Annotated in this window: 46 protein-coding genes; 30 read left to right on the top strand and 16 right to left on the bottom strand. The window is 46.1% G+C overall.

Annotated features, from left to right (window positions below; all coding sequences use genetic code 11):
- The first annotated feature begins 426 nt into the window (after positions 1-426).
- From A3GG_RS0101400 to A3GG_RS0101390, 3 genes are all read left to right on the top strand, one after another.
- Positions 427-1,053: a DUF4254 domain-containing protein gene (locus A3GG_RS0101400; protein WP_018357550.1), complete on the top strand. Its 627-nt coding sequence runs from the start codon at positions 427-429 to the stop codon at positions 1,051-1,053.
- Positions 1,054-1,110: 57 nt separating this feature from the next.
- Positions 1,111-2,085: a glycosyltransferase family 9 protein gene (locus A3GG_RS12720; protein WP_156808633.1), complete on the top strand. Its 975-nt coding sequence runs from the start codon at positions 1,111-1,113 to the stop codon at positions 2,083-2,085.
- 89 nt (positions 2,086-2,174) lie between these two features.
- Positions 2,175-2,876: an MIP family channel protein gene (locus A3GG_RS0101390; RefSeq protein WP_018357548.1), complete on the top strand. Its 702-nt coding sequence runs from the start codon at positions 2,175-2,177 to the stop codon at positions 2,874-2,876.
- 82 nt (positions 2,877-2,958) lie between these two features.
- Here the strand turns inward: A3GG_RS0101390 and A3GG_RS0101385 are convergent, their stop codons facing one another.
- Positions 2,959-3,975: a L,D-transpeptidase gene (locus tag A3GG_RS0101385; RefSeq protein ID WP_018357547.1), complete on the bottom strand. Its 1,017-nt coding sequence runs from the start codon at positions 3,973-3,975 to the stop codon at positions 2,959-2,961.
- Between the two features lie 527 nt (positions 3,976-4,502).
- On the opposite strand from A3GG_RS0101385, the gene A3GG_RS0101380 reads away from it, so the two are divergent.
- The 6 genes from A3GG_RS0101380 (at position 4,503) to A3GG_RS0101355 (ending at position 12,090) form a co-directional block, all read left to right on the top strand.
- Entirely contained in the window at positions 4,503-6,395 is a 1,893-nt protein-coding gene (locus A3GG_RS0101380) for a peptidase U32 family protein (RefSeq protein ID WP_156808632.1), read from the top strand.
- 303 nt (positions 6,396-6,698) lie between these two features.
- On the top strand, positions 6,699-7,166 hold the full coding sequence (tsaE, locus tag A3GG_RS0101375; protein WP_018357545.1) for a tRNA (adenosine(37)-N6)-threonylcarbamoyltransferase complex ATPase subunit type 1 TsaE: 468 nt from the start codon (positions 6,699-6,701) through the stop codon (positions 7,164-7,166).
- Positions 7,166-7,402 (top strand): hypothetical protein, encoded by a 237-nt coding sequence (locus A3GG_RS0101370; RefSeq protein WP_018357544.1) that lies wholly within the window; start codon positions 7,166-7,168, stop codon positions 7,400-7,402. The genes tsaE and A3GG_RS0101370 overlap by 1 nt, the downstream gene beginning before the upstream one ends.
- Positions 7,399-9,522, top strand: coding sequence for a tetratricopeptide repeat protein (locus A3GG_RS0101365; RefSeq protein WP_018357543.1), 2,124 nt, complete (start codon positions 7,399-7,401; stop codon positions 9,520-9,522). Before A3GG_RS0101370 ends, A3GG_RS0101365 begins: the two co-directional genes overlap by 4 nt.
- The gene (locus A3GG_RS0101360; protein ID WP_018357542.1) at positions 9,519-10,526 is read left to right on the top strand and encodes a hypothetical protein; all 1,008 of its coding nucleotides are present in this window, start codon (positions 9,519-9,521) and stop codon (positions 10,524-10,526) included. The genes A3GG_RS0101365 and A3GG_RS0101360 overlap by 4 nt, the downstream gene beginning before the upstream one ends.
- Positions 10,504-12,090 (top strand): YifB family Mg chelatase-like AAA ATPase, encoded by a 1,587-nt coding sequence (locus A3GG_RS0101355; protein WP_018357541.1) that lies wholly within the window; start codon positions 10,504-10,506, stop codon positions 12,088-12,090. The genes A3GG_RS0101360 and A3GG_RS0101355 overlap by 23 nt, the downstream gene beginning before the upstream one ends.
- 84 nt (positions 12,091-12,174) lie before the next feature.
- Here the strand turns inward: A3GG_RS0101355 and queF are convergent, their stop codons facing one another.
- The 3 genes from queF to A3GG_RS0101340 form a co-directional block, all read right to left on the bottom strand.
- Positions 12,175-12,654 (bottom strand): preQ(1) synthase, encoded by a 480-nt coding sequence (gene queF, locus A3GG_RS0101350; protein ID WP_018357540.1) that lies wholly within the window; start codon positions 12,652-12,654, stop codon positions 12,175-12,177.
- Between the two features lie 80 nt (positions 12,655-12,734).
- Positions 12,735-13,364 (bottom strand): OmpH/Skp family outer membrane protein, encoded by a 630-nt coding sequence (locus A3GG_RS0101345; RefSeq protein WP_018357539.1) that lies wholly within the window; start codon positions 13,362-13,364, stop codon positions 12,735-12,737.
- Positions 13,365-13,394: 30 nt separating this feature from the next.
- Positions 13,395-13,619, bottom strand: a complete 225-nt coding sequence (locus tag A3GG_RS0101340; protein WP_018357538.1) for a hypothetical protein — start codon at positions 13,617-13,619, stop codon at positions 13,395-13,397.
- A 170-nt stretch (positions 13,620-13,789) separates the two neighbouring features.
- On the opposite strand from A3GG_RS0101340, the gene A3GG_RS0101335 reads away from it, so the two are divergent.
- The 4 genes from A3GG_RS0101335 to truA are packed head-to-tail and all read left to right on the top strand — an operon-like array spanning position 13,790 to position 17,576.
- Entirely contained in the window at positions 13,790-15,256 is a 1,467-nt protein-coding gene (locus A3GG_RS0101335) for an aminoacyl-histidine dipeptidase (RefSeq protein ID WP_018357537.1), read from the top strand.
- Positions 15,257-16,333, top strand: coding sequence for an endonuclease/exonuclease/phosphatase family protein (locus A3GG_RS0101330; protein ID WP_018357536.1), 1,077 nt, complete (start codon positions 15,257-15,259; stop codon positions 16,331-16,333).
- Positions 16,334-16,810 (top strand): 23S rRNA (pseudouridine(1915)-N(3))-methyltransferase RlmH, encoded by a 477-nt coding sequence (rlmH, locus tag A3GG_RS0101325; RefSeq protein WP_018357535.1) that lies wholly within the window; start codon positions 16,334-16,336, stop codon positions 16,808-16,810.
- Positions 16,803-17,576: a tRNA pseudouridine(38-40) synthase TruA gene (truA, locus tag A3GG_RS0101320; RefSeq protein WP_018357534.1), complete on the top strand. Its 774-nt coding sequence runs from the start codon at positions 16,803-16,805 to the stop codon at positions 17,574-17,576. Before rlmH ends, truA begins: the two co-directional genes overlap by 8 nt.
- On the opposite strand, the gene A3GG_RS0101315 is transcribed toward truA, so the two are convergent.
- Together A3GG_RS0101315 and A3GG_RS0101310 are read right to left on the bottom strand one after the other, a co-directional pair.
- On the bottom strand, positions 17,573-18,598 hold the full coding sequence (locus tag A3GG_RS0101315; RefSeq protein WP_018357533.1) for a porin family protein: 1,026 nt from the start codon (positions 18,596-18,598) through the stop codon (positions 17,573-17,575). The genes truA and A3GG_RS0101315 overlap by 4 nt on opposite strands.
- A gap of 19 nt (positions 18,599-18,617) precedes the next feature.
- The gene (locus tag A3GG_RS0101310) at positions 18,618-19,598 is read right to left on the bottom strand and encodes a YitT family protein (protein ID WP_018357532.1); all 981 of its coding nucleotides are present in this window, start codon (positions 19,596-19,598) and stop codon (positions 18,618-18,620) included.
- 609 nt (positions 19,599-20,207) lie between these two features.
- Between A3GG_RS0101310 and A3GG_RS0101305 the strand changes: the two genes are divergently transcribed.
- The 4 genes from A3GG_RS0101305 (at position 20,208) to abc-f (ending at position 25,115) form a co-directional block, all read left to right on the top strand.
- Positions 20,208-21,704 carry a sensor histidine kinase gene (locus tag A3GG_RS0101305; protein WP_018357531.1) on the top strand — a complete coding sequence of 499 codons (1,497 nt, stop codon included), beginning with the start codon at positions 20,208-20,210 and terminating at the stop codon, positions 21,702-21,704.
- 17 nt (positions 21,705-21,721) lie between these two features.
- The gene (gene rprY, locus A3GG_RS0101300; RefSeq protein ID WP_026215521.1) at positions 21,722-22,462 is read left to right on the top strand and encodes a response regulator transcription factor RprY; all 741 of its coding nucleotides are present in this window, start codon (positions 21,722-21,724) and stop codon (positions 22,460-22,462) included.
- 3 nt (positions 22,463-22,465) lie between these two features.
- Complete coding sequence (locus tag A3GG_RS0101295) at positions 22,466-23,149, top strand: TapB family protein (protein ID WP_018357529.1); 684 nt, start codon at positions 22,466-22,468, stop codon at positions 23,147-23,149.
- A 76-nt stretch (positions 23,150-23,225) separates the two neighbouring features.
- Positions 23,226-25,115, top strand: a complete 1,890-nt coding sequence (gene abc-f, locus A3GG_RS0101290; protein WP_018357528.1) for a ribosomal protection-like ABC-F family protein — start codon at positions 23,226-23,228, stop codon at positions 25,113-25,115.
- 89 nt (positions 25,116-25,204) lie between these two features.
- Here the strand turns inward: abc-f and A3GG_RS0101285 are convergent, their stop codons facing one another.
- Positions 25,205-26,350, bottom strand: a complete 1,146-nt coding sequence (locus tag A3GG_RS0101285) for a hypothetical protein (RefSeq protein ID WP_156808631.1) — start codon at positions 26,348-26,350, stop codon at positions 25,205-25,207.
- 282 nt (positions 26,351-26,632) lie between these two features.
- On the opposite strand from A3GG_RS0101285, the gene A3GG_RS0101280 reads away from it, so the two are divergent.
- The 13 genes from A3GG_RS0101280 (at position 26,633) to A3GG_RS0101225 (ending at position 38,660) form a co-directional block, all read left to right on the top strand.
- A complete protein-coding gene (locus A3GG_RS0101280; protein WP_018357526.1) occupies positions 26,633-27,079 on the top strand; it encodes a single-stranded DNA-binding protein in 447 nt (148 codons plus the stop codon).
- A gap of 90 nt (positions 27,080-27,169) precedes the next feature.
- A complete protein-coding gene (locus A3GG_RS0101275) occupies positions 27,170-28,450 on the top strand; it encodes a hemolysin family protein (RefSeq protein ID WP_018357525.1) in 1,281 nt (426 codons plus the stop codon).
- On the top strand, positions 28,447-28,977 hold the full coding sequence (locus tag A3GG_RS0101270) for a 4'-phosphopantetheinyl transferase family protein (RefSeq protein WP_018357524.1): 531 nt from the start codon (positions 28,447-28,449) through the stop codon (positions 28,975-28,977). The genes A3GG_RS0101275 and A3GG_RS0101270 overlap by 4 nt, the downstream gene beginning before the upstream one ends.
- A 661-nt stretch (positions 28,978-29,638) precedes the next feature.
- Positions 29,639-29,869: a 4Fe-4S binding protein gene (locus tag A3GG_RS12995; RefSeq protein WP_083900360.1), complete on the top strand. Its 231-nt coding sequence runs from the start codon at positions 29,639-29,641 to the stop codon at positions 29,867-29,869.
- A gap of 24 nt (positions 29,870-29,893) precedes the next feature.
- Positions 29,894-30,973 (top strand): 3-methyl-2-oxobutanoate dehydrogenase subunit VorB, encoded by a 1,080-nt coding sequence (locus tag A3GG_RS0101265; protein ID WP_018357523.1) that lies wholly within the window; start codon positions 29,894-29,896, stop codon positions 30,971-30,973.
- Between the two features lie 22 nt (positions 30,974-30,995).
- A complete protein-coding gene (locus tag A3GG_RS0101260; protein ID WP_018357522.1) occupies positions 30,996-31,208 on the top strand; it encodes a hypothetical protein in 213 nt (70 codons plus the stop codon).
- 20 nt (positions 31,209-31,228) lie between these two features.
- Positions 31,229-32,026, top strand: a complete 798-nt coding sequence (locus tag A3GG_RS0101255) for a thiamine pyrophosphate-dependent enzyme (RefSeq protein WP_018357521.1) — start codon at positions 31,229-31,231, stop codon at positions 32,024-32,026.
- A 27-nt stretch (positions 32,027-32,053) separates the two neighbouring features.
- The gene (locus A3GG_RS0101250) at positions 32,054-32,611 is read left to right on the top strand and encodes a 2-oxoacid:ferredoxin oxidoreductase subunit gamma family protein (RefSeq protein ID WP_018357520.1); all 558 of its coding nucleotides are present in this window, start codon (positions 32,054-32,056) and stop codon (positions 32,609-32,611) included.
- Between the two features lie 190 nt (positions 32,612-32,801).
- On the top strand, positions 32,802-35,360 hold the full coding sequence (locus A3GG_RS11550; RefSeq protein ID WP_018357519.1) for an FtsK/SpoIIIE family DNA translocase: 2,559 nt from the start codon (positions 32,802-32,804) through the stop codon (positions 35,358-35,360).
- A 6-nt stretch (positions 35,361-35,366) separates the two neighbouring features.
- Entirely contained in the window at positions 35,367-35,984 is a 618-nt protein-coding gene (locus A3GG_RS0101240; RefSeq protein ID WP_018357518.1) for a LolA-like protein, read from the top strand.
- Positions 35,985-36,013: 29 nt separating this feature from the next.
- The gene (gene trxB / locus A3GG_RS0101235; RefSeq protein ID WP_018357517.1) at positions 36,014-36,961 is read left to right on the top strand and encodes a thioredoxin-disulfide reductase; all 948 of its coding nucleotides are present in this window, start codon (positions 36,014-36,016) and stop codon (positions 36,959-36,961) included.
- A 285-nt stretch (positions 36,962-37,246) separates the two neighbouring features.
- Positions 37,247-37,561 carry a helix-turn-helix domain-containing protein gene (locus A3GG_RS0101230; protein ID WP_018357516.1) on the top strand — a complete coding sequence of 105 codons (315 nt, stop codon included), beginning with the start codon at positions 37,247-37,249 and terminating at the stop codon, positions 37,559-37,561.
- Entirely contained in the window at positions 37,548-38,660 is a 1,113-nt protein-coding gene (locus A3GG_RS0101225; RefSeq protein WP_018357515.1) for a type II toxin-antitoxin system HipA family toxin, read from the top strand. Before A3GG_RS0101230 ends, A3GG_RS0101225 begins: the two co-directional genes overlap by 14 nt.
- Before the next feature lie 230 nt (positions 38,661-38,890).
- Here the strand turns inward: A3GG_RS0101225 and A3GG_RS0101220 are convergent, their stop codons facing one another.
- Genes A3GG_RS0101220 through A3GG_RS0101180 form a run of 9 tightly spaced genes read right to left on the bottom strand, consistent with a single transcriptional unit; the run spans position 38,891 to position 51,780 of the window.
- Positions 38,891-39,853, bottom strand: coding sequence for a hypothetical protein (locus A3GG_RS0101220; protein WP_156808630.1), 963 nt, complete (start codon positions 39,851-39,853; stop codon positions 38,891-38,893).
- A 10-nt stretch (positions 39,854-39,863) separates the two neighbouring features.
- Positions 39,864-40,694, bottom strand: a complete 831-nt coding sequence (locus A3GG_RS0101215) for a fibronectin type III domain-containing protein (RefSeq protein ID WP_018357513.1) — start codon at positions 40,692-40,694, stop codon at positions 39,864-39,866.
- A gap of 6 nt (positions 40,695-40,700) precedes the next feature.
- Positions 40,701-41,885: a DUF4856 domain-containing protein gene (locus A3GG_RS0101210; RefSeq protein WP_018357512.1), complete on the bottom strand. Its 1,185-nt coding sequence runs from the start codon at positions 41,883-41,885 to the stop codon at positions 40,701-40,703.
- 24 nt (positions 41,886-41,909) lie between these two features.
- Positions 41,910-42,557, bottom strand: a complete 648-nt coding sequence (locus A3GG_RS0101205; protein WP_033408099.1) for a hypothetical protein — start codon at positions 42,555-42,557, stop codon at positions 41,910-41,912.
- A gap of 23 nt (positions 42,558-42,580) precedes the next feature.
- Positions 42,581-43,597, bottom strand: a complete 1,017-nt coding sequence (locus A3GG_RS0101200) for a DUF4302 domain-containing protein (RefSeq protein WP_018357510.1) — start codon at positions 43,595-43,597, stop codon at positions 42,581-42,583.
- A complete protein-coding gene (locus tag A3GG_RS0101195; protein ID WP_033408105.1) occupies positions 43,594-44,589 on the bottom strand; it encodes a putative zinc-binding metallopeptidase in 996 nt (331 codons plus the stop codon). The genes A3GG_RS0101200 and A3GG_RS0101195 overlap by 4 nt, the downstream gene beginning before the upstream one ends.
- 23 nt (positions 44,590-44,612) lie before the next feature.
- Positions 44,613-46,124 carry a RagB/SusD family nutrient uptake outer membrane protein gene (locus A3GG_RS0101190; protein ID WP_018357508.1) on the bottom strand — a complete coding sequence of 504 codons (1,512 nt, stop codon included), beginning with the start codon at positions 46,122-46,124 and terminating at the stop codon, positions 44,613-44,615.
- Between the two features lie 12 nt (positions 46,125-46,136).
- Positions 46,137-49,511 carry a SusC/RagA family TonB-linked outer membrane protein gene (locus A3GG_RS0101185; RefSeq protein ID WP_018357507.1) on the bottom strand — a complete coding sequence of 1,125 codons (3,375 nt, stop codon included), beginning with the start codon at positions 49,509-49,511 and terminating at the stop codon, positions 46,137-46,139.
- A gap of 28 nt (positions 49,512-49,539) precedes the next feature.
- Positions 49,540-51,780, bottom strand: coding sequence for a TonB-dependent receptor family protein (locus A3GG_RS0101180; RefSeq protein ID WP_018357506.1), 2,241 nt, complete (start codon positions 51,778-51,780; stop codon positions 49,540-49,542).
- Positions 51,781-52,410 lie beyond the last annotated feature (630 nt).

Below are 52,410 nucleotides of genomic sequence, written 5' to 3'. Positions count from 1 at the left end.
GATAAAGTTCTATAACTATGAGCGCCCCCACCAGAGTATCACCAAGCTACTCCCTGCCATGGAATATGGAATAGTAGTAGCTGCATAACAATAACTAATAACTATGTAAAGAGAAAGAAAATGAGTACTTTTGTTACAGTGAAAGAAAAAAACACTAGCCCGTTGTCGAAAAATGGGGAGTACTATAAAGTATGACGTATTATATATTATATTGAGTAGTGACAAGGTAAGTATAATGAGTTAAATTTATGCTGATGTACAGCTGACTTATTAAAGGATGATGGTAACATTTTATTGAAGTTACTTCTCTATGTGACCTAATATAATATTGTTATATTGCAACAATAGTATCTTTTGGATAGAGAATGCTCTATTTATGCTTATCTTTACACTGTTATTTGTTACTAACACTTTGGAAAAGTAGACATGGAAACCATAAAGGACTTTAGTAGGCAAGCAATAGCAATCTTTGACCAAGCTATTGAGGACTATCATGTACGTGACAATGTCAATGCAGAGATAAACAATCCTTATGCCTTCAAGTCGATAGAATATTACCTATACCTAAAGTGCTGGATAGATACTGTGCAATGGCACATGGAGGATATAATGAGAGATCCTGATATAGATCCAGCTGAAGCACTCGCTACTAAGCGAAAAATAGACCGTAACAATCAGGAGCGAACTGACCTAGTAGAGCTTATTGATAGCTATCTACTAGATAGGTTTTATGGTGTGAAGGTACTTCCCGATGCTACAATAAATACCGAAAGTCCTGCTTGGGCTATCGACCGACTGAGTATCCTTCAGCTCAAAATCTACCACATGAGGGGAGAGGCTGAACGTCCGGGCACTGATGAACATCAGCGCATGAGTGCCAATGCTAAGCTATCTGTATTGATTCAGCAAAATACCGATCTGATAACTGCTATCGATACCCTACTTCAGGATATTGAGGCAGGACGTAAGCAGATGAAGGTGTATAAGCAGATGAAGATGTACAATGACCCTAATCTAAATCCTGTACTATACAATAGGAGGAAGCAATCGTAACGCGTGGGCGCTAATACCTATATCATTCTTCGTCTGTCTGCTCTAGGGGATGTAGCTATGACTCTTCCCCCTCTATATGCGGCAGCAGATGACCATCCAAGTGATCAGTTTGTACTCGTCACTCAGTACTTCATGTCTCGATTAGTAATCGACCTGCCTCTTAATCTCACTACACTGCCTTTTCAGCAAGACCAGGATGCCAAACCTCTCGGTCTAATAAAGTTTGCTAGGAAACTGCATCGTCTTTACCCCGATGCTGTAGTAGTAGACCTAAATAATAACTTTATCACAAGGAGCATAGGCTTATCCCTGAAGACAAAAGGACATAAATTGGTCACCATTGATATCCCCAAGGCAGATAGGAATAAGTTATTATCCACTCGAAAAGAGGGTGTAGTACCTCCCAATTTATATTTACCACGTATCACAGATCTTTACTTCCTTACACTCAAGAGGGCTGGTATCAGCATGCTGAGTAAGGGAAGGCTAGTAGTAGGTCGCACAAGTTGCCCACGAAAAGTAACTATTGGTATCGCTCCGTATGCACAGTATGAGGGCAAGATGATACTAAAAGAGCAATTGCTTGAGCTAATTGACCTACTGGTAGAGCGTTTTCCCAATTGTGATCTTATCCTATACGGAGCTGCCGGATCTGAGGCAAGGAAGAATAGAGAGTTGGTACAACTAAGAGCCAATACTGTGCGCCTTACCTCCGCTCAGGGGTTAGCCGAGGAGGTAAAGGAAATAGCTCAGCTCGATTGTATGGTCAGTATGGATAGTGCCAATCAGCACATTGCAGCTATGGTAGGCACCCCTGTAGTATCTATTTGGGGCGCTACACACCCTGCTGCTGGATATATTCCATTCCGTACTCCATTAGTCAATTGTATTGGTGTAGATATAGAGTGCCGTCCTTGCTCTATACTAGGCAATAAACCTTGCCATAGAGGCGACTATGCTTGCCTCCATCAGTTATCTATGCAGAATATAGTAGCGGCAATAGCTAAAGAAGTAGAACTAAGACGTAAATAGTATCGTTTCAACCATTATCGTAGGTTATCTCATTTATTATTGATACCTTTCACCACAGATAGTAATGTGTGAAAGGTTATTTTTTTTCAATGACTAGAGATTTACAAAGTATGAAAAAGTATTTAGCTGAAATGATTGGCACAATGGTGCTGGTACTTCTTGGTTGTGGATCAGCTGTATTTGCCGGTGCTCCTCAGGGCTTTGCATCGGTAGGCACACTAGGTGTGGCATTTGCATTTGGTCTCTCTGTAGTAGCCATGGCTTACGGTATAGGTAGTATTTCAGGCTGCCATATCAATCCTGCTATCACCCTAGGTGTATTCATGAGTGGGCGTATGAATGGTAAGGATGCTGCCATGTATATGCTTTTCCAAGTAATAGGTGCTGTGATAGGGTCAGGTATCCTATGGTTCTTGGCTAAGGACTCAGGCTCTACTACCACCCTAACAGGTGCTAATGGGTTTGCCGAGGGAAAGACAGCCGTAGCATTTGTTGCCGAGACAGTATTCACCTTTATCTTTGTACTAGTAGTACTAGGCGTAACCGCCAAGAACGGTCTCAATAACTTTGCTGGCTTGGCTATAGGTCTTGCTCTTGTGCTTATTCACATTGTATGTATTCCTATTACAGGTACATCTGTGAACCCAGCACGTAGTTTTGGTCCTGCTCTATTCGAGGGCGGCTTAGCACTTCAGCAGCTTTGGGTATTTATCGTAGCCCCATTCCTTGGTGCAGCTATTGCAGCCATCGTATGGAAGGGCATTACAGTAGAGAACGAGGTAGCAGCATAAGCCACCCTTTCTTCACACTAAATAAAAGCGAGCTAGGTGACAACAGTTACCTAGCTCGTTTTCTATTTGATGACCAACTATCTTACTCTATCACTACCACGAGAGACTCATCGGTAGGTGCCCAATCGAAGACAAACTTAGCATGGCTCGAAGCATTGCGCACACACATGTGAGAACGTGGTGTAGTTCCCAATGAAGCACTGTACTCTATAATCTTACCATTAGGACTATTTACTGGTACGCCATGGATATAAGCGCCATTGGTAAATCTACTTGCCCAAGGAGCGTAGCCTGCTATCTGTGAACTACCATCATGGGTATAAAACATCTTAGCCTTCTTTTGCTGTAGCAAGAAGATACCGAGAGGCGTCTCCATAGCATAAGGGGGCTTCTTCCTACCAGTAGTAGCAGGATTGGTGCTTCTTATTATCCACTTACCCCTCTCTACCCTCTCAGTAGTAACAATATTCTGATCGCCCCTATCTACAAATACTACTTTGTGGAAAGTCTTGCCTGTTCCTAGTGGACGCACATATCTTTTTGGGATAAAGAACTCCCCTATATCATTACGGATAGGCGTAATCTTATAATAGCTTCCTACCGAATCTAATAAGTGAGTCAGCCATCCATCTCTTGCATACAACACCGGTTGAGTCGTATCATTAAGCATATAGAGAGGAGCCGACTGGTAGCGCTCCACGCCCAGCGTATCCGATACCCTCTTGTACTCATTACGCACATAGTTGGCAACGGTAGGTGCTTCTCCGTTGGCGTTACGGTAGTTTTCTACCACCGCCCACTGACCTATCTCATCTTCAAGATTCTCTATAAAAGCCAGCTTCTCCTTTATTAGCCCCACCTTGATGCTCCTGGTAGTATCTTTATAAGCATAAATAGTATCCAGGTGATACTCTTCGAAAAGAAGATCCTCCGATAATACAATCTCTCTAGCACTAATAGTATCTGGTGTCTCCACTACTTCCACCTCTGTGGAGTCTACCTTCAATTCCTCATCAGTTGCGCTTCCATTACTCTCCTGGGGGTGGCAACCTAAAAGGAAACCCACTAATATCACCCCTACTAATATCCAATTCTTCATATTCAATAGTTCTATCCTCCCAGCACAAATATACCCAAATTCACATGCTTCACACCCTTTATCATATTATTTTATAGATAGTATACCGATAGAGTAGAGAGACTATATAGATGTACTTAAGGATATGATAGATAAAATACTATGATAAAGCTTGTGGATATTGTGAGTAGAGTATCTACCGCCATTGTGTTACGTAGGTCTTATCTATGCAATTCATACGCTATCCACTGCTACTAACAAGCTCTCCACACACTACCAACTGATAAAGTCTAGGATTGTGAGTTACCTCTAATAGTGCTGTTAGTAACAGAAGAGGGGCTAAGTGATATTAGAAGCTCTGTTGGTAACCTGTGCGTAACTTCTTTGTAACTTCTACCCCGTTTTATTTGGTAGTGTCAATTCTTTTACTACTTACTTTTTAATTGATATTAGCAAATATTAGCTCCAAAACTTTTCAACAAGTTATCCACACCATACCAACACCCAATTGTCAGTAAATAGTATCTTTGTCCTATTATATAATGAGTATGGAAATAAGGAAGATAGAATTATTGGCGCCAGCTGCCTCTTTAGAGGTAGGTAGAGTAGCCTTATCGGCAGGAGCAGATGCAGTATATATTGGTGCACCTATGTTTGGAGCCCGAAGTGCAGCCGCAGTATCTATAGATGATATTGCCACTCTATGTACCGAAGCACATCAGTATGGGGCAAAAGTGTATGTGGCACTCAATACTATTCTGACCGATGAGGAGCTACGCCAGGCAGTGTTGCTTGCTCATCAGCTCTACCAAGTAGGTACCGATGCTCTTATTATTCAGGATATGGGATTACTGACGAAGAATCTTCCGCCTATACCACTACATGCTAGTACACAATGCCATAATAATACGCCTGCTAAGCTGCGCTTATTAGAGCACTTAGGTTTTGAACAAGTGGTGCTTCCTAGGGAATTCAGTACAGAAGATATCAAGAGGGTCAAAGGAGATACTTCTATCCGAATAGAGAGTTTTATTCATGGTGCCCTTTGTGTCTCTTATAGCGGACGGTGCTTTATTAGTGAGGCATGCCAAGGGCGTAGTGCCAATAAAGGTAGTTGCGCTCAGTACTGTCGTATGAGCTATGATCTGGAGGATGCAGAAGGCAATAAGCTCCGAGAAGGACAACACCTCCTCTCGCTCCGAGACCTCAACCGAACCGATATCATAGAGGAGATGCTAGATTGTGGAGTATCCTCTCTAAAGATAGAAGGACGACTCAAGGGGATAGAATATGTGCGCAATGTAACTGCTCATTATCGTAAGATAGTGGAAGAGATAATAGCCCGTAGACCTGATGAATACCAAAGAGCTTCGTGTGGCGTGGTACAAAGGAATTTCACTCCTCAGCCCTCAGCCACTTTCTCTCGCCTATCTACCAACTACAATACTCCTATGCACCGTCCTATACCAGTGGATGAAATCACTCCCTTTACCAATAAAAGTGTGGGAGAGCAGGTAGGGCATCTATTACGTAATATGGGTAAGGAGATAGAGGCAGAGCTGACCGAAGAACTCTCCAATGGCGATGGTCTGCTCTTTGTGCCTACCGACAAAAGTGCTACAGAAGGTGCACTAGTCAATCAGGTGGTGCCTATAAAGAGTAGCCCCAATCACTACCGTATCAAGCTATCTAAGCTACTGGAGATGGGTAATGCTGCTACTATCTATCGTAACCTCAACCATAAGTTTACCCAGATACTCCAGCGACCAGACGCTTCCATCCGTAAAATAGAGATAGATATCGCTTGTATAGCTACACCAACATCGGTAACTATGAAAAGCGGTTCTATTGAGGTGACTAGAGCTATAGCATTAGAGCCAGCACAAAAAGATAACTCTGAGCGTATCTTGGCAGCTATCTCGAAGCTAGGTGATACCGTTTATAGCTTGCGAAAAGGTACTCTCGAGCTCAATGGTCTCTACCTACCGCCCTCCATTGCCACTGAGATGCGTCGAGAGCTTATGGAGCTATTACAACAAGATAGTGAAGCAAGGATGTTGCACCAAAGAGAGGAGATAGGTCTCTTATTGGCTAGCAAACGTAAGGCATTCCTCTCTCATACCTACGACGCCGATACCTATGAGCTACCCAGTCAATTAGACTTTACTTATAATGTGGCCAATAGGAGTGCAGAGCAATTCTATCGCCTACTCGGTGTCACAGGTACAATAGCACCCGCCTTGGAGGTAGAAAAACCAGAAGGAGAAGTACCAGTAATGTTTACGCGACACTGTCTGCTCCATCAGATGGGCTATTGTACGAGAGATAAGGTGAAGCCTCCTTTTCCACTTCCTATGTATTTAGTAAGAGGTAAAGAACGCTTTAAGCTCACCCATAATTGTAAGGAGTGCCAAATGATTGTCTGGAGCAATGATTTTTGAAGTAGCTATATCTCATATATAATAAGGCAGTTGGAAATATCTGCTATGCACAATGGTTCCTTTCTCTATAGGAATTAAATAAGCGTTGTTAGTAGAGCGTTGATTGATTATAGCCTGAGCAAAGAAATTCCCTCTAGGGAGAGACTCTAGTTTTTCTGGGGAGAAACTCCAGTTCCTCCCCAGAGGGAATTTTTCTAATATAGGTATCTCTGTTAGCTGGTGTGTATAGGAGTATTTATTTTGCTATTGAGGTGAATTTGAGTAATTTTGTTTACACAACAAGTTAGTAGATATAAGATAAATATGAGTGCTATAAAGTGGGGAGAAGATAAAGCAATAGTATATGGGCTAGATGAAATAAGCACAGTTGCTAAGTTCTTACTCAATGAATTGGGGGATACCTCCGTGTGGCTATTTGATGCACCTATGGGGGCAGGAAAGACTACGCTCATCAAAGAGCTATGCCACTCACTAGGCGTTACAGAGGTCACAAGTAGCCCTACCTTCGCTATTGTCAATGAATACCATACAGATAGAGGGGACGCTGTCTATCATATAGATGCTTATCGACTCGAGACGCATGACGACTTGCGTAACATAGGAGCTACCGATTATCTACATAGTGGGGACTACTGCTTTGTAGAGTGGCCAGCACTATTCATTCCCTTTCTTCCAGAAAAGACCGCTCGCTTGCGAATAGAAGTGGATGGAGACCAGCGTCGCCTTACTCTACTAGATGAGGCGACGCCCTTTATATACGATCCTAGGTGATGGGGCAGATGACACTGGTATATGTCGCGCTAGGGCTTATGTTTGTCTTGCCCGGATGCTTGGCAATATGGGCGGGGCTGAGTGGGAGCCAGTGGTTTTTCGACAACCATTCCTACCGCTATTTGATCAATAAGTTGGGACTAGGGTGGACACGCTTTATCTTTGTCGTACTAGGACTATTGCTATTCTTAGCAGCTGCATTGGTGATTATTGACCCGTTAGATGTAATGAAATGAGAGAAATAGATGGTATAGAATACTATCCATCTCGTCTGAGGTGGCATGTAGAACAGACACTACGGGGGCTCTATGGTGCAGTGCTCCGCGATATGCGAGCACTACCAGTGGTGGATGAAGCCGAACTGAGTGCATTGGAATCTACCTATGGTTTCCTCTCGCAGTACTATGAGCAGGGGGCGGAGGATCCTGAGCGTGCTAGGATAATGAGAGGTATCGGCACTTCGTTAATGCGTTTATTGCGCGCCAATACAGCTTATATAGAAGGACAGGAGCTACCTTGGAATAGTAGGAGCGCTACTATTCAGACCCTCAGAGCATATGGGCATGGCGAGGGGGCGTTGGTATCTTTCATAGGGGTACTACGCAATGAAGTGGAGCCATTTTCGCAGGAGTATTTCGATAAGCTAGACCAGCTCTTTGGTCTTATATGGACATCTATAGACCTTTCCGAGGCAGAGGAGCAAGCACTACACTCCCTTCTATTGGTAGAAAAGAGTAGTCAGATGGTAGCTCAAACCATAGTCGGCGCCCTCTTCCTGGGTACAATGCAGTACTTCGATGTACGGAAGATGGAGTTGCTCTTTGCCTTGTGGCAACAGCACGCTTCGGTGATGGTACAGGGTGCTGCCCTAAGTGCCCTTCTGATACTTGGTAAGCGCCATAAGGAAGAACTATTATGTCTGCACCCTCAGTTTGTAGAACAAGTGCAGATAGCATTGGTAGCGGATGAAAAGCAGCTTATGGAGGCGCTGAAGGTAATTCAGATCGCCTATAAGACTACAGATAATCATAAGATTTTCCGGGAGAAGATACTGCCCGATCTAAGGAGTATTTCCGATAAGCTCCAGCAGGTAATGGGGCATTCACTAACCGAAAGGATAGAAGAGCTACAGAATGGTTCTATAGACCGTGAGAAGCTAGAGGAGGTAGAGTCACTAATGGCTAAAGCACCAGATAAGTTCTCTATGCTAAAGGATACAGAGCAAGATGTGGCTTACCACATGATATCAGAGCTCAAGGCTTTTCCCTTCTTTAGCAAGATAAGCCACTGGTTCATGCCCTTCGACGAACACTTCCCAGGGCTTTCTAAAGATAATGTGGCTGCCTTCAAGAAACTACTTCCTATGATGCTTCAGGGGCAGAGGATGATTAGTTCAGACCTCTACTCCTATGCTTTGGTACCTACTTGGGAACAGATAGGTAGTGCCATGCTCTCTCAGATGGAGGGACAGATGCCTAGTGGGAGTCCTACAGAAATCACCTTTGTGGACGGTGTGAAGGATTTTGTCTTTGGTGCTTACCGATTCTACCAACTATCTAGCCATGCCAATACGCTTATCAATCCGTTCGACCACTCGCCAGAGATGATCAGTGGAGCATTCCTATCCAGTAGGTGTACTTTATCTGAGGAGGGTCTGTTGTCGCTTGCCTCCATTATGGTAAGGTTCGGACAATATGCCGAAGCTGGTCATACGTATGAACGGGTTGTGCATGATTACCGAACCAATACTGCGGAGGTGTGGCGAGGTATGGCAGTGGCAAGCATGATGCGCAATGACGATGAGCAAGCACTAGAGCAGCTACGGCGTGCCGTGGAGCTGGAGGGCAAAAGTGAGGTCACTGTACGGAAGATAGCACAGATATTGATTCGACTTGGCAGGAAAGTAGAGGCGGTAGAGTGGATTACTACTGGTGAGGGAGAACTTGGTGAGGGGATAGGTTACCAACTCCCGCTACAGAGAGCTACCCTTCTTTACGAATTGGGTAGGACAGAGGAAGCCCTAAAGGCAGCCTACAAGGCGGACTATGTTGCCGATGGTAAGAACTTACAGAGTACGCTGCTCCTACTAGAGCTGCTGCTCTCTCTAGGTAAGGTAGAGGAAGCTGGCAGACGGCTAGAGGGTAAGGAGCTGAAGGGCGAATTATTGCTCTGGGCGGGGCTAGTGTCTATTGCCCTAGGGCACAGAGTAGAGGGGCTCTCTCAGTTGAGAAAATGGCAAGAGGAAGGGAGTCTGGGTGCTGAACTTGGAGAGAAGCTCTCACTTCTCGAGCATTATGGTATAGAGCCTTGGGAAGAGGCACTGATAGAGGATATTATTTATAGACAGGTACAATGAGAAGGGCTACAATTTGGAGTACACTACTCCTCATAATGGTATTGGTAAGCTGTGGTGGCAAAAAGTCGCACGACCACCTATCTATCGATATCAAGAATATCGACACAGAAGATAGCCCATGGTACCTATATACCTATGGTACGCACGATATCACTATAGATACCATTAGTGTGAGCGGTAAAGGGCGTATTGATTGGGATAAGGCGCTAGATCTAGATACGCTGGATATGCTATTACTTTACGATAGCGAAGGTCTCCTACAGTTGCCTTTGCTCCCTAGCCGTACCGGTAATATATCAGCTAAGATCAGTAATAATGAGGTAGTGCTTGAGGGTGTACAGGAGGTAGATTCTATCCTAAGCTGGTACAGAGCAAAGGAGCAAGGTATGGAGCAATTGCTCTCCTTTCTCAATCAATACCAATCCAATAGTATTGCTTTTATCATGGTCTCCGATGCTATCCAACGTGATAAAGGAGGTGAGTGTACGGAGGAGTTAGTGGTGATTCAGAGCCGCCTCTCCAATACCTACACCGATATGGTAGACCTTCTTGGCTTTTCTGATATAGCGACAGGGGCTGCCGATGAACAACTTGTGCCTTATGGTTTTCGTATAGCTGGGAAAGAGGAAACTAAGCCATTCAAAGAGCTAATAGGCAAACGAGCGTTGATGGTCATCAATGTAATGGAGCTTACTCCCGAGGATTCGGTGGCCTATATGCAGCAGAAGAAATACCTTTCTCGCCTAGATAGTCTCAGCTTACTGAACTATAACGTACTGCTTAATGATGAACTACCCAAGGGGATAAAGAAAGGTGCTAATGCCCACTTCCTCGTGGATAGTACAGGCTATGCGGTGGAGTATATTAGGGATAACCATATCCATCATGTGCCTATATATATGTTGGTAGATAGTACTCGCCAAGTATGGCGTACATGGGAGGTAGCGGATAGTTTGGTACAGTTTATAAAGGAGTATAAAAATGTCGGACGTAGAGTGGATTGATGTAGGTGTAGATCGAGCATTAGTCAAGGTATATGGCGCTGCCGTAAGCGGAATAGACGCTACAAAAGTGACCATAGAGGCACAGATAAGTAATGGTGCCAAGTTTATGCTGGTAGGGCTTCCAGATGCGGCAGTCAAGGAGAGCCATCAGCGTATTCAGGCGGCTATAGCCGAGAGTGGCTATGAATACAAAGAGCACCGCTACATCATCAATATGGCACCTGCCGATCTCAAAAAGGAGGGTGCTGCCTACGACCTTCCGCTAGCAATAGCTATCTTAGCACTTACAGAGCGTTTGCCACTCGAGCGCCTCCAAGACACCATGATAATGGGTGAGCTATCGCTAGATGGGCATATCCGTCCTATTCATGGCATATTGCCGATGACCATTACGGCAAAAAAGGAAGGCTTCAAGAATATCATCGTACCCTATTCTAATGCTCGAGAGGCATCGGTGGTGGAGGGTATACGTGTCTTTGGAGCGGATAAGCTACAGGAGGTAGTGGATTTCCTGAAAGTGGGCGAAGGTGCACTACAGGAGTTTCGCTATGAGGAGCAAGATCTTTTCGACCAACACTTGCTCCAGTATGCCGACTTTGCGGAAGTTAAAGGGCAGGAGACGGTAAAGAGAGCTTTGGAGGTAGCAGCAGCAGGCAATCACAATATAATTATGATAGGTCCCCCTGGTAGTGGTAAGTCTATGATGGCTAAGCGTGTGCCCAGCATCCTACCCCCTTTTACCAAGGATGAGGCTCAGGAGACCACTATGATACACTCAGTGGCAGGCACCTTGCCTACGAATATAGCTCTGATGCGTGAGCGCCCATTCCGTGCTCCTCATCATAGCACTTCTAATGTGGCGCTTGTAGGTGGAGGGAGCTATCCTAAGCCTGGAGAGATCTCTTTGGCACACAATGGTGTACTTTTTCTAGATGAGCTTCCGGAGTTTGCTCGTAATGTACTGGAGGTGCTTAGGCAACCACTCGAAGACCGACAGATAACGGTCTCGAGGGCGAGGCAGACCGTCACTTTTCCAGCTTCGTTTATGCTTGTAGCATCGATGAATCCATGTCCTTGTGGGCACTATAATAATCCTTTCAGAGCTTGCGAATGTACGGAGATGCAGGTGAAAAACTACCTAGGCCGTATCTCGGGTCCCCTACTCGACCGTATTGATATCCAAGTGGAGATAGTGCCAGTACCATTTGAAGCACTGGCGGATAAAGCTCCAAGCGAACCTAGTGCTGCGATACGGGAGCGGGTGATGCAGGCTCGTGAGATACAGCGAGAGCGTTTTAAGCACGTGCCAGGTATCTACACCAATGCTCAGATGACACCCGCTCTGATGCAGGAGTATGTGCATCTGGATAAGCCTAGTATGGATAGGCTTAAGACCGCAATGGATTACTTCAAATTATCTGCTCGTGCTTATGATCGTATACTAAAGGTAGCACGGACTATAGCTGATTTGGATGGGTCACCAGAGATTACTATTCAGCATATAGGCGAAGCGGTCAACTACCGCAAGCTTGACCGGAGCACTTGGGGTGGTACTAACCTCTGATGGTCTCTGTATATACGAGATTACTCCCCTACAGAGTGTTGATTGTATCTCAGTAGGGGAGTAATCTCTTAGACTTATATTAGCTTAGCCCTTGCGATTGAATAGGCGCTGCTCGGCTAGTTGCTCGTACTTAGTGCCTGGGCGACCATAGTTGGTGTAGGGGTGGATTGAGATACCGCCTCGGGCAGTAAATAGTCCTGTCACCTCTATATACTTAGGGTCCATGAGCTTAATAAGGTCATCTAGGATGAGATTGACACAACTCTCGTGGAATGCCCCATGGTTGCGGAAACTAAAGAGGTAGAGCTTTAGGCTCTTGCTCTCTACCATCCTGATATCGGGGATATAGGAGATGATAATCTCCGCAAAGTCGGGCTGACTGGTGATGGGGCAGAGACTAGTGAATTCGGGGCAGTTGAATTGTACCCAGTAGTCTCTACCTTCGTGGCTGTTGTTGAAGGTCTCGAGCACTGAAGGGTCGTACTCTGTGGGGTAGTTGGTGGCTTGACCAGCACCTAGTAGGGTGAGTGTCTCGCGAAGTTTACTATCTGTATGCTTATCCATGTTGTTACCTATGTAAATAAAAGAGCCACGCCATCTTGTGAGGGCATGGCTCGTATTTTGTGATACCTTGTGGAGCAAGGTTACTTCTTCTCTTCCTCTTTCTTGGTAGGATTGTAGCGGTCATTGAGGTACTTAGTCACCTCCTCGGTGATGTTGTACGACTGATCGGCACAAACCACTGTACCAATACCTGCTGCATTGCTGGTGAGAATCATCTGATACTTACCTACCTCAGCATTGTACTGGCGTACGAGAGCTACGATTGTGTCGGTTACTGCCTTGGTGCGCTCTGCTTCTAGTTGCATGAGCTCTACTTGGAGCTTCTGATTGAGCTCCTGTAGCTCCTGCTGAAGCTTGAGGATACGCTCCTGCTCGCGCTGAGCACGCTCCTGAGATAGGAACGCATTGGACTCTACCTTGCGCTGGAACTCCTTCATCTCGCTCTCTAAGTTACGGCCCTTAGTATTGAAGGTAGCTTGGCGATTCTCCATTTCACGCATCAGCTCCTCTTGTACATCGGTATAGTACTTATAGTTAGCCATAAGGCTATCCAACTCGATGTATGCAATAGGCATGCGAGCTATAGCTGAACTATCTCCGGATACCATGGCAGCGGCACCCGAATTGTTATTGCTAGTGCCATTACAACTAGCGAGGCCAAGTAGCGCCACTATAAGGGCTGCAGCTGTGTAAATTGTCTTCTTTATCATTATGTTAAGCCATCTATTGAATGAGTTTTCCTACTGTAGTCTCTCCTCCTGACGTATACGATCAAAGAGGTTTCTGTGTCGCTGAGCATCTTTGTGCTGATGTCGGTGGCAGGTAATACCCTGCTCCTCGAGCTTGGGCTGCCCCTCTACGTGCGAGTTGGGGAAGCTCCACTTCTTGGTAAAAAACACTCTGAACCCTAGGAGCATTACACAGATAGCTACTACAGCAAGTGTTACAAGTAAAGTTTCTAGCATATTATACTAATGATGCCAAGTTAAAAACGAGTACAAAGGTAAGTGTTTTCCCCTCAGCCGCAAAGGTTTTAAGTCTTTTTAGAATATATCTCACTAATAATTAGGGAAGAAAGGAGTATCTTTACCCTTGGAATAATTTTATGAACATAAACATATAAGAGCGAAAGCGTATGACGACACACGAACCAAAGATCGTATTTAAGTATTTTGATGAGATTACTAAGATCCCTCGTCCTAGTAAGAAGGAGGAGAAGATTATCGCATATCTAGAGAGCTTTGCTAAGGAGCATGCTCTGAAGTACAAGAAGGACAAGGTGGGCAATATAGTCATGAAGAAGCCTGCTACTCCTGGTATGGAGGATCGCAAGAGCATCATCATGCAGAGCCACGTGGATATGGTATGCGAGAAGAATAATGACGTGGACTTCAACTTCGAGACCGATGCTATCCGCACTAAGGTAGTGGATGGATGGCTCAAGGCTGAGGGTACTACTCTTGGCGCAGACAACGGTATTGGCGTAGCTACTCAGCTGGCTATTATGGCTAGCAACGATATTGAGCATGGTCCGATAGAAGCGCTATTTACAGTAGATGAGGAGACTGGTCTGACTGGTGCTATGAATGTAGAAGCTGGTTTCTTCGATAGCGATATCCTCCTCAATCTAGATAGTGAGGATGAGGGAGAGATGTTTATCGGCTGTGCTGGTGGTATGGGTACTATGGCAGAGTTCTACTACGAGCCTGCGTATGCTGATCCTAGCCAAGTCTATATCCGTATCTCTGTAAGCGGACTCAGAGGTGGTCACTCTGGTGGTGATATCCATCTAGGTAGGGCCAACGCAGTAAAGGTACTTGCTCGTGCCCTTTATGGGCTTGCTGACGAGGCAGATTATGTACTCGCTAGTATTCAGGGTGGTAATCTTCACAATGCTATCCCTCGTGAGGCTCATGCGGTGATTGGTATCGAGAGTAAGGACAAAGAGACTGTGGCAGCATGGATCAATACTTTCTCTGCCGATATCCATAATGAGTACAAGAAGCCAGACCCCGAGCTAGTGGTTACCGCTACGAGCGATGAGAAGCCTGAGTTTATCATCGATAGTACTACTTCAGCACAGCTTGTCAATGCATTGATTGCTTGCCCTCACGGAGTACTCGGTATGAGTCATACCTTGGAGGGTCTAGTAGAGACTTCTAATAACCTCGCTTCTGTCAAGATGAAGAAGGCTGAGGATGGTTCCCCAATCATCTATGTAGAGACGAGCCAACGTAGCTCAGTAGAGAGCGCTAAGCGTATGGTAGGGGATATGGTGACATCGGTATTCGACCTCGCTGGTGCTTATGTCTCTGAGCGCGACGGTTACCCAGGATGGGAGCCTAATAACGAGTCGGAGATTATGGGTATTGCCCTAGAGACCTACAAGGAGCTATTCGGCAAGGAGCCAAAGATTACAGCTATCCACGCTGGTCTGGAGTGTGGTCTATTCAAGGAGAAGTATCCACACCTGGATATGCTGTCTTTTGGTCCTACAATGCGTGATGTACACTCTCCTGAGGAGCGCTTGGAGATTGCGACAGTAGATATGTGGTGGAAGCATCTACTGGCTATCCTCAAGAAAGCACCTAAGAAGGCATAAATGATAAGATTATCCCAAAGGTCACTACTCGCCCTATTCGGGCTGGTAGTGACCTTTATACTAATATCGTGCCTACCCGATAGGTCGGAAGCACAGGAGATAGGGCGTATGATGTTTTACAACGTGGAGAATCTCTTCGATACCATCGATGATCCACTGACCGATGATGGCGATTTCACTCCAGATGGGCACCTACACTGGACGAAGAAGCGCTACCGAGTGAAGCGAGAGAACCTCGCTTGGGTCATTAGCAATATCGGAGAGTGGGGGATGCCTGCAATAGTAGGTCTCGTGGAGATAGAGAATAAGGGGGTGATTGCCGATCTACTCTCACTGAATACCTTCAAGGATATCACCTACGACTACTCGGTTACCCAGAGTGCTGATCCACGTGGTATAGACGTTGCCTTGATGTGGGATAAGTCCAAGCTGAAGCATATAGAGAGCCAAGAGATACCTCACTATGGCACGCTTCCTTGCTTCCCTCTCGGGTGCGACCCTCGAGATGTGCATGAGGCAAGTGGCACAGGCAGAAATACCCTTTGGGTAACCCTTGAGCACCGCTCTACAGGACGCCAGATGGATATCTTCGTGATGCACAGCCCAAGTCGCCGTGGCGGTATCCGAGAAACAGAAGAGAAGCGCCTAGAGGTGATGAGTAAGGTTCGCGGCATCATCGATTCTATTTGGCAAAAAGATCCTAACCGCAATATCGTAGTGATGGGAGACTTCAACGATAATCCCTCCGATGCTTCCCTCAAGAAGGGGTTGGGCGCTCAGGGAATAGAGGCGAATACACCTATCAAGCCTGATAGGCTATACAACCTTGCTTTCCCTCTATTCAATGAGGGCAAGGGGACACACTTATTCGAAGGACACTACTGGATGCCCGATCAGATTATAGTATCGGGAGGCTTATTCCTAGGTGACAACCCTCTACTCCGCGACCGTCGCCTTAGCATTTTTCACAATAAAGCGCTCTTTACCCGTAGAGGTACACTACGCCGCACCTATGCTGGGCTCAATTACAACGGAGGGTACTCCGACCATCTGCCTATCTATATCAAGCTATACTAAATGCAGGGAATCAAATTCTTATTCGTTGGGCGTACCGATAGCCCCGAAATACAGCGACTGATAGAGGACTACCAGAAGCGACTAGGTCGCTTTGTACCCATTGAGATAGAGGAGCTTCCCGATCTCAAAAATCGCCGTAAGCTAAGCGAGACTGAGCAGAAGGAGGAGGAAGGGAAGCTCATCCTAGCCGCAGTCGGAGCACAAGACGAAGTTATCCTCATGGATGAGCGTGGCAAACAGCTTACCTCTATAGAGTTTTCCAAGTTGATAGAGCAGAAGCAGATGACGGTACCACGCAAGCTCCTCTTCGTTATTGGCGGTCCTTATGGGTTCTCTCCTGCCGTCTACGCAGCTTGCCCACTGAAGCTCTCTCTCTCCAAGCTCACCTTCAGTCATCAGATGGTGCGCCTCTTCCTTATAGAGCAGATCTATCGTGCCTACACCATAATACACAACCATCCCTACCACCATGAATAAGTATCTACTCCAGTTTATGTACGACGGCACCGACTTTGTCGGCTGGCAAGAACAACCCAAAGGGCGGACAGTGCAAGGTGAACTACAGGACAAGCTCTCCACTATACTGAGGCAGGAGATCAAGGTGGTAGGCGCCGGGCGTACCGATACCGGTGTCCATGCCAGTACTATGGTAGCGCATATCGAGCTACCCGAGGAGCTCTCCGATAGGATAGCCCCTGCTGTATTCAAGCTCAATCGCTTTCTCCCGCCCGATATCTTCATCACCAAGCTACAGGCAGTATTGCCCGACTTCCATGCACGCTACAGTGCCACCAGCCGTAGTTATGGCTACTATATCACCCTACACCCCAATCCCTTTCTACGTAAATACCATACCTTTGTACCTCGGAAGCTACAGTTCGAGGCTATGAACCGAGCCTGTCAATACCTTATTGGGCGGCACGACTTCGCCTCCTTTGCACGCAAGCATTCCGATGTCACCAACCACATTTGCACAGTCACTCAAGCTGAGTGGTTACAACTGAGTCCTAGTGAATGGGTCTTCAGGATTACTGCCAATAGATTTCTCCGTAGCATGGTACGTGCTCTCGTAGGTACACTTTTAGAGGTAGGTAGTGGTCAAATTACTCCAGAGGAGTTTGCCGATATTCTCGAGCGAGCCGACCTCGATTTCCCCTTTAATACAGCACCGCCCACAGGTCTACGACTTGAGGCGGTGCAATATCCCGAGGAGCTCCTCGGCGAAGTCTTATTTACTCCTTAGTAAATCTTTACCCTCCAGGTTATACCCATATTGAGCATAGAGAGCTGATCCCGCACATAGGGATTAGTTTGGGTATTTGTGCCAAAAGAGTAAGAATAATTGGCATGAAGGCGCACCCTATTATCCTTTAGAGGATAGTAGTGGATGCCTCCACCCACACGCTTGATATCGGTGCCCGCAGTCACCACATAGTCTGCAGGCGAATCGGTCTTATTGAGGTCCCAAGTGCCCTTTGCGTACAGCTCTAGCTCCTTGATAGGCTGGTAGATGAGGTTGCCCACGAGCGTAAAGTTCTGCCCTAGGAATTGTTTGCTACCACTTGCCCTATTCATATAGTCTAGCTCTAGCTTCACTTTATCCCCGAAGTAAAACCTATTACCCAGAGAGATATAGTTAATCATCTTGCCAGGCGCATATTCTAGGAAGTTCACAGACCAATTAGGCTCCCATAGTCCATGCCTACCACCCCACTTCAGGCTATAGCCAAACATCTTGGCAAGCTCCCCAGAGCGCGCAATATACTCCCTCTGGAATGGGCTCTCCACCATCTGAAGCATCAGGTTGTCGCTCCCATTGGCAAAGTTATACGTCACACTACCGCCCCATTGGTAAGGATTGTAGTGGTAGTTATAAGAAGAGAGGAAGAAGCAATCGATAGGCGCCAAGTCCAGCTCCCATCCAGCTACACCCACAGGTGTTTTACCCACGGTAAATGTGAAGCGCTCTCCCGCATGGTAGTTGAGGAATACCCAGTCTACGGAGTCGAAATACGACGCATCCTTATTCCACTTATTCAGCCTCTGTCGGTAAGCGTAAGAAAAACTAGGTGATAGTTCGCCCTTGATGATAATATTCTGAATATACCCTCCAAACCCACTTTCTCCCTTCGAGGTCTTGCCTTCTACAGCCGTGTACGCTAGGTCGGCACGCGTCTCCAACGCTATATTCAGCTTCTTACCATCCTGTGCGGATGCCCCTAGGGTTACAAATAACAGTGCTAGTGCTAAAAACTTCTTCTTCATGTATGTCTAATTATGATTATCAGCTCTTCTTTTTCTTCTTTTTATTTCTATTCCAGAGGCCACGCACTTCGCTTACAGTGTCGGTAGTTACGAAAGCCGAAATATCCTCCTCATCGATAAATTCTACCAGCTTGCGGAGGTCGTCCTTTGTTAGGATAATCTCTATTTGCATCTTCGTTTCATTGGAATACCCACCGATTACCTCACGCATTGTCAGTCCCCTATCCAGCTCATTTACCACAAAGGAGCGTATCTTCTCATGCTCATTTGTGGTGATATATACACGATTGCGGGAGCTCATCCCGAGCATAAACTTATCTAGAATCAGACCATTCATCCACGTACCTACAAGTCCGATAAATACGAGTGCAGGTGGATTGATAAAGAATGCCGTAGCGCAGATAAGCCCTCCAGCAATTGTTACAGATACCCCTAGGTGTACACCTGTATACTTATTGATAATCTTAGCTATTATATCTAGCCCTCCCGTAGAGGCATTGATGCTAAAGAGGATACTCTGAGCCGCACTCATCACTAGGATAAATAGAAGAAGGTCGAACCATGGATTACTGATCCACTCTCCTGCCACTTCCACGGCAAACATACTCCTCGGCATCTCTACGATAGACTCAAAAAAGTTGATAAATGGGCCTAGGATCAAAGCCGTGTATACGGTCTTAGCGCCAAACTCACAACCAATAAGCAAGAAGGAGAGTATGATGAGGATTAGATTGATAACGAAAATCCAAGACCCTACCGACATTATAGGGAATAGTTTTCCTACTACAATCGAAAGCCCTGTGATAGAGCCTACAACAAGTTTACTTGGAATCAAGAAAAAATAGACCGCCGCTGCACCGATAAACATAGCGACAGTCATTATTACAAGCTCTACCCAAAACTTCTTTGTCTTGAGCATTGCCCATAGTGATACCATTGCCTCCCACCAAAATTCGGAAGTAAAGTAGTAACCAATAGTGTGGTGTTCTTTCATTTTCATTTGCTAGCTAAGTTTGTTTAAGATTACAGGAGCCTCCGTAATTGGCGCAAATTTACATCATTATTCCCTATTTCACAAAAATTGCCTCTCCCCCGTGGGTGCCACCCTGATACGGTGAGTACTGTTAATTAGACAGAGGTTGAGCGAAGTGCCGGTCTGTATACAAGAGAAAGCCCATATTCTAGCCCTAACAACCTGATTAGTATCGATATAAATCTCTTACCGCCTATCCCCAAATAGTAGTTACGAGAGCACTCGTCTTGGCTCGCGAAAGCAGCGAAATTTATTCCTAGGAATAAATTTATTTTTCTCTAGGAATAAAAATATTTATCTGTACAAATAAATTTATTTATTCCTAGGAATAAATTTCNCTACTCTGGCGAGCCACAACCGTCGCTCCCCTGAGTATGAATCATGAACATGTATACACGCCAAAAAGGATACAATAGGTTGCCATGATGCATCTACCGCGTTAACTTCGGTATATTGCTAAATAGGCGACAGATGCGTTTGTAGAGTGCGAAAAATAGGTTATTAACAATTAAGACACAAAATATTAACTCTGTTTATGTTAATCATACCGAGAAAAATACGTATCTTGCACCCGTTATGAAGAAGTGGACACTATGGTTGATTGTTGGCGTTATGGCGCTTGCGTTTATTGGGTTGCTGACTTTGCAGCTCAATTATGTTGATACGGTCAATAGATTCCGTAATGAACAGTTTGATAGCAAGGTTCGTCAGGCACTCTCCTCGGTAAGCCAAGATGCTGAGCGCGCAGAGCTTTCGAGGTTGATATCGGAGAAACTAGGCTTCTCTGATGCGTCTCTATTTTCATTTGACAACCTCTCCTCTACAGCGCAGACCGATACCATGCGGTTTAACCTCGACCAGCTACCTCAAGATCCATTTAGACTAGGCAAAGGTACGGTTAGTGACAATCGCGTGCAGTCTATCTCTCGCCAGTTGATGGAGGCTATCACCAATAGATACGATGAGGTACGGGAGATGGTCATACAGATGGCGATGGAATCGGTGCGCGACAATACCCCGCTCCCTATCTACGAGCGCATTACGGAGCAGGAACTAGATGTGCTTCTCGACTACTACCTGACCAACAATGGTATCACGCTACCTTATATATATGAGGTAGAGGACAAAAACCATCGTGTACACTACAGTAGTGGCTTGATACCTACCGACCAAGGCGCCTCGACCTACTCTCAGGTCATCTTCTCATACGATAATCCTTCGCGCATGTACTTTGTACGGGTTTTCTTCCCTACTAAGGATCAGGAGATTAGGAGTTCGCTTACCTTCATCGTACCATCGGCAGTATTTACAGCGCTTCTCTTTGTTATCTTCGTGCTTACAATGGCTTCGCTCTTCAGGCAAAAGAAACTAGAGGAGATGCGTAAGGACTTTGTGAACAACATGACCCACGAACTTAAAACCCCCGTGAGTACGATCATGGTGGCAAGCCAAATGCTTAGCGCAGACAGTATGGAGGCATCGGAGGAGAGGCGACAGAAGTGGACCTCGAGCATCATGGCAGAGGGGCAGCGTCTAGAACTACTGATAGACAAAGTATTGCAGATGTCTTTCTTCGACAAAGATAAGGTGAAGCTAAAGCTCAAGGAGATAGATATGGAGGAGTTGCTCCTGAATGTTACGAATATCTTTAGCCTCAAGGTAGAGAGTTTCGAGGGTGAGATAAATGTGGATCTGGAGGCAGAGGAGGCTCTAGTGGAGGGCGATGAGATGCATCTTACCAATATCATCTTCAACCTCCTAGATAATGCCGTGAAGTATCGCGACCCACATCGTCCACCGATACTTACAGTAGGCACCTCGAGTGACAGCAAAAACATCAAGGTCTTTATCCAAGACAATGGTCTAGGGATGAAGAAGGAGCATGCCAAAAAGATATTTGACCGTTTCTATCGGGTGCCTACGGGCAATAGACACGATGTAAAAGGATATGGTCTAGGGCTCGCCTATGTCTACCATATGGTACAGATACACCATGGACAGATATCGGTGGATAGCGATCTTGGGAAAGGAACTAAGTTTGTAATAACATTACCACTATTAAAGGAAAAGTAAAGAAGAATAAGATTATGATGGAAGAAATTGTAAGGGTTCTATTGTGTGAGGATGACCCTAACCTCGGCCCACTATTGAGCGAGTTCCTCACGAGTAAAGGATATCAGACCGACCACTATGTAGATGGTCAAGAGGGTTGGGAGGCTTTCGAGCAACAACCCGACCGCTGGGATATCTGCGTGCTAGATGTGATGATGCCAAGGATGGACGGATTTGAGCTCGCAAAGCTTATCAAGGAGAAGAACGAGGCAATGCCGATCATCTTCCTTACGGCAAAGACCCTGAGCGAGGATGTAGAGCACGGTTTCAACCTAGGTGCTGACGACTACCTCAAGAAGCCATTCAACACCGTGGAGCTAACCATGCGTATCGATGCAGTACTGCGCCGTGTGCAAGGTAAGAAGCCAGAGCCTGTGGCATTCTATACTATTGGGGACTATAACTTCGATACCCAGAGGCAGCTACTTACCTACAAAGATGAAGAGCCTAAGAAGCTTACCACAAAGGAGACTGACCTCCTTACCCTCCTATGTATGCACGCTAATGAGCTAATGGAGCGTAACTACGCCCTCAAGACTATTTGGGGTGAGGATAGCTACTTCAATGCCCGTAGTATGGATGTGTATATCACTAAGCTCCGTAAGCATCTGTCAAATGATGAGCGCGTGGAGATACAGAATAAGCATGGTAAGGGCTACAAGCTGATTACACCTAATGCCAATAGTACACAGAACGAAGAGAATACGGAGGTTATCTAACAGATGAAAAAGATTATTCTATCACTGGTAGTTGCCTTGGCAGCTATCACTAGTGGCTTCGCTCAGTACTATGGCGGTGAACCTGTAGGCACAGTCTATGAGTACGAGATGACTAACCCGCTTATGGGTGCTATGAAGCTGACCCAGACCGTAGAAGCGGTAGGAGGCGATAGTATTGTCTTCAAGACAAATACCAATATGCCTGGCGCAGCTGCCCCAATAGTAATGACCAATAAGTTTACCATCAAGGATGGCAAGGCTTACGTAGACCCAAAGAACGTAATTGAGTCGACCAAGGCAAGCATGGCACCCGCTCTTGGTGGCGCTGATATGGATATCGACTTTAATGGCGAAGCTGGGTTTATTCCACTAGTCGGTAAAGTAGGAGATAAGTTTCCACTTTATAACTACGACTCTACCGTGAAGGCGATGGGCATGGAAATAAAAACGAAGGCTGAAGTCACCAAGTTCGAGATCATCCGAGAGGAAGAGATTACAACTCCAGTAGGCAAGTTCAACACCTTTGTAGTAGAAGTAGATGTGAAAACAACTACTCAGGCAATGGGTCAGAACCAAAACTTTGATATGAAGCAATTCTACTGGATTGTCCCTAATAAGGGTCCGGTAAAGATGGAACAGAGTATGGCAGGTCAGACCATGACGACTACTCTTGTGGGTATAAAATAATTTGGATACGATGGGTGGCAGGCAACGAGAGAGGAGATACTCGGTACCTGCCACCCATTATTTATGACAGTAATAAATGCTATCACTCAATAATGTAGGAGTCTCCTTTGGCGCCGACGTGCTCTTTCAGGGCGTGTCTCTACAGATTAATCCCAAAGAGCGTGTAGCCCTAGCGGGGCGTAACGGTGCCGGAAAGACGACCCTACTTAATATTATTGCAGGCAAGAGAGAGCCCTCGGAGGGTTCTCTCTCTTATCCTTCAGATATTACGATTGGCTACCTCCCTCAGCATCTGCTTACCAAGGATGGACATACGGTGCGCGAAGAGGCGAGACTCGCCTTTAGCAAGGAAATAGAGATACAAAAGTCGGTAGATAAACTCACTCAAGAGCTGAGCGATCGCACCGATTACGACTCAGATGCCTACCTGGAGATTGTACAGCGACTGGCCAATCAGACTGAGCTACTCGCCCTCTATGCCCCTCAGGAGCAGGATGCTCAGATTGAGCGCACACTCAAGGGCTTGGGCTTTGAGCAAAACGACTTCGAGCGCCAGACAAGCGAGTTTAGTGGCGGATGGCGTATGCGTATAGAGCTAGCTAAGATACTATTGGGACGCCCCGACTTATTGCTACTCGATGAGCCGACCAACCACTTAGATATGGAATCGATCATCTGGCTCGAGGAGTTTCTCCGCCGGAGCTCGGCAGCAGTGATTATGGTGAGCCACGACCGCCGTTTCCTGGATAATACCACAACGCGAACCGTAGAGCTATCGGTGGGCAGGGCTTTCGACTATAAGACCAACTATTCTCACTATGAGCAACTTAGGATAGAGCGCTATGAGCAACAGCTGAGAGCGTACGAAAATCAGCAGAAGATGATTAAGGATACTGAGGACTTTATTGAGCGCTTCCGCTACAAAGCGACTAAAGCGGTACAGGTGCAGTCTCGTATCAAGCAGTTGGAGAAGATAGACCGGATAGAGGTAGAGGAACTAGACACCCGCAAGATACACTTCCGATTCCCCATGGCGGTGACTAGCGGCACCTACCCCCTAATTGCTAAGGAGCTATCTGTATCTTATGGCGACCACAATGTACTCAATAAGATAGACCTTACTATAGAGAGAGGCGATAAGATTGCCCTAGTAGGTAAGAATGGTAGTGGCAAGACGACCTTTGTACGTGCGGTAATGGAGGAGCTACCACATGAGGGTGAACTAAAGCATGGGCACCAAGTAGAGGTCGCCTACTTCGCACAGAACCAAGCATCTCTCTTGGATCCGAATCAGACCATACACGAGACGATTGATAGGGTAGCAGTAGGGGACATCCGGCTACAAATAAATAATATCCTAGGTGCCTTTATGTTTGGCGGCGAAATATCGGAGAAGAAGGTATCGGTACTCAGTGGTGGCGAAAGGAGTAGACTTGCCATGATTAGGCTCCTCCTGTCCCCTTCCAACTTCTTGATACTCGATGAGCCGACCAACCACCTTGACCTCAGTAGCAAAGCGGTACTCAAGGAGGCAATTCAGAACTATGATGGTACCGTGCTTATCGTGAGCCACGACCGTGATTTCCTAGATGGGCTAGTGGATAAGGTCTTCGAGTTTAAGGACAAGAAGGTGGTCAACCACCTTGGCGGGATGGAGGAATACGTACGCAAGCTACAGGCTGCTGCCATCGGGGATGAGCCTCAGGCACCCACAGCAACCCCTACTCCAACGGAGAAAAACGAAGGGAAGCTGGACTACGAAGCCCATAAGCGGGAACAACGAGAGGAGCGTCGCCGACAGCAACAACTAGAGAAGGTGGAAGCAAAAATTGCCGATCTCGAGGCCAAGATAGCGGGTATAGAGGAGAAGCTCTCAGTAAAAGCGACCCCCGAACTCCTCAATGACTACGACGAGACCACCCGTGCACTCGAAAAAGCGATGGCAGAGTGGGAAACCTACATGTAGTACACTATGCTAAGACTGATAAGAGAAATCTCCTCTACTGAAGCGCCACAGCTGCTCAGTAGAGGAGATTTAACTATCTCTTGGATCTGTTACTTCCCGCTTTTTGGTACATGAATATGGAAGTCGTGGGTGAAGAATGGCTCACCCGCTCCAAGCGTTACCACCACATCATAACCATTAGACTTCTCTTCAATAGACTTATAAATAAATCTTGGCTCACTTAGGAAGATATCAAGACGACCTTGATCTGGAGCTAAAGAACTACTAGAGTAAAATAGTTCAACTCTTTCATTGCCGCTCTTCACATAATACTTAACTTGCTCAGTCATCTTTTTAGGTATAGCAGTTCTTAGATACTCCTTATGCTGTGCATGTTTCCTAATAAACTCATTGAAGTCGGTATTGGCGACTTCAGCATGAAGCTCTTTGGATAGCTCTTTAATCGGTTTGAAGCCCTTTACCAAGACATTGGCGGTAGCAAGAACCATGTCTCCATCGCCTTTAGATAAGATACGAATACTGAACGAGACCTCATCATCAGACTGCAACATACCATCACCTTCACTAAGGACAGCATATCGAGAATCGTCGTAGGAGAGTATCCTATTGATAAATACTTGGCTATTACGAGCGACACCTGCAGCGTAGAGTGTACGGATAGCCTCTCGGTTCTGTGTTATCTGACCAGTGTAGTACTTCGTCTTATCAAATGCCAAAGACAACTTCTGGGTAGAGCTTGCCCCATTGTAAGAATAGGACAGTTCAATAGTGTTTTTCTCCTGATTAGCACTAATCTCAGTTATCACTAGCTTCTCCAAATCCTTAGCATCGAGGATATACTCAGCTCCTCCGGCTATAGGAAGGACAGAGAATGTAACAAACTTAGAAAGGTACTGTGTCGTAAAAAACTTATTATCCTTGAGCTGAACAAGGCGATAATAATCAAACTGAGTCTGGTAGTTCGTATTATTTTTCCAACGGACTGATAGCCTCCTAATGATTTCATACTGCTCAGGTGCTTGTCGTTCCTTCTTGTCATCGGCACCAGCGTTGGAAGGGGGCGTCTGCCCTTGCTCATCCTTCTGAGGAGTAGACTCCTTTTCGGTCTTCTCCTTCTTCTCCACAATATTTTCCTTTTCCTGAGGACGATCCACAGCAGACTTACTGCAAGACCACAGCATTGGGATTACTGCCAAACAAACTACACAACCTACGAGTAAACTTATTCTCTTCATCTTTAATACTACGATTTTAATTTGCGCGCAAAGATACAATAATAATCGTGGAAGAGTGCCCACTACACCAGCCAATACTGGCATAAACACGCATAAAAAGAGGAAATGTCACCCTACTCCAACATCTTTTATAGAAAGGAAATTATGAGAACGCATGTCATTAAGACTAATTAATAAGATTATCTATACAGCAAGTAACTCCATAATTTCACGTGAGCAGGGATACAAATCTCAGTATTTATATCTAAGTTTGCAGGAGAATATTGTGTGATGCGCTATTGAATGGACAAGACAGAAAACGTAGTTCGTCTGGTAGGTTATCTGGGCACTGAGCCGCAGGTACAGTGGTACGATGCCGATAGCTGTATGGTACGGCTCTCTGTAGCTACGCATGCACCATCCCACCTTTCGGAAGAAGGGCGCGAGTGCAGTGGTGAAGTCACAGATTGGCACCGTGTTGTCTGTTACCAAAAAGATGTGGTAGCACGCTCCAAAGAGCTAAATACCGGAGACTTGGTAGCGATAGAGGGACGGCTAACCTATGCCAAGAGATATGGGCAGAAAGGGCAAGTGACCCTACATACCTTTGTAGTGGCTCGGCAGATCGAACTGGTCGAAAAGCAACACGAGGAGCCTACTAAACAGCCACAGGAGGAGCGTGCCCGACTTGATAGATACGGACGATACTTCGAGACCCTGCAGGAGGATAAGGATGGCTTGCCTTTTTAGCGACACATACTATTGAATTAATAAGACAAAAATATTTTGGACGACCCGAGTTATTTATCCAGTCTATTCGAGGGTGTACATACACACCCTATGAGTCCTAGCGTAGTGATTGCTCTTCTTGCAGGAGTAGTCTGTTTGGGATTCAGTGCGTTTTTCTCAGGCTCAGAAGTAGCTTTCTTCTCCCTCCAGCCTCGTGATATCGACGAGCTTGAAGAGGGAAAAAGCAAGAACGATCGTCATGTGCTCGATGCCTTGGCGCATTCAGACCACTTACTGGGTACCATATTGGTGATGAACAACTTCGTGAATATAGCTATCACGATGCTCACGAGCTACGCTGTAAGTAGGCTCTTTGACTTCAGCGCTGCACCCTCTGTCGGTTTCGCCGTGCAAGTTATCGGTATTACCTCTATTGTCCTACTCTTTGGCGAAATACTCCCCAAGGTTTATTTCCAGAATCATGCCTTATCTGCAGTGCGTACAGTAATGGCGCCTATGCGCGTATTTATGCGAATAACCAGTCCAGTGGTGCATCTTCTTGTCAAGATCGGAGAGAAAGCTACCAAACCTTTTGCCACTCGGGAGAGTAAGGTTTCGGAGACGGACCTAGAGCGAGCTATTGAGCTCACAACCGAAAACGAAGAGGAGCAAGAACTACTCCATGGCATCGTCCGCTTTCAACGCAAAACGGTCAACGATGTAATGACCCCTCGCATGGATATGGTGGCGATAGATACCGAGACTACGTTCCCCGAAGTCCGCCAGATTATCGCCGAGAATGGATACTCCCGTATGCCCGTGTACGAAGACCGAATAGATAATATTAAGGGCGTACTCTATGCCAAAGATCTCCTCCCACACCTTTCAGAGCGAGAAGACTTTGATTGGACATCGCTAATCCGTGAGCCCTTCTTCGTACCTGAAAGCAAAAAGATCAATAGTCTACTACAGTCCTTTAGAGAAGAGAAAATACACATGGCCATCGTGGTCGATGAGTTTGGTGGTACTAGTGGTATCGTTACCATGGAGGATCTACTAGAGGAGATTGTAGGAGAGATAGAGGACGAATACGATACCGATGAGGAAGTACTGTATACTGAGCAACCCGATGGAAGTTATATCTTTGATGCCAAGATTGGGATTGTAGACTTTCTTCGCACGGTACGTGTCTCTGACTTCCGTGAAATAGAGGACGAAATGGAGGAAGTAGATACCCTTGGCGGCATGCTGCTTGAGGTCAAGGGCGACTTCCCTGTAGTCGGCGAAGAAATCTATGTACGTGGTCATAGATTTGTAGTGCTTGAGATGGGCAAAAGGCGAATCAGCAAGGTGCAATTTTTCCCAGACCCAGAGACGATCGAGGAAGAGTGAAAGCCTATACGCTACTTATAACACAGCTTGGGAAGGGAGTAACAAGACGGGCAGCCGAAGAGAAGGCAGAGCAACGCCTCTTTGGCGGTGCGCTAATCCACGATAGCTCTGGAAAACCATTGCTCGACCGCTCGCCATTCTTAGCAGTCTCTATCTCGCACTCCCACCACTGGCTCACAGCCCTTATAGTGCCTTTTGGTATTCCTGCAGGCATAGATATAGAGGAGAAGGCACTACAAGCAGAGCGTACCTTGGAGCGCTATAGTACTGAGACCGAACGCAAGCTCCTAATAAGGGATGGTTTGAGCCCTCTTCACCTATGGACTGCCAAAGAAGCTCTCTACAAAGCATTCTCCAAAGACCTTTCCAAGGGAGTCAATCAGATTATATTCGAGGGCGTGGATAAGTTTGCGGTTCACCTAGACGATGGGAAAACGGAATACCAACTCATAGAGTGGATAGAATGGCAAGGCGCACTCATCGCCCACAATATTGTGGTAGGGAAGCTCAAAATAGAGGAGGTATAGACAGAGACTTTTCTTAGGGCAAATGCCCTTCTAGATTAATACCCCCTACCCCACCTAAGTTGCTGGAATAGAGACACTCCGATACTCCTATCGTTCGTCGTTGTTGCAAACTGCCAAACCAGCCAAATTTATTCCTAGGAATAAATTTATTTTTCTGTACAAATAAATATATTTATCTCTAGGAATAATTTTATTTATTCCTAGGAATAATTTTATTTATTCCTAGGAATAAATTTCTCTACTTAGGCGAGCCACGGAGAACGCTTTAGCTATCACAATCAAGGGAAACGTAGTCAACAGGTATGAATGAATTGATCCCCAACGGGGTAGTGCCCATTAGCACAAAAAAAATAATAGAGCACACACATTTGCGTAGTTCCCTCCCTTCCCACCGTAATGGGGGAGACTAAAGGTGGGTCAGTGTGCTGCCTATATAAAATTGCTACAAACCTTATTTTCTCTTGTAGACATTATGATAAAACTCATCATATCTCACCCTATTTCACTACTCCAATTTTACAATTAGAAATTAGGTGGCAGAATATTAGCTACTAGTTATAGATATTTTGTGTATCTTTGGGGCTGAAGAGCAGAACTATCTTAGTCCTGCTGATTTGTGACGAGAGATATATTAGAAGTTTAACCCATAAACTGAAACCACATGACAACTACAGTTAAAGGCACGGTAGTAGTGGATCAGGTACGCTGCAAGGGATGTAATCTATGCGCCGTAGCTTGTCCAACTGGTACTTTGGCAATGCACCCCACCGAGATCAACGACAAGGGGTATCATTTTTCTTACATGGCAACCCCCGACACCTGTATAGGCTGCGGTAATTGCGGCTTGGTATGCCCAGATGGTTGTATCACCGTATACAGGGCTAAGAAGTAAAGAAAACAACCTAATAAAAAGGATATGAAAAAGGAAGTAAAACTGATGAAGGGCAACGAAGCCCTTGCACATGGTGCCATCCGTGCTGGTGCGGACGGCTACTTTGGCTACCCTATCACTCCTCAGAGCGAGGTGCTAGAGTGTTTTATGGAGGAGGAGCCTTGGAAGACTACCGGTATGGTAGTACTTCAAGCTGAGAGTGAGACCGCATCTATCAACATGGTATATGGTGGTGCAGGTATCGGTAAGAAAGTAATGACTACGACCTCAAGCCCTGGCTGGTCGCTTATGCAGGAGGGTGCTAGCTACCTAGCCGGCGCTGAGCTTCCTTGCGTAGTAGCCAACGTAATGCGCGGAGGTCCTGGTCTCGGTACTATCCAGCCTAGCCAGGGAGACTACTTCCAGGCTGTAAAGGGTGGTGGTCACGGAGACTATCACTTCCTAGTCCTTGCTCCTAACTCAGTACAGGAGATGGCAGACTTTGTAGGTATCGGTTTCGACCTTGCCTTCAAGTACCGCAACCCTGTAATGATTCTCTCCGATGGTGTTATCGGTCAGATGATGGAGAAGGTAGAGCTCCCAGAGCAAAAAGCACGTCTGACAGACGATGAGATTCGTGCTAAGTATCCATGGGCAGCTATTGGTCACGATGGTGACCACAGAGCTATCATCACTTCTCTAGAGCTTCAGTCTCAGGTGATGGAGGAGAACAACCATCGCTTCCAGGCTAAGTACAAGGAGATGGAGGAGAACGAGGTACGCTATGAGGAGTTCCAGACAGAGGATTCAGAGTATATCATTGTAGCATTTGGCTCTAGTAGCCGTATTGCTTCCAAGGTGGTAGAGCTTTGTCGTGCTGAGGGTAAGAAGGTAGGTCTCATCCGCCCAATCACCCTATGGCCTTTCCCAACCAAGCGTATCGCTGAGCTAGCTAAGCAGGCTAAGGGCTTTATCAGTGTCGAGCTCAACGCTGGACAGATGGTAGAGGATGTACGCCTAGCTGTAGATGGCAAGGTGCCTGTATACCACTACGGACGTATGGGTGGTATGATCTTTGCTCCAGGCGAGATCAAGGACGCTATGGCAAAGAGCTTCGGCTGGTAAATAGAGAAGGAGGCTGTGGCGTATGCGAAACAATAATAGCTTAGACCAACTACTCACCGTAGTATTTATGCTACTGGCGGTAGCTTCGATTGTGCTATTCTTTGTAGTGGAAGATCGCACTTGGTTTTACCGTCTTGGCGGTATTGCTGTAGCCGTAAGGCTATTCCAATACATTTGGAGATGGGTATCCAACCGCAAGAGACGCCAGAAGAAAGCTTCCGAACTAGATATTTGACCAAAAATAGATGAATAACCATGGATAAAAAGCAACAAATCATGGGCGAGACCACTGCTGATGTATCACAGTTGATCAAGCCTGAGAACTTAGTATACGAGAGACCAAAGCTGCTCACCGATGCGGTGATGCACTACTGCCCTGGCTGTAGCCACGGTGTCGTTCACAAGCTCATCGCTGAGATTGTGGAGGAGATGGGCATGAAGGATCGCACCACAGGTATCGCACCTGTAGGTTGTGGTGTATTCGCTTACAACTATATCGATATCGATTGGCAAGAGGCTGCTCACGGTAGAGCACCTGCCTTGGCAACCGCTGTAAAGCGACTAGCTCCAGACAACCTAGTATTTACCTATCAGGGCGACGGTGACCTCGCTGCTATCGGTACTGCTGAGACTATTCATGCAGCTAACCGTGGTGAGAATATCACTATTATCTTTATCAATAACGGTATCTACGGTATGACTGGTGGTCAGATGGCACCTACTACCCTTGTAGGCATGCCTACTACTACCTGCCCTAATGGTCGTAATATTGAGCTCAATGGTTACCCACTGAACATTACCAATCTCCTTAAGGAGCTTCCTGGCGTATGCTACCTGACTCGTCAGAGTGTACAGAACCCAGCTAACATCCGTAAGGCTAAGAAGGCAATCCGCAAGGGCTTTGACAATTCAATGGCTCGCAAGGGGACCTCTATCATAGAGATAGTATCTACCTGCAATAGCGGATGGAAGAAGACTCCTGAGGCTTCTAATAAGTGGATGGAAGAGAATATGCACCCAGCTTATCCTCTTGGAGACCTAAAGGATATCTAATCACCTACAAATTGAGTAATCATTATTATGAAAAGTTACGAAATAGTTATTTCAGGTTTTGGTGGACAGGGAGTGCTCTCTATGGGTAAGATCCTAGCCTACTCAGGACTTATGGGTGGCAAGGAGGTAAGTTGGATGCCTTCATACGGTCCAGAGCAGCGCGGTGGTACAGCTAATGTAACTGTAATCATCAGCGACAACCAGATCAGTTCGCCAATCCTTAATGAGTACGATGTTGCTATTGTGCTCAACCAACCATCAATGGACAAGTTTATGCCAATGGTAAAGAAGGGTGGGATCCTTATTTACGATAGCAACGGTGTAAGCCATGTGCCAGAGCGCGACGATATCAACGTGTACCGTGTGGATGCTGTTGACGAGAGCGTGAAGATGAACAATACTAAGGTATTCAATATGATCGTACTTGGAGGTCTCCTCAAGGTGGCTCCAATGATTGATACTTCATTCGTAGAGGCAGGTCTCAAGAAGACCCTTCCTGAGCGTCACCACAAGTTGATACCGCTTAATATGGAGGCTGTACAGCGTGGTATGGAGATTATCCAGCACGAGCGTGTAGCGAAGTAAGCGAAGTGATAACGGCACCCTAAAGTGCGTTATTATTAAGAACAGGAGACGGCTATGCACCCCCTTAGGGAGCCCTGCGTAGCCGTCTCTTATTGTATTCATATCACACTCCCTAGACCATGGCACACGAGGGCAAAGCAGTCATCATTTTTTGGTAAGTTTGCAGGGATAATATATTAAATGGAGAAGTATGAGCAAGGTGAATAAAGGGCGCACTAAGCCAATAGAGAATAGGCGGGGGCGCTCCTCAGGGCAGCCTGTTGCTGTGGGAGGCTCTATCAAAGAGCGGACAAGTAGATTCTTTCGTGGTTTATTCGGTAAAGAGCGGATGGTTCCAGTAACTATCGGCGCCCTCTTCATGGGGTTTGCTATCTTCATGCTCTACGCTTTCTTCAGCTATTTGCTTAATGGCGCAGCAGACCAGAGTATCTTGCTGGATCAGAACCTTACTTCTATCGAGGCGCAGTCCGAAGCTATGGAGGGCGGGAATGGCGTAGTAGGCATGGGGCTCATGCACCAGATGGTCAATGAGTGGGTAGGCTTTGGCATCCTCTCTATCATCGCAATGCTGATAGGGGTAGGGGTAGGGCTACTCGGAACAGCCAGAGTCAATTACCCTAAGATTATTATCTTCTCTGCTATAGCCACCTTTTGGCTATCCCTCTTCTCTGCCGCAATCTTCAGAGGTATTGCTGGTTGGTTCTTCTTCTACCCAGGAGGCATCCTAGGTGAGACCATCTACCAATGGCTATACATGCGCATAGGGCTATTTGGCACATGGCTACTGATTATCCTCGTGCTATTCCTTACGCTCTTCCTATTCTTTAAGAGCATTCGCCGTAAGTACAACAACTGGGCACAGCACAAGCGAGATGGTATAGAGCAGGGCGCCGAACCACAAGCTAAGCGACCCAATAGGGCGTGGCTGAATTTCAAGAAGTGGTTTAGAAATAAAGAGACAGGGAGTGCAGATGATGACGAACTACTCCTAGTGCCACACAGCGAGGAGGAAGAGCTATTCGACGAACCGGCAGCGCCTACCACGCCAGTAATCACGCTCAACGAAGAGAAGGTAGCCCCAGTAGAACCAATAGTAGTTCGTCCGACTAGACCAGTCACCATGGTCGAAGGGACAACCGATGGCATCGATATTCAGGTTACAGACAACCGGAATATGGATGATGAAGTAACCACAGCTGAGCTAAGAGCACAGCAGCTTGTAGAAGAGCAGGGCGAGTACGACCCTCGCCTCGAACTCTCAAGATTCGAGATGCCCCACGCTGATCTACTCAAGAAGTACGACCAACAGACAGACGGGATTGATATAGAAGAGATAGAAGAAAATAAGCGACTCATCACCAGCACTCTAGAGAGCTTTAGAATCGGTATCAAGTCCATAAATGCCACTGTTGGTCCAGCAATTACCCTCTACGAGGTAGTGCCAGAGGAGGGGATCCTCATTTCGCGCATCCGTAGTCTCGAGGATAATATCTCTATGAGCCTTTCCGCTATGGGCATTCGTATCATAGCACCTATACCTGGCAAGGGAACCATAGGTATGGAGGTCCCCAATAAGAATCCTCAGATTGTAAGCATGCGGTCAGTAATTCTCTCCAAGAAGTTCTCAGAGAGCACAGCAGCGCTACCAGTAGCGCTAGGGCGCACAATCACCAACGACGTATTCGTCTTCGACCTTGCCAAGACACCCCACCTCCTTGTTGCTGGTGCCACTGGTCAGGGTAAGTCTGTTGGGCTCAACGCCATTATTACTTCACTACTCTACAAACTTCATCCTGCCGAACTCAAGTTTGTGATGATCGACCCCAAGATGGTAGAGTTTAGCCTCTATAGTCTTATAGAAAAGCACTACATGGCGAAACTTCCCGGTGAGGAGCAAGTGATAATCACCGAGCCCAAACGCGTACAAGGCACTCTAGAATCGCTTTGTGTGGAGATGGACGACCGCTACGAGCTACTCTCCAAAGCGCATGTGCGCAATATTAAGGAGTACAATCAGATGTTTAAGCAGCGCCGTCTTAATCCCGAGAAAGGGCACAAGTACCTCCCCTATATCGTGCTCATCATTGATGAGTATGGCGACCTCATGCTCACAGGTGGCAAAGAGATAGAAGCGCCTATCACTAGACTAGCTCAGAAGGCTCGCGCGGTAGGTATCCATGCTATTATCGCAACACAAAGACCTATGGCGTCTATTATCACTGGTGCGATTAAGGCCAACTTCCCAGGTCGCTTGGCATTCAAAGTATCCTCTGGTATCGACTCCAAGATAATCCTCGATGCACAGGGTGCCAATCGCCTCATAGGTAGGGGCGACTGTCTCTTCACTACGGGTAACGATCTCACCCGTGTGCAGTCCGCCTTTGTAGATACCCCAGAAGTAAATGACCTTGTCCGTTTCATCAGCGAACAGAGGGGCTTCCCAGAGGCTTATCCACTACCAGAAGTGCTACCAGAAGGGAGTGCTGGTGCGGGATTAGCTACAGGGGAGCTAGACCCTAATGACCGAGACGAGCTCTTCGAGTCAGTAGCAAGACGTGTCGTAGCGGATAAACGTCCGGCCGCCAGTTACATCCAACAGATATTCGGAGTAGGGTACAACCGCGCATCTCGGCTTATGGTACAGCTAGAGTATGCAGGCATCATTGGCCCAGCCGACGGCAATAAGCCGAGAGAACTATTGGTAACAACGGTAGAGCAGCTAGATAATATACTCTACCCAAACAATTGACGACGTATGAAACAGTGCAAATACTTCTCGCTGATAGCCCTCGCCTTAGTCGTATTACCACTACAGGCACAGGAAACTATGCTCAACAAAGCAAAAGCCCACCTCAATGCCACTAAGGGACTACAGATAGACTATCAACTCACTATCGGTGACGACTCTAGCACAGGCAGCTACTATGCGCTTGGCAAAGCCTTTTATCTCGAGAGCCAAGAGCTAAAGGCGTGGCACCAAGATGGCAATCTCTGGGTGTATATCGCACAGAATAGAGAGGTCAACCTCTCACATCCAGTGCAGGAAGATCTACAAGAGCTAAACCCGCTCCTGAACCTCGAGCGTATCTCCAGTAAGACCTTTACCCTTACCCAGAGCCAGTCCGGAGCACTAACCACGATAAAAGCTGTCCCCAAGACCCCAAAGGGCGAGGAGATAGAGTGGCTCACCCTAGTAGTCCACAAGGATGGAGAACCTCAGACACTTACTCTAAAGCAGAGGGGCATGACCTTCCCCGTCCACCTCAAAGTCACTAAGTTCGTAAAGGGAACTACCGATGCCATGAAGCGCAAAGGCTTCTTTAGCTACGATGCAAACAAATTACCAGGTGTATCAGTTATAGATTTAAGATAACATACCAACAGTAAAACATATTGATAATAATGGACAATCTAAAGACAAAGGTGCTGATTATTGGAGCTGGCCCTGCAGGATATACTGCAGCCATTTATGCCTCACGTGCGAGCTTATCTCCGATGCTTATCGAGGGTATGCAGCCAGGCGGTCAGCTTACTACTACCACAGACGTAGAAAACTTCCCAGGCTACCCAGAGGGAATCAACGGCTCACACATGATGCTTGATATTCGCAAGCAAGCTGAGCGCTTCGGCACCGATATGCGCGTGGGCGAAGTTACAAAGATAGACTTCTCCAAGCGTCCATTCCATGTAGAAGTCAATGGCGGCGAATATACCGTGGAGGCAGAGTCTGTTATCATCGCTACAGGAGCCAGAGCTAAGTATCTAGGTTTGGAGGACGAAAAGAAATACATGGGCATGGGGGTAAGCGGGTGTGCTACCTGCGATGGCTTCTTCTACCGTGGTAAGGATGTTGCCGTTGTAGGAGGCGGCGACACCGCTTGCGAAGAGGCTCTATATCTATCCGCTATCGCAAAGAAGGTATACCTAATCGTGCGTCGCGACGAGCTTCGTGCCTCTAAGGTAATGCAGGAGCGCGTACTCAAAGCCGAGAATATAGAGGTACTATGGGAGCACCAAACAGAAGGTCTCTATGGCGACAACGGTGTAGAGGGTGTTCACCTAGTCAAGCGCAAAGGCAAGGAAGACGAGAGCCACTACGATATCCCTGTACACGGCTTCTTCCTAGCTATCGGACACACCCCTAACGTGGGCTTCCTCGACGGTCAGATTGAACTAGACAACCAAGGCTATATCGCCACCAAGGACGGTATGCCTAATACCAATATCCCAGGTGTATTTGCCGCTGGTGACGTAGCTGACCCACACTTTCGCCAAGCTATCACTGCAGCAGCAAGTGGCTGTAAGGCAGCCATGATGGCAGAGCGTTGGCTAGGAGAAAATCCGCTATAAGCGCCAATACACATTACACAGATAGATAATACTGAGCCAAGAGAGACATTTCCCCTGTGGAATAACCTCTCTTGGCTCAGTTATTTCCTGCACATAGAGGAAAAGCTAGGGTTGGTTTCCGTCATGGCATTCAGCCCTAGTTGTCTTACCTTCTAGCTAGTAGGGAACAAGGGAATCCTATGTAAGTTGGTTGTTCAATAAGAATATAGTACATTTGTAATACATATTATTCTAGTTGCTAAAGTCCAATTCCATTTTTAACAAGTAGTATATTAGTAGTTACGCATGTATATATTTGAACCCATATCGGCATCTGATATACAGAAAAGCCTTTCGGCAGATTGCCGAGCACGGAGACTGGAAAAAAACATGTCCCAAAAGAGGCTTTCCCAAATTAGTGGAGTGCCACTCGCTACGCTACAGCGCTTTGAGCACACAGGAGAGATTTCCTTGTCGAGTTTTCTAAAAATAGGGAGAGCTTTGGGTTATGCCCAAGAACTCTTAGAGGTAATGAGCAAGCCAAAGTATGAGAGTCTCGACGATATGGTACGAATCAATAAGAACAAGGAAAGACAGAGAGGAACCGATGAAAAAGATTGATGTTATAAGTGTGCTATATCATGACAGATTGGTGGGACGACTAACAATGGGCGCCAACCATTCCTGTCTTTTCCAATATGACAAACAGTGGATTACCGAAGGATTCTCTATCTCACCTCTTAAGCTGCCCTTAAATTCAAATCTGTTCGAGGCGAGCTATCTTCCTTTTCGAGGCAACTTCGGGGTTTTTGAAGATAGTATGCCCGGAGGATATGGAGAGTATCTCCTTCAAAAAGAACTGAGCAAATACGGAGTAAGCTACCAAGCATTAGATCCCTTGCAAAGACTTAGTATTGTTGGGGCATCGGGTATGGGCGCTCTATGCTACGTTCCTAATAACGAAATAAATATCCCCAACAAACTTATGAGTCTTGACGATTTACAGAGAAAAGCACTCGATGTACTGTCGGAAAAGACTGATAAAGAAGCAGGGTGGCTCTATGTACAAAGCGGAAACTCGGGAGGAGTACGCCCTAAGGCACTCATAAAAAACGAGGATGGTAATTGGTTAGTTAAATTTAGACATACCTATGACTCAATAGATTCTGGAATTATTGAGTACCAATATAATATGGCGGCGAAAGAAGCGGGAATCATAGTCCCTCGCTTCAAATTATTTGAGAATCTCTTTTTCGGCGTAGAACGTTTCGATATTTCGCCAGATGGAGATCGTATTCACATGGTAACGGCTAGTGGTCTATTGGATGAAAGCATTAATCCCCCAAAGATGGACTACAAAACGCTTCTCTCTCTTACTGGATACATAACCCAAGATCATAAGGAGGTAGAACAACAATTCAGAAGAATGGTATTTAACTACTATGCGGAAAACTTCGATGATCACGCCAGAAACTTCTCTTTTCTCTTTAAGGAGGGACGATGGAAGTTAGCACCAGCTTACGATATGACGCACGAAAACCCTCTTGGTCAGCATGCTACCACTGTGAATTATAAGTCGAATCCAACAGAAGAAGACTTAATAGAAGCAGGGAAATTGGTGCAGATGAGTAGCGCCCTCTGTATGGACATCATACAGGAGGTAAAACCCATTGCTCTTAATCTATTAAAGGGATTGAAGGCAAAGAAGCTAGTGCGATAACCGCTGTCTCGCTCGTACCCCAACTAGCGACCTATCCCTCACAACCTTTCTACCTAAAGTAGATGACCATTTAATATATACTAATCCACCAATTTAATATATACTAGTCAATCTATTTAGTATATATTAGTCTGGTGGGTTAGTATATATTAAATGGTCACGTACTCTAGGAAGGCAGTTCAAGGGGTTAGGCGAGAACGCCCAAAGAGAGCATATGTAACGGTTGGCGACTACCTTTGGCGTTTATAGTAGGGGATATGCACTTTGAATCTAGGGTGGTGCAACACCACTGTTTGACTCTCTTCTCTAACTTCTTCAACTTTAAGGTGATAGTGATTATCCTTTATTTTAGTTGGTTTCCCAAAGTTTTTGATATCAAGTTCGATTATATCTCCCTCCTTAGGATCGAAGATTTGAGGTGTTATTTGTAATGATGATGCCTGAAATTGGTAGGAGATAGTACCTCCATAAAGAAGGGTGCTATTGTGCAATGTTACGCCAAACCCTGCCTTCTCCACCATAGTAACACATCTCAATATTTCGTTACTACTGTAGTATTTACGATCAGTACCGTATACCCCTGGAGAAATTATTTTATCCGCAGGTTTTATCCGCACATGAAGAGTGGCGCTCTCGCCAGTATCTCCTGTAGCTACAACATCCACTTCTCCTTCATTCAAACCATGCAGCTCCACGATACCTGTACCCCCGTTCCACCGCATAAAGAGCACCTCATCAGAATCAACCTTAGAGAGCTTCACATTCTCTCCTCCTCCGGTCAATCCTACAAAAAAGGCTCTATCATTAGGACAAATCTCTATATCCTTATGGCTAAAACTCAAAGTAGGTACTACAACACTGATTTTAAGCTTCGCCTTCTTATCGTGCGAGATAACCGTAGCAAACGTTTCACCCTCTAGTATACCCTTAATCCTTAGCGTATCCTTGCTGATAGACGCCGTAGCTATACGCGAATCATGGACATTAACCTTGTACTTCCCAGAGCCTCCCGAGAGTAGTATCTTACGCTCCACTTGACGATTAAGCGCTATTTCACTTAGCATCTCATCTCCCCCAATTTTAATGTCCGTTATTGGCACCAGCACCTCATGCTTACAAGCAGAAAAAGCAATCAGCAGAGTACTCATATAAAGCACAAACAGATAAAATCTATTAGTAGTCATACGTCTCATATTATATATATCAGTCAGTAACATTTACCCTGTAAGAGAGCTTCCACTTATTGCCATCCTTTTCGTCTATAATGATTACGAGCCAATGAGTACCCTTATTAGGAAATACAATCCAACTATCCTTTGGTTCAAAAGGTTTACCATCTATAGTATAAGTAATCACAGCATCATCAGCGGCAATATCATTAAAATAGGCATTGATTCTACGGGAGCTCTTACCACTCTTTTCAATCGTACGCAAAAATGGGGTTCGGGTAGGATCTGTTCGTTCTCTAACAAGAGACTTAGTTTTTAACGTCTCAATCGAAGAAAACTCCGACATCTTTCCATCACATAGAGTCCGTACCTTAAGTGAAATAGAGGTGTTGGGAATCAGGTGTTCCAGCATACACTTATTCTCCTTTACCACCTTATAGAGCTTGTATTCATCATCAGTGGTATTCTTTACCCATACTTCCCACGACCTGATAGAATCCCCCGATGCATCCCAAGTAATGAGTGCTTCTCTCTGGAATATCTCAGAATCTTTAATCATAATCTTGGTAGGCGGTAAGAGTGGCTTAGACGTAGTGTCTTGCTGGATATATAGTTCTCCTCTACCAAGAGCATCAGACACAGTAAAGCAGGACTCCTCATTTACCCTCTTCTCCATGTCTTTCTTCTTCCCCTCAATGTTCTGAATTGATGCCAACTGATTTGGCATACTCCACTGCTTAGGAGAAAAAGAGGAGAACTCCTCAAATCCCTCATTGGCAATAAGATTTGCGTGAGCTTCTGCCCTATGGCTTGCCAAGAATGAGAACACCGATAGGAAGCCCAATAATTTATATGTTATCCTCATAATTCGTTACTTCTTAATTTCATCCAACGTCACACCTATCCTGCTCGCTAGGTTAGTAGCTGCCCACAGCAAAGAGCCCTCCCGCTCCGCACTATCCAATAGCCTTTCCTTATCCCATAGTCCATTGCCAGAGCGCATCCCTTCTAGGAGCCCCTGTACCTCCTCCCGTTTGAAGAGTGGAGAACCATCGGCTTTTCGCACAAACTGCGCAGCATAAATCAGTCCATAACCCTGCGAAAGAAGCTGAAAAGCATACTTAGGTCGTTCTCTTAGATTCGTCATCGTATTGGCTCCTACGAGAGCATGAATAGCCCTAATCACTACTACTCTACCTAGTTCCTCCCTGATAATCCGAGCCTGCTCACGTATATCATCATAGCGGAACGTTTCCATCAGCATACGTCCTTCCACAAAAGCCCTAAAGATCCTATCACTACTCTTTCGGAGGGCAGGGATACCCTCCCCCTCAGCCCAAGGTCTCCAGTACCTGTAATAACCATAAGCCAAATCCCAGTGGTGCTCTAGAGCAGTATAATTATGTCCTGCACCTAATACCAAATTATCGTGATTGCTTTGGAGTGTATGATTAGCAAGAAGGTCATCATCAAGGTGTAAATTGAGTATCTTATCTAAGTAAATAGCTCCCATTACTCCAAATCTGAAAAGCTCGGCGACTACCAATCCTTTCTCCCCTACAAAAGCTATATTCTTATCTCCGATATTCACTCCCACATACCCCCCTTTTCCTACTTCCGCCTCTTGGAGCCTATGCTTATAGGGGACCTCAGCTCCATAGCCCGACAACTGAGCACTCGTCTCTATCAATTCATCCATATACCTCTGCACCTCCGACCTGAAAGGCTGCGCATAAGCCGAACCTGCAAGCTCGGAACGAGGTTTGAGACCAAACTCTCCTTCAGTAAATAACTTTTTAGTATCCGTATAGCTCTCTTCAGTCTGGATTTGGGCTGAGCGCATCTTCTGCTCATAAATATAATTGATAGGCGTACTAAGCAACTTACACTCCTGAATATCTACACTGCTTCGTCCATTCCGTACGAAGCGATACTCAGGCTCAGCAGAAATTGGCAAGACATAAGCACTCTCCACAACCTCTCCCGTTTTGTGCCCACAAGCACCAGCCAGCACCCATACCGCTAGCACTAGAATATACCTTATCTTCTTATTCATCTGTTTGAAATACATTACACCCCCTTAGGGCAAAATCATAAATTCACAGTAAGGGTTCTTCAGCCTATAAATTCCCTCCTCGTTCTGGTACAAATGCACAGCCAATGGCAATACTTCCACCACTTCATCTTTAGAGACAGCCTCTATCTTCGCCTCTACATGTGAATTTCGTGGACCCGAACCAGTTACAGAAAGGTATAGAGGGAAACCCGAACGCACCTTGAAGGTTACACGATACTCTTCAAAATTCTTCATCTTCGGAGCGTTAGTATTATTCTCGGAGTCTTCTCCCTTGTCACATACGACTTGTACTAGCTGCTTATGCTCATTGATATATGATACCACATACTTAGATTGAGGTTTCTTTGTCCTGCTACCATCCCTATCACTCTCTTCGAAAGAGCAACTCATGGTTATTGTATACTCTTCTCCCGATAGATTATCCTCCTCCCCAGGGTAAGTATAGGCTTCTAGTGCCAAATCGGGGTCGCAAGGGCGCACTACGATATTACCATTCATCTGTTCAGGAGCCTCTATCCCAGTAAAAGGGAAAAGTGTATCATAATCCTCAGGCTCCACCTCTTCGCACTGCTTATTACAGGCATACAACGTTGGTACTAGTATCATTAGTAGTAGCCATCGTCGTAGTATTATACCGTCTCTCTTTTTCATTACCTTCAGTAGTATGTATTATATCAATCGCGCTTATTATCATAGATCTCAGCAATCATTCCGGTAGGTTCTCCATCGGGAGCCAAATGCTTGCTCACGTACCGCCAACTACGAGTCTTAGGATGATACATACGTACTAATTCGCATACGAAGTGATCGCCCACACGCTCAAAGTCGCAGAAGACTTCATTTTTACTATACCTAATTCCTGGTCGAAATGATAGTCCTCGATCTGTACCTGTATAGCCTGAACCTAAGCCAGTCAGTTCGATTTGCACATCGACCAAACTTGCATTGTATATGAATACACGATAGCGTCGATCCTTACTTTGCTTAAGCCATTTTTTAAAGTTGCTCTCTTGTGCAATTATATAGTTACTCCCAAAGTATTCTCGATCTCCTTTGTGAATTCTTAGCTGAGGATAACGCATCCCTTCAAAGCAGTTTCTATTCTCCACCGATTTCTCTACCGCATGTGTCATTTCCTCAGGCGAAGTCACCCGTTCAAACCGAATAAATGTCTTCGATTTCGTACTATACATAGGGGTTTCGAAGACCAAGCGATCATCTATATCCTTGAATCGGAAAAGAAAGTCGGACGAAGCCTGGTAGAGGTCGTTGACCAGCTGATGGAGGTACCCATACGAAGTAAAACTAAGTTGCACACCTGAGACTTGCTTAAGCTCATAGGCACACACACTTGATGTTGTAGCCGATTTGCTATCAAAATCTGACCGCATCTCTACACGCCCTTCGGGGTCGAACTTCATCCAAAAGTAGTGACCTCCTACACCATAATCCTGCGAATAATCTTTTTTGGTAAACTTTTCCAACGGATTGGCAAACAGCAGAGAGTCTGTATTGGAGAAATAGGTTACCTTCCAACCATAGGGTGCTTCCACCAACTCTGATCTAAGATCCGATATGCTCTTCGCACTACGCTCTGCTGGTGTCTCAATGAATACAGACTGCTGTGTACAGGAGCCGAGTAAGCAAAATGCCCCAAGCCACACAGATACTATGTTAATCTTATATCTCATGATTCTTTTTCTTTTTCTTCCTTGGATGTATACAACTTCATTAGCTTATGGGCAGAGCGTTGCATCTGCACCAGATTAACTCCTAGGTTTTTTGAGTAATAGTTCCTGACAAACTCTAGTTTCTCTGCCAGCTCTTTGTGTGCTTGCTTAGCCTCCTCCATAACCTTCTGCTCTTCTTCTTCATCATATCCGGGAGGGGGTGTATTGGCATTCTTAAGAGCTTGCTTAAGCTCTCGAGGCGTATGCAAAAGTGATACACTTACCATTTCCGCAAAATCATCCGGTGCAGATAACAAAGCATTTAGTGTGATGCAGCCATACCTATTTGCATATTTGCTAATCTTCCAAATATCATTTCGGGTGTTAATATTTTTCTGCACCTTAGCTAAGTAGTCGGCAGTAGAGTAGTGGTATCTATGAGAGCTAATGGATAAGAATACATCCCTATCATAGGGAAAAAGCTCAGAGAGTCGATGTGCAAACTGATGATGTACGCTCCTCATAAGTGCGTATACCTTAGTTTCATCTTTGGCATCGAAGTCATTTACGTTATAGAGGTGCATTTCCGTACCAGTAGCAGCCCTATTAGCAAGGTGTTCAAAGCCATAAAAGTCTATATTCTTCCCACCATACAGATAGAGCTTAATAGGAGCTTTGCCAAACAAATACTTACTGCCACCAAAGGTGTCTTGGCTGTAAAGGTCTATCCAGAGCCTCTTGGCAGTCTCTAATACTTCCCTTACCTTATCCTCTTTGGGCGGGTAAGTGTAGCTTCCCACCTCAGCCGCATTTCGATCCCAGTGATAAACCACCTCTATACCATATGGTAATGTAAGCGTCTCTTTAATCCATTGATCTAGATCCGTATGGCTTCGTAGCACCTTATTCTGCTCCACGGCACTCACCTCTGAGAGCTTATCCCTAGTACAAGAAATAGAGAGTAGAGCACTCAAGAGTATGAGCCCTAATAGTCTTTTATTCTTTATCATCATACCTTTATATTGTTTCATAAGATTTATCGAATATTAGGCTCTAACCCCCTATTAATAGCCTCCACAGGGATTTGTAGGAGCTTTCGGGGATCCTCCTTGAGTAGCGGTCTGTATAGTGCACTCTTGGAGTCTCGCTTTACCGGCATATAGAAACGACGAATATCGAACCACCTCATGCCCTCATGTACGAACTCCTTCTGGCGGAAATCCGTGATAATCTTGATGAGCGCTAGTTGCTTGATGGTCATGCCATAGAAGGGGGTGTAGATATCGTAGTTCTTACTATCTGTCCAGGTATAATCCGTCCGCCCACAGGTGAGATCTATCCCAAACTTTGAGCGGAGGTAGACCAAGAGATCATCTATAGAGCGCTCGTATTCCCCTAACATTGCATACGCTTCCATCCTATTGAGCATCACCTCATCGGTAGTTAGAAGCACATTGGTTACGTATAGTCCCCTGGGCTTGCTCCCTTCATGACCATAGATCGATAGTTCATCGAACTTTGCCACATACTGTCCGTCACTTATTGGAGCAGTACTATGCCTGAAGAGATATGATTGATACATATTGAGGTTCTTTGCGCTGTTACAGCTCTCTATACCCTTCTTATCGAAAATATATCTCATCCCGTGAGTAGTTATACCGTATTTATCTGTGGCTATACTCCTAGCCCATCTCGACTCAGTAGCAGTCATCAGAAGGTTTGCAGGCTCTTCAGTACTGGTGTAGAGCCTATATAAGCGCCCTCGGTCGTTAGAGAGTTTCTCCGCATACCCTTTCCAGCTCCTCAAGACTTGACCTGGGTCGTAACCCAATACATAATTGGCATAGGCGACTACTGTCTTCCATTCCCCCTTCATCAGATAGAAGCGACTAGCAAAGGCGTACGCAGCCTTCTTATTGAAGTGGAACTTTGGGTGCTGGTAATACTGATCATTAACCAGCGAAATACCTCTCTTTAGATCCTGTTCTATGTGAGCATAGACCTCCGCTACCGTACCACGGTTATACGTGACCAAAGCGTGCTTTTCCGGCTGTATACTATAGGGGATGCCAAGTGCCGTTTTCGACTTACCAGGACTATAGGGCTCCGACCATATATTTACGAGCATGAAGTGTAGGTAGGCGCGCAATAGAAACGCCTCTCCATACAGCGCCTTCACCCTATCGCTCTTGGGGTACTTGGCCAGTAGTTCAAGCGCTTTATTGGCTTGGGCTATACCTCTATAGCAGGCATTCCAGTAGTTGAGCGGAGTATCCAAGTCTTCGTGGTCATAGTCCTCCCAGAAGTACATCGCCTCATTGAGCCTCGTGTGCGACCCATGGACACGTTCGCTCACATTATCGGTCCGCGCCTCTAGAAAAGCAAAGTAGCTAGCATCGGGATACGCACCAGCCAGTAGCTCAGCTATCTTTTCCTCACTATCTATATCCACATCCAGCGATGAATTGGGGCTTTGGCTCAAGAACTTCTGGCAAGAGCTGAGTGCTATAGTTACTATTAGCAGAATAAATATCTTCTTTATCGGCATAGTTGCAGGGGATTAGAAAGAAACATTCAATGTCATAGTCAGCTGCCGTGGTGTAGGCAGAGAGACCCCTCCAGAACGGTAATACTCAGGGTCTTGGTTCTTCAGCTTCTTATCGGCATAGATAAGGAAAGGATTGGTCATATTTACCCTTAGACCAGCACTCTGTAGCTTCAGCTGTTCGGTAATACTATGAGGGAGCGTGTATCCGAGGGATATATTCTTCATACGTACAAAGCTCCCGTCTGCCACTCGTACCTGAGAGTAGTTGTAGGTGTTATAGGCACGCTCAATATTCTCGGTGCCTATCTGTCGTATCAGGTCTTGAGATGGGAGGGTAGGCACATCGGTCTTCAGCTCGTCGCCTGGATTGAGCCAACGGTCATAGTATGACTTGGAGAATACATTGAGATCTGCGAAGGAGGGGTCGAAGGTCGGATTGAGCCTAATCTTATTCCCTGCCTGCATGGTGATGAAGAACGATAGTTCCCAACTCTTATACCTCAAGGTGTTGGAAAGCCCACCGATATACCTAGGCTCTACTGAACCGTGATAGATGAGGTAGGTCTTAGAGTACTGAGCATCGAGGAAGTCAGCCCCATGCACGTGGGCATACTCGCTCTTATTGGAGGGATACAGACCGAAGTCAAAAGTAGGGAGACCATCTCGGCTGAGTCCTTGGAAGTTGAAAGAGAAGAGCGACCCTCTAGGGAAGTCTACTATATTACCTCTTCCAGCACCCGATACCATATCGAAAGTATTCGGGGTATTGAGCAAACGGGTTATCTTCTGGTCCATAGCACTAAGCGTGAGGCTTGTAGACCAAGAGAAGTCCTCAGTATCTATATTCTTAGAGTGAATCATAAGCTCTACCCCTCTTGTGCGCATGTCTCCGAAGTTGGCATACTTGTAGTATTGCCCACCTACACCCGAAGTACGTACTAGGTCGATGAGGTCAAACGAATTGCGTTGGTACACATCGATAGTGGTATTGATTCGTCCTCCGAAGAGCTTAAGGTCGGCTCCTATATTTAGCTCATACATCTTCTCCCAAGTGAGATCCCTATTCTCCAAGTGTAATATCCTAAGTGCGTTCTCTCTATCGCCAATATTGTACCTATTGGTAATAAAGTTTTTATACACCGCTGTAGAGTTGATTGCCTCCTCGTTCATCTTAGCAGTAAGACCATAACTAGCCCTAAGTGCTAGCCCTGATATAGCGGTGAAGTCCTGCATAAACTCCTCCCTATCTATATTCCACTTCGCCCCGATATTCCAAGTAGGGAGCCAACGTGATACAGCAGACTTCCCTGCCGTATTTGATCCCTCGTAATTGAGGATGGCATTCAAGATATACTTATTCTGATACCCATAGGTAGCGCTTCCCGAAAATGTGACCCCGCGCTCATAGGTATCGAGCAAAGAGAAGTAGCTCTCCCCCTCATTGGTCAGCTTCTGGAAGATCCGGGCATCGGTAAAGATTTGATTCCCTCTGTCATACTGTATGCCATAGCCTTGGAAGGGATTGATGCGCCTATCGGTAGAGCGCACCTCGGTAAAGGCGAAAGCTCGCACATCGTGTGCCCCATACCGCTTGTCCCACTCTACAGCAAAGCGCCCCAAGTAGCTCTTTAGCGAAGTCTCGACCTTATTAAAGATACCACCGTGTGACAGTGCCACTTGTGGCTGAAGTAAAGGATTGTCCTTATCCTTCAGGAGGTAGATGTTTTGCTGCGCCACCACGGGCGTCTCATTCGCCCGAAACGCTTGTATTACATTCGAACGCTCCTTAATGAAGTGCGCGGTACTAGTATTCGCCTGTCGCACCACCCCTAGGGCAGTCAGCTTAAGTTCGGGCATTACGGTATATTCCACCTCACCCTGTACCTTGAAGTCCAAGACATCTGTCTGCATATAATTATTGTCGTACTCATTGAGGATATTAAATGGCGCCCAATTATTACGATAGTAGGCTAGTGAACCATCGGCATTGCGTGGCGAAAGTGTGCGGCTCGTACCCACCGCATAGGAGAAGGGGTTGATATCGAAATCTCGCTCAAAGGCTCCTATTACCACGTTCTTCCTTTGTGGAATCGTGCCTGGTGCTTTCTGATGGCGCATATTACCCTGTGCCGATAGGGTTGTCTTGACCTTATCACCCCAGTGAAATACATTCTTGAGGTGGGCAGTAAGCCTGCGCACACCATCGGCACGCGTCCACCCTTTATCGTTATAGAACCCTACCGAAGCATAGGTCGAAGAGTGCTCACCGCCCGAGGTAAAGCTCACGGTATGGCTGTGGATAGGACGGTAGGTGAATAGTTCCCTAAACCAATCGGTATTGGCATACTCGCGCTCCTTTAAGAATGCCAGCTTCGCCTCCTCCGTATTCGGCAAATAGAAGGTCCCTGTCTCGGGATTAATCGTACTCAGTGCCTTGTACATCTGATAGTACACCCCACTACGCCTACCATAGAGAGCGTCACTAAAGCCAAAGTAGCCCTTCTTCTCCATCTCCATATACACCGACATGGTCTCTTGGGAATTGAGGAGGTCAAACTGTGCGTACTTGGGCATCATCCTAGTACTCAGCTCATAGGTATAGGAGACTCTGTTGGGCGTATTGCGCCTACCCGACTTGGTGGTAATGACCAGCACGCCATTGAGTGCACGGGCTCCATAGATAGAGGTCGCTGAAGCGTCCTTAAGCACCTGTATATCCTCTATATCGGAGGGATTGAGACCAGCGACCGCCGAACTAATCAGCGTCACAGCATCACCCGAAGCCAATTGATCTAGTGTAAGCGATACTAAGTCCTCATATACCGCACCATCGATTACCCACAAAGGTTGCACGTTACCCATAATAGAGGCTCCACCTCGGATATTAATGCGTGGTGCGGAGCCAAACGACCCCGAGATATTCTGTATAGAAAGCCCTGCCACACGCCCCTCCAGCATACGCGAGACATCGCTCACACCTTCGAGCTTAATATCCTGTAGTTTTACAGAAGTGGCAGCACCGGTATACACTCTATTTTTAATCTTCTGATACCCCGTAACCACCACTTCGTCTATCACGGTGGTATTCTCCTCGAGTATTATGGTCATGTGCTGAGAAGCTATCCTTACCTTCTGAGTAATCATACCCACAAAGCTCACCTCGAGCACTTCACCCTTCTGAGCTATTATCTCGAACTCCCCCTTCGCATTCGTCACTGCTCCTCGCTCCTTAGTCACCTTTACTGTAGCCCCAGGCAAAGGAGCTTTATCAGTCGTGTACACTACGCCCCTTACCTTCATCGGTTGCTGAGCTAGGGAGGGAAGTATCCCGACCATTATGATGACTGTAAGGGCAAGCAGTTTCCTTATCATTTTGTAGCTATTCATATTCTATACTTTTGCGGCTGTGATACTATCAAAAATGGTACGTGAACCCTCCGAAAATACCTCGTGGATGACCTGCACGTACGCCCGAGGGGTGACGCGAGGTGATATACACCTTATTGGCAAGGTTGATGGCATTCAGAGAAATTGTAAGTTTATCGGTAGGGCGCCAGTTGAGAGAGGCATCAATAATAGTATGCGCTGGCACACACTCCGCGTGCGCTATGACACCTTGCCCAGGGGTCGTGCGCATATCGCTATTGTAGCGCATGCTCACAGTGGCATCCACACGCTTGTACTCCGCTCCTAGCTGCACATTCAGAGCATGCTTATAGATATAGGGTATCTCATCGCCCACGTGCACGCTTCCCCAAGAGCTACTCTCAAACTCATTTTTCATCTCGGTATCAGTGTAGGTGTAGGAGATCTGCAGGGGAAGTTGGAGATCGTGACGCTCGCCAATCAATTGTGCTTGAACTAATACCTCTACCCCCTTGACCACTGCAGCGCCTACATTAAACTGTTCGAGCGTACCTTGTCCACCGGCGGCCGATAGGTCGCTTCCTAACATATTGCTATAATCATTGTAGAAACCAATAACCTCGGCCTTTATGAGCGATGTATTGAGACGAGTGCCCACCTCTATATTGACACTACTCTCAGGCTTCTGGTAGAGGACAGCACTAGGAGGCGCAAAGCCCTTGTGCACGCCTGAAAATAGGGAGAGCCACTTCAGGGGATCATAGCTCACACCAAGGCTTGGGATAATTGCTTTTGCACTATTGCGGGTCTCGATACGTACCCCTCCTGTACGGCGAAGGTCGGCAGAGGTATAGTCTTTCTTGAGTAGCGCCACATCCTCGTATCGCAAACCGGCTGTTACGGTTAGCTTTTCCCATCTTACTTTATTGAGGATATAGGCTGCAATAGCTCGGGCTGAGGTCACTCTATTGGCCTGGGTGCCAGGTATCCCTGGATAAAATAACGATACCTCTCCGCCCTTGATAGCGTAACCATCATCCCACTGAAACCTATCCTCCTCATCGGCATGCAAGCGTACCGCACCCTCTAGGTTGTTGTATACACTCCCCAGACTAAAGTTGTACTCTACACGGGTCTGTATACCTCTAGACTTATAGCCCCTATTATTGGCACGTGCCATTAGTGCTTCACCCTCATAATCCCTTCTACCTGATAGGATATCATAGTAGAGGGCATTGGTCTCAGGGTCGGCAAGGACAGCGTCTATACCTCGCTTCTCACCCTTGGAAGCACCTACACGCACGTCATTGAGCTTGTACCAATTACGGTGAAAGGTATTGTAATAAGCTTGTGTGGTGACCTTGAGATTAGGCGTAAACTCCAGTAGATAGGTGGCTACCGACTGTGTGTACCTCGACTTCATATTATCCATCCTAGAGCCAGGATAGCGGAGATAGGGGGTGAGACCAAAGTCGGACTCTGTAAGACCCACGTAGCTCTCATGCGAGTACTCGTCGGCATACCCCCACTTTAGTTCGAGTGCATGTTGGATTCCCTCAGAATCTCTATCGGTATTAAAGAGTAGCTTGGCGAGCACATCATTGCGGTGAAATCCGAGTTTGTCGCCATTGGCAAACTGTCGATAGCCATCCGATTGGTGCCTTAGGTATTCTACAAGATACCCGAAGTGGGTAGAGCGATTACCCATATTTACATGACCCTTCAGCGTATTATTACTACCATAGGATAGCGATACCTTTCCCCCAAAACTCTGAGGGATAGGGGTAGAGACCATATTGATAGCCCCACCAGTAGTGAAAGGACCATACTGCACTTGGCTACTACCCTTGAGTACTTCTACTGCGTGCATACGCGCTGCATTAGGGAAGTAATAGGCGGCAGGCGAAGAGTAGGGCGCTGGGGCTGCCAGTACACCATCCTCCATGATAGAGACACGCTCGCTTCGCTCTGCCGTGGTACCACGCAGACTAATATTAGGGCGAAGGCCATAGCCATCCTCTTCATACATATTTACCCCGGGGACGGAGCGTAGCATACGTATCACATCGGTGTAGCCCAGTTTCTGTATCTCTCTTGGAGATAAGAAGTAGGCAGAACCTGTACGATGACGTGCTTGGAACTTACTGCCCAGAAGAGGTCGTGATACCACGACAAAGTCTTTGAGCATATAAGTGGTGTCGGGCTCAGCCTCTGTCTTGTGTTGGGCTAGAAGAGTGTGTGGCACCATAGCCACAGCACATAGGGAGAGTAATAACTGCAATCGTTTCATTGTAGTAGGTCCGAAAACCTTAGTCCTCAGCGCTTATTGTTTTGAAATCTTAAATGAGTAACCTAAACCCTTCGCTCAAGTATACCACACGCGTGGTAATCGGCACTACACACATCTCGAGCCAAAAGTCTATGATTTATCGAGCGCAAAGATACCCAAATAGGATGCCTCGAATGATCACAACATTTAGGGTATTTAACCGGAATTCTCTACCTACAATTAGGTATTTTTGCACTCTGATCCTTTCATTGTGTACTCCCATTCCTATAGCAATCGTTAAAATGAGTGTTACCTAGCTTGGGTCTACTACATGCCACATAGTATACACCCAAATGCTAGTAGCTAGCGCACATCATATGGCTCGCCAGAGTAGTGAAATTTATTCCTACCTAGATTCCGCAAAGTATGCGTTAGCCCCTGATTATTAGTAGGTGGCGCTATTGATAATTAAAGCCCTGTATTCAAGGAGAATACAGGGCTTATGTCCAGATTTTTTTGTATCTTTATGTTCGTATAGATATTACAAAAAATTATAGAGGACTTGTTATGGCAAAGGTACAATTTATTAGCACAAATCGCAAGACTGCAATCGGGGGAGCTCAATTTTTCATCTCATATTGGGAGAAAATA

It is taken from the genome of Porphyromonas levii DSM 23370, from assembly GCF_000379925.1.
GTDB classification, from domain to species: Bacteria; Bacteroidota; Bacteroidia; order Bacteroidales; family Porphyromonadaceae; genus Porphyromonas_A; species Porphyromonas_A levii.
Note: the sequence above shows the minus strand (reverse complement) of the source record. Positions and strands in the feature narration are given on the sequence as shown.

What these genes read in the sequence shown, in the direction of transcription:
- A3GG_RS0101400 (WP_018357550.1), top strand. Translation starts at nt 427, where the DNA reads ATGGAAACCATAAAGGACTTTAGTAGGCAAGCAATAGCAATCTTTGAC.
- A3GG_RS12720 (WP_156808633.1), top strand. Translation starts at nt 1,111, where the DNA reads ATGACTCTTCCCCCTCTATATGCGGCAGCAGATGACCATCCAAGTGAT.
- A3GG_RS0101390 (WP_018357548.1), top strand. Translation starts at nt 2,175, where the DNA reads ATGACTAGAGATTTACAAAGTATGAAAAAGTATTTAGCTGAAATGATT.
- A3GG_RS0101385 (WP_018357547.1), bottom strand. Translation starts at nt 3,975, where the DNA reads ATGAAGAATTGGATATTAGTAGGGGTGATATTAGTGGGTTTCCTTTTA.
- A3GG_RS0101380 (WP_156808632.1), top strand. Translation starts at nt 4,503, where the DNA reads ATGGAAATAAGGAAGATAGAATTATTGGCGCCAGCTGCCTCTTTAGAG.
- tsaE (WP_018357545.1), top strand. Translation starts at nt 6,699, where the DNA reads ATGAGTGCTATAAAGTGGGGAGAAGATAAAGCAATAGTATATGGGCTA.
- A3GG_RS0101370 (WP_018357544.1), top strand. Translation starts at nt 7,166, where the DNA reads ATGGGGCAGATGACACTGGTATATGTCGCGCTAGGGCTTATGTTTGTC.
- A3GG_RS0101365 (WP_018357543.1), top strand. Translation starts at nt 7,399, where the DNA reads ATGAGAGAAATAGATGGTATAGAATACTATCCATCTCGTCTGAGGTGG.
- A3GG_RS0101360 (WP_018357542.1), top strand. Translation starts at nt 9,519, where the DNA reads ATGAGAAGGGCTACAATTTGGAGTACACTACTCCTCATAATGGTATTG.
- A3GG_RS0101355 (WP_018357541.1), top strand. Translation starts at nt 10,504, where the DNA reads ATGTCGGACGTAGAGTGGATTGATGTAGGTGTAGATCGAGCATTAGTC.
- queF (WP_018357540.1), bottom strand. Translation starts at nt 12,654, where the DNA reads ATGGATAAGCATACAGATAGTAAACTTCGCGAGACACTCACCCTACTA.
- A3GG_RS0101345 (WP_018357539.1), bottom strand. Translation starts at nt 13,364, where the DNA reads ATGATAAAGAAGACAATTTACACAGCTGCAGCCCTTATAGTGGCGCTA.
- A3GG_RS0101340 (WP_018357538.1), bottom strand. Translation starts at nt 13,619, where the DNA reads ATGCTAGAAACTTTACTTGTAACACTTGCTGTAGTAGCTATCTGTGTA.
- A3GG_RS0101335 (WP_018357537.1), top strand. Translation starts at nt 13,790, where the DNA reads ATGACGACACACGAACCAAAGATCGTATTTAAGTATTTTGATGAGATT.
- A3GG_RS0101330 (WP_018357536.1), top strand. Translation starts at nt 15,257, where the DNA reads ATGATAAGATTATCCCAAAGGTCACTACTCGCCCTATTCGGGCTGGTA.
- rlmH (WP_018357535.1), top strand. Translation starts at nt 16,334, where the DNA reads ATGCAGGGAATCAAATTCTTATTCGTTGGGCGTACCGATAGCCCCGAA.
- truA (WP_018357534.1), top strand. Translation starts at nt 16,803, where the DNA reads ATGAATAAGTATCTACTCCAGTTTATGTACGACGGCACCGACTTTGTC.
- A3GG_RS0101315 (WP_018357533.1), bottom strand. Translation starts at nt 18,598, where the DNA reads ATGAAGAAGAAGTTTTTAGCACTAGCACTGTTATTTGTAACCCTAGGG.
- A3GG_RS0101310 (WP_018357532.1), bottom strand. Translation starts at nt 19,598, where the DNA reads ATGAAAATGAAAGAACACCACACTATTGGTTACTACTTTACTTCCGAA.
- A3GG_RS0101305 (WP_018357531.1), top strand. Translation starts at nt 20,208, where the DNA reads ATGAAGAAGTGGACACTATGGTTGATTGTTGGCGTTATGGCGCTTGCG.
- rprY (WP_026215521.1), top strand. Translation starts at nt 21,722, where the DNA reads ATGGAAGAAATTGTAAGGGTTCTATTGTGTGAGGATGACCCTAACCTC.
- A3GG_RS0101295 (WP_018357529.1), top strand. Translation starts at nt 22,466, where the DNA reads ATGAAAAAGATTATTCTATCACTGGTAGTTGCCTTGGCAGCTATCACT.
- abc-f (WP_018357528.1), top strand. Translation starts at nt 23,226, where the DNA reads ATGCTATCACTCAATAATGTAGGAGTCTCCTTTGGCGCCGACGTGCTC.
- A3GG_RS0101285 (WP_156808631.1), bottom strand. Translation starts at nt 26,350, where the DNA reads ATGAAGAGAATAAGTTTACTCGTAGGTTGTGTAGTTTGTTTGGCAGTA.
- A3GG_RS0101280 (WP_018357526.1), top strand. Translation starts at nt 26,633, where the DNA reads ATGGACAAGACAGAAAACGTAGTTCGTCTGGTAGGTTATCTGGGCACT.
- A3GG_RS0101275 (WP_018357525.1), top strand. Translation starts at nt 27,170, where the DNA reads ATGAGTCCTAGCGTAGTGATTGCTCTTCTTGCAGGAGTAGTCTGTTTG.
- A3GG_RS12995 (WP_083900360.1), top strand. Translation starts at nt 29,639, where the DNA reads ATGACAACTACAGTTAAAGGCACGGTAGTAGTGGATCAGGTACGCTGC.
- A3GG_RS0101265 (WP_018357523.1), top strand. Translation starts at nt 29,894, where the DNA reads ATGAAAAAGGAAGTAAAACTGATGAAGGGCAACGAAGCCCTTGCACAT.
- A3GG_RS0101260 (WP_018357522.1), top strand. Translation starts at nt 30,996, where the DNA reads ATGCGAAACAATAATAGCTTAGACCAACTACTCACCGTAGTATTTATG.
- A3GG_RS0101255 (WP_018357521.1), top strand. Translation starts at nt 31,229, where the DNA reads ATGGATAAAAAGCAACAAATCATGGGCGAGACCACTGCTGATGTATCA.
- A3GG_RS0101250 (WP_018357520.1), top strand. Translation starts at nt 32,054, where the DNA reads ATGAAAAGTTACGAAATAGTTATTTCAGGTTTTGGTGGACAGGGAGTG.
- A3GG_RS11550 (WP_018357519.1), top strand. Translation starts at nt 32,802, where the DNA reads ATGAGCAAGGTGAATAAAGGGCGCACTAAGCCAATAGAGAATAGGCGG.
- A3GG_RS0101240 (WP_018357518.1), top strand. Translation starts at nt 35,367, where the DNA reads ATGAAACAGTGCAAATACTTCTCGCTGATAGCCCTCGCCTTAGTCGTA.
- trxB (WP_018357517.1), top strand. Translation starts at nt 36,014, where the DNA reads ATGGACAATCTAAAGACAAAGGTGCTGATTATTGGAGCTGGCCCTGCA.
- A3GG_RS0101230 (WP_018357516.1), top strand. Translation starts at nt 37,247, where the DNA reads ATGTATATATTTGAACCCATATCGGCATCTGATATACAGAAAAGCCTT.
- A3GG_RS0101225 (WP_018357515.1), top strand. Translation starts at nt 37,548, where the DNA reads ATGAAAAAGATTGATGTTATAAGTGTGCTATATCATGACAGATTGGTG.
- A3GG_RS0101220 (WP_156808630.1), bottom strand. Translation starts at nt 39,853, where the DNA reads ATGAGACGTATGACTACTAATAGATTTTATCTGTTTGTGCTTTATATG.
- A3GG_RS0101215 (WP_018357513.1), bottom strand. Translation starts at nt 40,694, where the DNA reads ATGAGGATAACATATAAATTATTGGGCTTCCTATCGGTGTTCTCATTC.
- A3GG_RS0101210 (WP_018357512.1), bottom strand. Translation starts at nt 41,885, where the DNA reads ATGAATAAGAAGATAAGGTATATTCTAGTGCTAGCGGTATGGGTGCTG.
- A3GG_RS0101205 (WP_033408099.1), bottom strand. Translation starts at nt 42,557, where the DNA reads ATGAAAAAGAGAGACGGTATAATACTACGACGATGGCTACTACTAATG.
- A3GG_RS0101200 (WP_018357510.1), bottom strand. Translation starts at nt 43,597, where the DNA reads ATGAGATATAAGATTAACATAGTATCTGTGTGGCTTGGGGCATTTTGC.
- A3GG_RS0101195 (WP_033408105.1), bottom strand. Translation starts at nt 44,589, where the DNA reads ATGATGATAAAGAATAAAAGACTATTAGGGCTCATACTCTTGAGTGCT.
- A3GG_RS0101190 (WP_018357508.1), bottom strand. Translation starts at nt 46,124, where the DNA reads ATGCCGATAAAGAAGATATTTATTCTGCTAATAGTAACTATAGCACTC.
- A3GG_RS0101185 (WP_018357507.1), bottom strand. Translation starts at nt 49,511, where the DNA reads ATGAATAGCTACAAAATGATAAGGAAACTGCTTGCCCTTACAGTCATC.
- A3GG_RS0101180 (WP_018357506.1), bottom strand. Translation starts at nt 51,780, where the DNA reads ATGAAACGATTGCAGTTATTACTCTCCCTATGTGCTGTGGCTATGGTG.